Raw genomic sequence first — 57,138 nt, forward strand, 5'->3', positions numbered from 1 at the left:
GATGCCGGGCTCGCCGGCGGTGAGGGTGGCGGCGTGTTCGCCGGTCTCCACGCCGTGGCCGGCGGGCTCGAAGCCGACCAGGCGGACGTCCGCGTCGGGGATGAAGGCGTGGAAGAGGCCGATGGCGTTGGAGCCGCCGCCGACGCAGGCGGCGACGGCGTCGGGGAGCCGGCCGGCGCGCTCGATGATCTGGCGGCGGGCCTCGACGCCGATGACGCGGTGGAAGTCGCGGACCATGGCCGGGAAGGGGTGGGGGCCGGCGACGGTGCCGAAGAGGTAGTGGGTCTGGTCCACGTTGGCGACCCAGTCGCGGAACGCCTCGTTGATGGCGTCCTTGAGGGTCCGGGAGCCGGACTTCACGGCGATGACCTCGGCGCCGAGCATGCGCATGCGGGCCACGTTGAGGGCCTGGCGCTGGGTGTCGATCTCGCCCATGTAGATGGTGCAGTCGAGGCCGAAGAGGGCGCAGGCGGTGGCGGTGGCCACGCCGTGCTGGCCGGCGCCGGTCTCGGCGATGACGCGGGTCTTGCCCATGCGCTTGGTGAGCAGCGCCTGGCCCAGCACGTTGTTGATCTTGTGCGAGCCGGTGTGGTTGAGGTCCTCGCGCTTGAGGAAGATCCGGGCGCCGCCGGCGTGCTCGGCGAACCGGGGAACCTCGGTCAGGGCGCTGGGCCGGCCCGTGTAGTTGACCATGAGGTCGTTGAGCTCGGCGGCGAAGGCCGGGTCGCCCTTGGCCTTCTCGTACTCGACGGCGACCTCGTCCACGGCGGCGACGAGGGCCTCCGGGATGAACTTGCCGCCGAAGTCACCGAAGTAGCCCTCGGCGTTGGGGACGTGACCCTCCGGGTCCGGGATGAAGAACGAGCTGGTGGACATGTGCCACTACTCCTACGGGTACGGAATGCGAGGCTTCGCTCGACGCGGGCTGGATGCACCGTATTGCGCCGCCGGTCCGCCGCCCGCGCACCCCGCTGAGGGGTGGGAGGCGTACGGAGGGGACGGCCCGCGCCCACGAGGGGGCGGGGACCGTACGAGGGGCCCGCGGCCGGTACGTCAGGGGTACCGGGCCGGGAGGGCCTCCGTCACGACGCGGGCGTGCCGCGCCATCGCATGCCGTTGACCTGTCCGGGCTCGGACCCGATCACGTAGCGCACCCGCCTGCCGTGCACGCGGCGGGCGGGGGCGCGGCAGCCGCGGGGGCGGCAGCCGCGCGCCAGCGGCGCGTGCGCCGTCGGCACGCCGGCCGGGCCGTGGCCCGGCCGGGTGCGGACGGAGGAGGAGGCGGGAGGCATGGGAGTGGTCAGCTCCGCCCGTGCCGCAGGGCGGGGTGGGCGCCGGCGGCGACGAGGTCGGCCACGGCCGCCTTCGGGTCGCGGCCGGTGACCAGGGACTCTCCGACGAGGACGGCGTCGGCGCCCTCGTTGGCGTAGGCGATCAGGTCGTGGGGTCCGCGGATGCCGGACTCGGCGACCTTCACGATGTGGGGCGGGATCTCTCCGACGACCCGCTCGAAGGTGGAGCGGTCGACCTTGAGGTCCTTCAGGTTGCGCGCGTTGACACCGATGATCTTGGCGCCGGCGGCGACGGCACGCTCGATCTCCTCCTCGTCGTGCACCTCGACGAGCGGGGTGAGGCCGATGGACTCGGCCCGCTCGATGAGGGAGACCAGGGCCTCCTGCTCCAGGGCCGCGACGATCAGCAGCACGAGGTCGGCGCCGTAGGCGCGGGCCTCCCACAGCTGGTACGCCGTGACGATGAAGTCCTTGCGCAGGATCGGGATGTCCACGCGGGCGCGGACGGCCTCCAGGTCCGCGAGCGAGCCGCCGAAGCGGCGCTGCTCGGTGAGGACGGAGATGACCGCCGCCCCGCCTGCCTCGTAATCGGCGGCGAGCCCGGCCGGATCCGCGATCGCGGCCAGCGCGCCCTTGGAGGGGCTGGAACGCTTGACCTCGCAGATCACCTTGACGCCGTCGCCACGCAGGGCGGCGACGCCGTCCTTGGCCTGGGGCGCCTTGGCGGCACGCTCCTTGAGCTCGTCGAGGCTCACGCGGGCCTGCCGTTCGGCAAGGTCTTCGCGGACCCCTTCGATGATCTCGTCGAGCACACTCACGCGAGCGGCCCCCTTCCGGGTTGATGACGGTCGGCCGCCTTGCAGACACGTTCCACTGCAAGGTCAGCACTCAAATGGTATCCGCAGGTCGCCGAGGCCTCCGCACGGACTTCTCGGTTTCCCAGGGACTGGACACTCGGAATATGGCCTTCCCGTAGTTCCCGCAAGGCCTCCGCCGGGGTCAGGGAGCCAGGGCGGAACCGAACGGGAGGTTCCGGACAATCGAGAACGCCAGCACCAGGGCCCCGATGCCCCACCAGTACGCCGGCCTCAGGGCGATCCGGGGGACCGGGCCGCCGCGGAAGGCCCGCAGCAGCCACAGGGCCGCGAAGGCGGCGAAGACGAGGTAGCCGGCCACCGCCACGGCATTGGCGCCCAGGGCGGCCGCCAGGTCGCCGGTGGCGAAGGCGTGCGCACTGCGCAGGCCGCCGCAGCCGGGGCACAGCACCCCGGTCAGCCGGAACAGCGGGCAGACCGGATAGTGCCCCGGTTCGTTGGGGTCCACGGCGCCCACGTACGCGAACGCCGCCACGGCCCCGGCCAGGGTCAGCACGGGGGCGGCCAGCCGCCGGGCCCTGGAGGCCCCTACGGGCGCCTGGCCGGACGGCAGCGGCTCCCAGGACCCCGCGTGCGGGGCGTCGGTACGAGGGGCGTCCACGCGCTGATTCTCTCCGCTCATGACAAAAGGCGCAGCCCGACGGGGCCGCGCCTTTCGAACAGCGGACCGGCAGACCCGCGGGATCGCGCTCAGACCTTGGCGGGAACCCGGTTGGCGGCGATGACCTCGGCGAGGTCGCGGTGGGGGGACTTCGGCGTGCCCATGCCGGCGGCCCGCATCGCCATGCCGACCACACCGCCGAGCGCGACGACGACCAGGCCCGCCCAGAACCCGAGCGGGTTCGCCAGCACCATGAAAGCGCCGGATACGCAGAAACCGATGAAGGCGATGACGACACCGGTCCAGGCGGCCGGGGTGTGTCCGTGGCTCGTGCCCGCCATGAGTTGCTCCTCGTTGCTCTGTCTCGCGTGCGGTACCGCACGCTCGCTGTCATTGTCCCGCACGACGCCGCCGGTTTCTCCAGTGGGTGGCGATCTCCGGCGGGCCCGTCCGGTGAGTGTCTAGCGGGTGGGATCCTCGCCGCGGTCCAGCGCCTTCCACAGGTCCTCCGGCCGGTCCGGGTCCACCGGGGCCGGGGTGCGCCCGCGGGGGGTCCCGTCGCGCTCGTAGCGGCCTCCCATCGCGGGCCAGCCGCTGCCGAAGCGCAGCGCGAGCAGTCCCGCGAGCAGGATCAGGGCAGCGCCGGAGGCAGTGACGTACGGCCACGCCGTATGGGTCAGCTCCACCACCCGGGCGGCGGTGTCGGCGGTCGCGGTGGCGGCCCGCTCGTCCAGCGCGCGGCGGTCGTCGGCGGCGGCCACCGCGGCCAGGGCCGCACCCAGGCCGCTCAGCGCGAGCAGCCCGGAGACCAGCAGCCGCCCCCGGCCGCGTACGGCGAACACCGCGACCAGGGCCGCGAGACCGACGATGGCCAGGGCCGCCGGAAGGCCCGTGACGGCCCGGCCGTCCGCGGTCAGGGCCAGGGTCCCGCCCCCGATGGAGGCACTGCCCCGGGCCCAGGTGCGGCCGGAGGCGAGCAGGACGACGGTGGCGCCGAGCGCGCCGAGCAGCAGGGCGACGGCCACGGTGCGGCGGCCGGTGCTGCTGTCGGGGGCCTCGGCCTCGCTGGGGGGGTGGGGTACGGCACTCACGTACCCCACTATCCCTTACGGCCTCAGGCGCGGTGGAGGCGGTTCGCCGCTCCGACGGCGCGGAGCACGGCGGCGGCCTTGTTGCGGCACTCGCGGTCCTCCAGCTCCGGCACCGAGTCCGCGACCACGCCCGCCCCGGCCTGCACGTACGCCGTGCCGTCGCGCAGCAGCGCGGTGCGGATGGCGATGGCCGTGTCGGAGTCCCCCGCGAAGTCCAGGTAGCCGACGCAGCCGCCGTACAGGCCTCGCCGGGAGGGCTCCAGCTCCTCGATGATCTGCATGGCGCGCGGCTTGGGCGCGCCGGAGAGGGTGCCGGCGGGGAAGCAGGCGGTGAGCACGTCGAAGGCGGTCCTGCCCTCCGCGACGCGGCCGGTGACGGTGGAGACGATGTGCATGACGTGCGAGTACCGCTCGATGCTCATGAAGTCGACGACCTCGACGGAGCCCGGCTCGCAGACCCGGCCCAGGTCGTTGCGTCCCAGGTCGACGAGCATGAGGTGCTCGGCGCGCTCCTTGGGGTCGGCCAGCAGCTCCTCGGCGAGGTCGTTGTCCTCCTGCGGGGTCGCGCCCCGGTGCCGGGTGCCCGCGATCGGGTGGACCATCGCCCGGCCGTCCTCGACCTTGACCAGCGCCTCGGGGCTGGACCCGACCACGTCGAAGCCGTTCTCGAAGCGGAAGAGGTACATGTACGGGGACGGGTTGGTGGCCCGCAGCACCCGGTAGACGTCCAGCGCGGAAGCCCGGCAGGGGGTCTCGAACCGCTGCGAGGGCACCACCTGGAAGGCCTCGCCGGCCCGGATGCGCTCCTTCACGTCCTCCACGGCCGCCTGGTACTTCTCGCCGCCCCACAGGGCGGAGAACTCCGGCAGCTCGGAGGCGGGCAGCGGGGCCGGGGCGTACGGCGCGGGCCGCCCGAGGTCGGCCTCCATGGCGTCGAGCCGGGCGACGGCGTCGGCGTAGGCCTCGTCGACCCCGGAGTCCAGGTCGTTGTGGTTGATCGCGTTGGCGATCAGCTGGACCGTGCCGTCCCAGTGGTCCAGGACCGCCAGGTCGGAGGTGAGGAGCATGGTCAGCTCGGGCAGCTCCAGGTCGTCCTCGGCGTGGTCGCCGATGCGCTCCAGGCGGCGGACGATGTCGTAGCCGAGGTAGCCGACCATGCCGCCGGTGAAGGGCGGCATGCCGCCCGCGAGGTCGCGGGGAGTGTGGAGGGCCTCGACGGTCGCGCGCAGGGCGTCGAGGGGGTCGCCGTCCGTGGGGACGCCGACGGGCGGGGTGCCGATCCAGTGCGCCTGGCCGTCCTTGGCGGTGAGGGTGGAGTCGCTGCGGACGCCGATGAAGGAGTAGCGGGACCAAGAACGGCCGTTCTCGGCGGATTCCAGCAGGAAGGTGCCGGGGCGTTCGGCGGCCAGCTTCCGGTAGAGCCCGACGGGTGTGTCCCCGTCGGCGAGCAGCCGGCGGCTCACGGGGATGACGCGGCGGTCGGCCGCGAGCTTGCGGAACGTCTCGAGATCCATGGAGTGGGACCCTAACTAGCTGGCGTCGCTGAAGAGGACATCGGCGTCGAAGCAGGTGCGCGCGCCGGTGTGGCAGGCGGCGCCGACCTGGTCGACCTTGACGAGCACGGTGTCGGCGTCGCAGTCGAGGGCGACGGACTTCACGTGCTGGAAGTGGCCGGAGGTGTCCCCCTTGACCCAGTACTCCTGCCGGCTGCGGGACCAGTAGGTGCAGCGGCCGGTGGTGAGGGTGCGGTGCAGGGCCTCGTCGTCCATCCACCCGAGCATGAGCACCTCACCGGTGTCGTACTGCTGGGCGATGGCCGGGACCAGGCCGTCCGGGGAGCGCTTGAGGCGGGCGGCGACGGCGGGGTCGAGGGAGGACGTACTCATGGGCCCCATTGTGCCGCGCGGAATGACCTGTTACGGATCACCGTCCGCCTGGTGGGCAGCCGCGCGGCGGGCCCCGGCCGTAGGCTGGTCGGCATGTCTACCCATGCGAAGCGTGAACGACTGCTGCTGGCGGACCTCCTGGAGGCGGCGGGACCGGAGGCGCCGACGCTGTGCGACGGCTGGACCTGCCGGGACCTGGCGGCGCACGTGGTCGTGCGCGAGCGCCGTCCGGACGCGGCGGGCGGGCTGCTGCTGAACGTGCTGAAGGACCGCCTCGACCGGGCGATGGCCGAGTACACGGCCAAGCCGTACGAGGAGCTCATCCAGCTGATCCGCACCGGCCCGCCGAAGCTGTCCGTGTACGCGCTGAAGCAGATCGACGAGGCGGCGAACGCCGTGGAGTTCTACGTCCACGCCGAGGACGTGCGGCGCGCGCAGCCGGACTGGTCACCGCGGACCCTGGACCCGGTGTTCTCGGACGCGCTCTGGTCCCGGCTGGAGAAGCTGGCCCGGCTGACGGGCCGCCGCTCGCCGGTGGGCCTGGTGCTGCGCCGCCCGGACGGGCGCACGGCGGTGGCGCACAAGGGCCTGCCGGTGGTGACGGTGACCGGGGAACCGGGCGAGCTGACGCTGTTCTGCTTCGGCCGGCAGAACTCGGCCGCGGTGGAGCTGGACGGCGAGAAGGAGGCCGTCGCGAAGCTGACGGTGGCCCAGCTGGGCATCTGATTCCTCACGCACCGCTCGCACGTCTCGGCCCTGGCGGGCCTCCCCGGCTTCGCGGTGCTGCGCCGGACTCCGTCCGCCGGCTCACCGGGCGGGGCGACGGGCCGGCCGCCCGGGCCGCCCCGCGGGGGGCGGCCCGGGCGGTCGCCAGGCTCATCGAACCGGGTGGCCGGCCTCGCGCAGGGCTTCCTTGACCTGGCCGATGCGCAGGTCGCCGAAGTGGAACACCGAGGCGGCGAGGACCGCGTCGGCGCCCGCGCCGATGGCGGGCGCGAAGTGCTCCAGCTTGCCGGCGCCGCCCGAGGCGATCACCGGGACGGTGACGTGCCTGCGGACGGCGGCGATCATCTCGGTGTCGTAGCCGTCCTTGGTGCCGTCGGCGTCCATGGAGTTCAGCAGGATCTCCCCGGCGCCCAGTTCGGCCGCGCGGTGCGCCCACTCGACGGCGTCGATGCCGGTGCCCCGGCGGCCGCCGTGGGTGGTGACCTCGAAGGAGCCGGACCCGGTGCGGCGGGCGTCGACCGACAGGACGAGGACCTGGCGGCCGAAGCGCTCGGCGATCTCCTGGATCAGCTCGGGCCGCGCGATGGCGGCGGTGTTGACGCCCACCTTGTCGGCGCCGGCCCTCAGCAGCTTGTCGACATCGTCGGCGGTGCGGACGCCCCCGCCCACCGTGAGCGGGATGAACACCTGTTCGGCGGTGCGCCGCACCACGTCGTAGGTGGTCTCGCGGTTGCCGGAGGAGGCGGTGATGTCGAGGAAGGTCAGCTCGTCGGCGCCCTCGGCGTCGTACAGCTTGGCCATCTCCACCGGGTCGCCGGCGTCGCGCAGGTTCTGGAAGTTGACGCCCTTGACGACCCGGCCGTTGTCCACGTCCAGGCAGGGGATCACTCGTACGGCGAGGGTCATCGCGCGACCTCCTTGTACGCCTCGACCTCCACCTCGACGACCATGTTCGGGTCGACGAAGCCATTGACGATGATCATGGAGGCGGCGGGGCGGACGGCGTCGAAGAGGGTCTTGTGGGCGCGGCCCACCTCGTCCACGTCCCGGGCGTGGGTGAGGTACAGCCGGGTGCGGACCACGTCCTCGGCGGCCATGCCGACCTCGGCGAGCGCCTTGAAGGCGACCTCGAACGCCTTGACCGTCTGGTCGTACGGGCCGCCCGCGTCGGCCGCGGTGCAGCCGGAGACCAGCACCAGGCCGTTGGGGAGGGCGACGGCGCGGGAGTAGCCGATCGCGTCCTCGTAGGGGCCGCCGGAGGAGATCCGGCGCACTTCTGCGGAGCTCATGCGCGGACCGCCTCCAGGGCCTCTTCCAGCGTGAAGGCCTTGGCGTACAGGGCCTTGCCGACGATGGCGCCCTCGACACCCAGGGGGACCAGCTCGGACAGGGCCCGCAGGTCTTCCAGGGAGGAGACGCCGCCGGAGGCGACGACGGGCCGGTCGGTGGCGGCGCAGACGTTCTTCAGCAGCTCCAGATTGGGCCCGGTCAGCGTGCCGTCCTTGCCGATGTCGGTGACGACGTAGCGGGCGCAGCCCTCGGAGTCGAGGCGGGCGAGGGTCTCGTAGAGGTCGCCGCCCTCGCTCGTCCAGCCGCGGCCCTTGAGGGTGGTGCCGCGCACGTCGAGACCGATGGCGATCTTGTCACCGTGCTCGGCGATGGCCTTGGCGGCCCACTCGGGGGTCTCCAGGGCGGCGGTACCGAGGTTGACGCGGGTGCAGCCGGTGGCGAGGGCCGCGGCGAGCGTGGCGTCGTCGCGGATGCCGCCTGACAGCTCGACCTTGATGTCCATGGCGCGGGTGATCTCGGCGACCAGGGCGCGGTTGTCGCCGGTGCCGAAGGCGGCGTCCAGGTCGACGAGGTGCAGCCACTCGGCGCCGGAGGCCTGCCAGGCGAGGGCCGCCTCCAGCGGGGAGCCGTAGGAGGTCTCGCTGCCCGACACGCCGTGCACGAGGCGTACGGCCTGGCCGTCGCGGACGTCGACCGCGGGGAGCAGTTCAAGCGTGTTCGGCATCAGAGGGTCTCGATCCAGTTGGTGAGGAGCTGGGCTCCGGCGTCGCCGGACTTCTCGGGGTGGAACTGGGTGGCCCACAGGGCACCGTTCTCCACCGCCGCGACGAACCGCTCGCCGTGCGTGGCCCAGGTGACCCTGGGGCCCTTGATCCGGGGGTTGGTGACCTCCAGCGTCCAGTCGTGGGCCGCGTAGGAGTGCACGAAGTAGAAGCGGGCGTCGGCGTCCAGCCCGGCGAAGGCCTGGCTGTCGGCCGGGGCCTCGACGGTGTTCCACCCCATGTGCGGGACGACGGGGGCCTTCAGCGGGCCGACGGTGCCGGGCCACTCGTCGAGGCCCTCGGTCTCCACACCGTGCTCGATGCCGCGCTCGAAGAGGATCTGCATGCCGACGCAGATGCCCATGACGGGCCGGCCGCCGGACAGCCGGCGGCCGATGATCCAGTCGCCGCGCGCGTCCTTGAGGCCCTTCATGCAGGCGGAGAAGGCGCCGACACCGGGGACGAGGAGCCCGTCGGCGTCCATGGCCTTGTCGTAGTCGCGGGTGATCTCGACGTCCGCGCCGACGCGCGCGAGGGCGCGCTCGGCGGAACGGATGTTGCCGAAGCCGTAGTCGAAGACGACGACGTTCTTCTTGGCGCTCATTCCCAGATTCCTTGGATTCGCAGGACTCCCGCGGCCAGACACATCACGGAGCCGAGGGCGAGCAGAATGATCACCGATTTCGGCATCTTCTGCTTCTGGAAGGAGTAGACGCCCCCGGCCAGGAACAGGCCGAGGACGATCAGGATGGTGTTCAGGCCGTTCACGGCTAGAGGGCGCCCTTCGTGGAGGGCAGGATCCCGGCGGCGCGCGGGTCGAACTCGGCCGCGTAGCGCAGGGCGCGCGCGAGGGCCTTGAACTGGCACTCCACGATGTGGTGGGCGTTGCGGCCGTACGGGACGTGGATGTGCAGGGCGATCTGGGCCTGCGCGACGAAGGACTCGAAGATGTGCCGGGTCATCGTCGTGTCGTACTCGCCGATCATCGGCGCCATGTTCTCGGGCTCGGTGTGCACGAGGTAGGGGCGGCCGGAGAGGTCCACGGTCACCTGGGCGAGGGACTCGTCCAGCGGGACGGTGCAGTTGCCGAAGCGGTAGATGCCCACCTTGTCGCCGAGGGCCTGCTTGAAGGCGGCGCCCAGCGCGAGGGCGGTGTCCTCGATGGTGTGGTGGCTGTCGATGTGCAGGTCGCCGTCCGTCTTGACCGTGAGGTCGAAGAGGCCGTGGCGGCCGAGCTGGTCGAGCATGTGGTCGTAGAAGCCGACACCCGTCGAGACGTCGACCTTGCCGGTGCCGTCGAGGTCTATCTCGACGAGGACCGTGGTCTCCTTCGTGGTGCGCTCGACCCGTCCGATGCGGCTCATGCCTGCTGCTCCTTCTTCAGTGCGCGAACCGCTTCCAGGAACGCGTCGTTCTCGGCCGGCGTGCCGGCGGTGACCCGCAGCCGGCCCGGCACGCCGTTGTCCCGGACCAGGACGCCCTGGTCGAGGATCTTCTGCCAGGCGGTGTGGGAGTCCTCGAACTTCCCGAACTGGATGAAGTTCGCGTCGGACTCGGTGACCTCGTAGCCGATGGCCCGCAGCTCGGTGACGAGGCGGTCCCGCTCGGCCTTGAGCTGCTCGACGTAGCCGAGCAGGGTGTCCGTGTGTTCCAGCGCGGCCAGCGCGGTCGCCTGGGTGACGGCGGACAGGTGGTACGGCAGGCGTACGAGCTGTACGGCGTCCACGACGGCGGGGTGCGCGGCCAGGTAGCCCAGGCGCAGGCCCGCGGCGCCGAAGGCCTTGGACATGGTCCGGGAGACCACCAGGTGGGGGCGGCCCTCGATCAGCGGGAGGAGGGAGTCGCGGTGCGAGAACTCCACGTAGGCCTCGTCCACGACGACCAGGGAGGGCTTGGCGGCCTGCGCCGCCTCGTAGAGGGCGAGGACCGTCTCCGCCTCGACCGCGGTGCCCGTGGGGTTGTTGGGCGAGGTGATGAAGACGACGTCGGGGGCGTGCTCGGCGATGGCCCGCTCCGCCGCCTCCACGTCGATGGTGAAGTCGTCGCGGCGCGGGCCGGAGATCCAGCCCGTGCCGGTGCCGCGCGCGATGAGCGCGTGCATCGAGTACGAGGGCTCGAAGCCGATGGCCGTGCGGCCCGGGCCGCCGAAGGTCTGGAGCAGCTGCTGGAGGACCTCGTTGGAGCCGTTGGCGGCCCAGACGTTCTCCTTGGCGACGGGGTGCTTGCCCGTACGGGTGAGGTAGGCCGCCAGCTGGGTGCGCAGCTCGACCGCGTCCCGGTCGGGGTAGCGGTTGAGGGTGCGGGCGGCGTCGGCGACGCGCTCGGCGATGCGCCGCACCAGCGGCTCGGGCAGCTCGTACGGGTTCTCGTTGGTGTTCAGCTGGACGGGCACGTCGAGCTGCGGGGCGCCGTAGGGCGTCTTGCCGCGGAGCTCGTCCCGGATGGGGAGGTCGTCAATCCCGGTCACTGGTTCGGCACCTTCCATCCGAAGCGGGCCTTGAGGGCCGCGCCGTGCGCGGGCAGGTCCTCGGCCTCGGCCAGGGTCACCACGTGGTGGGTGACCTCGGCGAGGGCGTCGCGCGTGTAGTCGACGATGTGGATGCCGCGCAGGAAGGACTGCACGGACAGGCCCGAGGAGTGGCAGGCGCAGCCGCCGGTGGGCAGGACGTGGTTGGAGCCGGCGCAGTAGTCGCCGAGGGAGACGGGTGCCCAGGGGCCGACGAAGATCGCGCCGGCGTTGCGGACCCGGGCGGCCCAGGCGGCCGCGTCGGCGGTCTGGATCTCCAGGTGCTCGGCGCCGTACGCGTCGACGACCTTGAGGCCGTCCTCCAGGCTGTCGACCAGCACGATCGCGGACTGCTTGCCGGCCAGGGCGGGCTTGATCCGGTCCTCGACGTGCTTGGTCGCGGCGACCTGCGGCTCCAGCTCCCTCTCGACGGCCTCCGCGAGCTCGGCGGAGTCCGTGACGAGGACGGCGGCGGCGAGCGGGTCGTGCTCGGCCTGGCTGATCAGGTCGGCGGCGACGTGGACCGGGTCGGCCGTCGAGTCCGCGAGGACCGCGATCTCGGTGGGGCCGGCCTCGGTGTCGATGCCGATCTTTCCGGTGAAGTAGCGCTTGGCGGCGGCGACCCAGATGTTGCCGGGGCCGGTCACCATGTTCGCGGGGGCGCACTCGTCCGTTCCGTACGCGAACATCGCGACGGCTTGGGCACCGCCGGCCGCGTACACCTCGTCCACGCCGAGCAGCGCGCACGCCGCCAGGATGGTCGGGTGCGGCAGCCCGCCGGCAGGATCACCTTCAAAAGCGGGCTTCTGCGGCGGGGACGCGAGCGCGATCGACTCGACGCCCGCCTCCTGGGCCGGGACCACGTTCATGACGACGGAGGACGGGTACACGGAGCGGCCGCCGGGGGCGTACAGGCCCACGCGCTCGACCGGAACCCACTTCTCGGTCACGGTGCCGCCGGGGACCACCTGGGTGGTGTGCTCGCCGCGGCGCTGGTTGCGGTGCACGATCCGGGCGCGCCGGATGGACTCCTCCAGGGCGGCGCGGACGGCCGGGTCCAGCTGCTCCAGGGCGGCCTTGAGGGCCTCCGCCGGCACCCGGACCTGCGTGAGTTCGACCCCGTCGAACTTCTGCGCGTACTCGATCAGCGCCGCCGTGCCGCGATGATGGACGTCCTCGCAGATGGGCCGCACCTTCTCCAGGGCGGCTTCCACGTCGAACTCGGCACGGGGCAGCAGGTCGCGCAGGGCGCCGCCCTCGGGGAGGGCGTCACCGCGCAGGTCGATACGAGAGATCACCTCCCAATTCTCTCAGACCGCCTCCCACCGCCGTCCGCCCGTATCACTGGCTGATACACGCCCCGGACGTCACCGCCGCCCCTTAGCGTTCTCGTACACGTGAATGACAGCGGGGGGCTGCCGTGACCGAAGCACAGGGGGACGGACGGCCGGACGGCCTGACCGGGGCCGAACAGCGGATGTGGGAGGCCTTCCGCGCGGGCACCGTCTGCGACCTCGGCGCACGCGAGGCCGGCCTGGACGATCCGCACTCGGGGCGGGCCTGGGGGCCCGAGCGCCGGGTCCGGGCGGAGGTGGTGGCGCACCTGCTGCTGGCCGGGCCCGCGCCGGTCCCGGGGCGGGTGGGCCGGCTGAAGCTGCGCGGGGCGCAGATCACCGGGCGGCTGGATCTGTCCGGTGCCGCGGTTGCTCCGTACGTGGAGATCCGCGCGTGCCGCTTCGACGGCGAGGTCCAGGTGTCGGAGACCCGGTTCGGCACGCTCCGGCTCGACAACTGCGCGGTGCCCCGGCTGGAGGGGGCCCGCCTGCACACCGAGGGTGATCTGCACCTGGCGCGCTGCCGGGTGGCGCGCGGGATCCGGCTGACCGACGCGCAGATCGGCACCGACCTGCTGCTCAGCCACGCGGTGGTCCACCGGGACAACCGGGGCCGGGCCATCGCCGCCGACGGGCTGGCGGTGGCGCAGGACCTGCAGGCGGACATGCTGGAGACCCACGGCGAGGTGAGCCTGCGCGGGGCGAAGGTGGGCGCCTCCATGAGCCTGCGCGGTGCCCGGCTGAGCAACCGCCAGGGCCGGCGGGCGCTGAACGCCCCGACGCTGACCGTCGAGCGGACCCTGTACCTGACGTCGATCGGCCTGTCCTCCCCGACGAGCGACCCGGAGCGCCCCTACGACTGGGGCCAGACCCCGACGACGGGCGGTCCGGTGCAGCACTTCGAGTGCCGGGGCGGGCTGCGGCTGGACGACGGCCGGTTCGGCGACTCGGCCGACTTCTACGGTGCCCGCTTCGACCTGCGCGCGGACCAGGAGGTGTCGCTGCGGCGGGTCCAGACGCCCGAGCTGCGGTTCGTCGGCGAGGCGCCGGAGCTGGGCCGGGTGGTGGTCTCGGGGGCGAAGGTGGTCAAGCTCGTCGACCGGTCGACGAGCTGGCCCGGGCGCGGCCGGGTGTCGATGGAGGGCTTCGTCTACGAGGAGCTGGCGCCGCGGGGCCACTTCCCGCTCTCCCGCCGCCTGGAGTGGCTGGAGGCGGCCACCCCCGAGTACTCGCCCGAGCCGTACGAGCGGCTGGCCGCCGTGCTGCGGGCCGGCGGGGAGGACTCCGGGGCCCGCGAGGTGCTGGTGGCGAAGCAGCGCTGCCGCCGGGCGACGCTGTCGCCGGCGGCGAAGGCCTGGGGGTACCTCCAGGACTGGACGGTGGTGTACGGGTACCGGCCGGGGCGGGCGGCGCTGTGGATGGCGGTGCTGTGGGCGGCGGGCACCCTGCTGTTCCTGCGGCACGAGCCGGCGCCGATCAAGGCGGACGAGCATCCGCAGTGGGACGCGGCGCTGTACGCGCTGGACCTGCTGCTCCCGGTGATCGATCTCGGCCAGCAGGGGCAGTGGAAGCTGGAGGGCGGCTGGCAGTGGGGTTCGGCGGCGCTGGTGCTGCTGGGCTGGATCCTGGCCACGACGGTGGCGGCGGGCGCGTCGCGGCTGCTGAGGCGGGGTTAACGGGTGACGGCCCGGGCCGTCCGGCCACTACCCTGTGCCTCGTGACCACCGTTCGCCTGCCCCTCTTCCCGCTCAACTCGGTGCTGTTCCCGGGCCTCGTGCTGCCGCTGAACGTGTTCGAGGAGCGGTATCGCGCCATGATGCGCGAGCTGCTGAAGTCCGGGGAGGACCAGCCGCGCCGGTTCGCGGTCGTCGCGATCCGCGACGGCCGGGAGGTCGCCCCGACCGCGCCCGGACTGCCGGACCAGACGGCCCTGCCCGAGAAGGGCCCGGCGGCGGGCTTCGGCGCCGACCCGATCCAGGCGTTCCACCGGGTGGGCTGCATCGCGGACGCGGCGACGATCCGGGAGCGGGAGGACGGCAGCTTCGAGGTGCTGGCCACCGGCACGACCCGGGTGCGGCTCCTGTCGGTCGACGCGTCGGGGCCGTTCCTGGTGGCGGAGCTGGAGGAGCTCGCGGAGGACGCGGGCGACGGCGCGGGCGCCCTGTCCGAGGGGGTGCTGCGGGCCTTCCGCAACTACCAGAAGCGGCTGGCGGGTGCCCGTGAGCGGTCCCTGGCCCCGGCGTCGGACCTGCCGGACGAGCCGTCGGTGGTGTCGTACCTGGTGGCGGCCGCCGCCGTGCTGGACACCCCGTCGAAGCAGCGCCTGCTCCAGGCCCCGGACACCGCGACGCGCCTCGCGGAGGAGCTGAAGCTGCTCCGTACCGAGACGGCCGTGATCCGCCACCTGCCGTCGCTGCCGGCGGTGGACCTGACCCGTACCCCGACGAGCCCGAACTGAGGCCATGGCGAAGAAGAAGCCGCAGTCGGCCGGCACCCCGGCCATCACCGCCCTCACCGGCTCGGGCGTGGCGTTCACCACCCACTCCTACGAGCACGACCCCGCGCACCCCTCGTACGGCGAGGAGGCCGCCGAGGCGCTGGGCGTCTCCCCGGAGCAGGTGTTCAAGACCCTGGTCGCCGACGTGGACGGGGCCCTGACGGTGGCGGTGGTCCCGGTGTCGGGCTCGCTGGACCTGAAGGCCCTGGCGGGCGCGGTCGGCGGGAAGCGGGCGGCGATGGCCGATCCGGCGCTGGCGGAGCGCACCACGGGCTACGTGCGGGGCGGCATCTCCCCCCTGGGGCAGCGGCGCCGGCTGCGGACGGTGCTGGACGCCTCGGCGGCGGGGCACGCCACGATCTGCGTCTCGGCGGGCCGCCGGGGCCTTGAGGTCGAGCTGTCCCCCACGGACCTGGCCGCCCTGACCGGGGCCGTGATCGCCCCGATCGGCCGTCCGTAGCCTGGCCGGCATGTCCCGGGTGCGGGCGTCCCGCTGCGCGGGGCTGCCCCCTCCCCGCCCTTCAACCTCCCCCGGACTCCGTCCGGGGGGACCCCCAGGCCTCAAACGCCGACGCGGCTTGAGAGAGTCCGGCGTTCCGCGCCCGCGCCTCAAGCGCCGGCGGGGCTGGGGTTACCGACCCGGGCCGGCGAATTCCAGCCCCGCCGGCGTTTGAGGCGCGGGGTCCGGGGCGCAGCCCCAGGGGGGTCCGGGGCGCAGCCCCGGGGAACGGGCGAAGGGCGGGTAGGGGACCAAGGCCCGCGCAGCGGCACACCACCCGCACACGACCCACCGGCCCCGGCCACGGCCCGTGGCCCCGCCCCCGCCCCGGCCCCGCCGGACGGAGTCCGGCGCAGCGGCGCGAAGCCGGGGAGGCGCCCAGGCGCCGAGCCGTGCGAGCGGCGCGTCAAGAAGGCGTGGAATGCACGTGCGGCGGGGGGTACGCGCCCTCCCAGGGCTTCGGCTCGGGGTCGCGCGGGCCCCACAGGGCCGTCAGGGCCAGGTGTACGGCGACGGCCGCCATGGGCCACACCAGCAGGACCCCGTACGCGAGCAGCTGCAGCGGCGCGTCGAACGGTACGCCCTTGCCCGCCTCGGCGGCGGCGGCCGGGACGTCCGCGCCGGGGCTCAGCCAGAGCCCGAGCCGCCACCCCACCAGGGAGGCGAAGCAGGCCCCGACGGCCAGCCCGATCACCAGCGGGACGCCCCCGCGGCGGCGCCACAGGAACACGCCGACCGCGCTGAGCAGGCCGAGCCCGAGGGCCAGCAGGAAGAAGGTCCCGTCGGCGCCGATCCGCGCCTCGCTCTCGGTGTTGCGCAGGAAGACGGCCTCACCGTTGGAGACGTACTGCACGCGCGGCGCGAGCCACATCCACAGCAGCCCGAGGAGCACCCCGGACACGCCCACCACCAGGGTGACGGCGGCCCCGTCGCGGATGTCCGCCGGGGTGACGGCGGCCTCCGGCTCGGGGAGCGGGGGGACGGTCGGCTGCTGCTGCGGGGTCACGGCTTCGGTCACCCCCACATCGTGCCAGGTGCGGCGGCGGCCGGCGTCGGCGACCGGCGTCAGCGGACCGCGGCCCGCCGGTACGCCCAGGTGGCGACGGTCAGGGACAGCACCCCGACGGCCGCGCACACTCCGAGGTCGAGGAGGACGGCCGTCCAGTCGGGGTGCGGGGCGAAGGTCTCCGCGAGGGCCTCGACCCCGTACGTCGACGGCAGCAGGTCCCGCGCCCAGACGATGACGTCCGGCATCCGCTCCGCCGGGAGCACTCCCAGCAGCAGCGCCGCCGACATGCCCAGCTGCCCGGCCAGCGTGGCCAGCTCCTGGCGCGGCGCGAGCAGCCCGAGCGCGGCGCCGAGTCCGGCGAGCGCGGCCCCGGCCAGGGGGACGACGGCGGCGAGGATCCAGAGCCCGCCCATCGGCAGGCCGAACAGCACGCAGCCGAACACGGCCGTCACCAGCGTTCCCGGCAGGGTGAAGGAGGCGTAGGCGGCGGCCGCTCCGAGCACCACCGAGGCGGGCGGCACGGGCAGGGTGGCGTAGTGGTCGAGGCCGCCGCCGGCCCGCAGCTGCCCGAAGTACTGCGCGAGCAGGTTCAGCGCGACGAAGGCGACGACGAGGACGGAGGAGCCGGCGACGACGGCCCGGGCCTCCGAGCCGCCGCCCCCGTCGACGACGCCCCGCATCAGGATCATGATCCCGACGGACTGGAAGGTGGCGACGAACAGCAGCGGTATCCGGGCGACCCGCGCCCGGGACAGCTGGGCCCGGTAGACGGCGGCGAGGGCGGGGAACAGCCGCGCCTTCGGAGCCAGGACGCCGACGGGGACAGCAGCGGTGGTCACGACTTGACCAGACCCTTCATCCGGCCGCCCAGCGCGAGGTACACGTCCTCCAGGCTCGGCGTGGCCAACGTGAAATCGTCGAGGGCGGCGAAGGCCGGGCCGCCGGTGACGGCGGCGACGGCAGCGCGGGCCTCGTCCTGCGGCAGCCGCAGCACCCAGCGGCGGCCGGACTCGGCGGCCTTCGGGGCGAGCTCGGCGACCTCGGGCACGTCCAGCGGCGGGGCGGTGCGCCAGACCAGCTCCAGGCGGACCTCGTCGGAGACCTGGGCCTTGAGGCCGGCCGGGGTGTCGCAGGCGATGACCTTGCCCTGGTCGACGACGGCGACCCGGTCGAGGACGGTCTCGGCCTCGATGACGTTGTGGGTGACGAGCAGGACGGTGGCGCCCTGGGCGAGGCGGCGGCGGTCCACGGCCTCCCAGACGGCCCGCCGGGCCACCGGGTCCATGCCGGTGGTCGGCTCGTCGAGGACGAGGACCGGCCGCTCCCCCACCAGTGCGGCGGCGAAGCAGGCCAGCCGGCGCTGTCCGCCGGAGAGCTTCTTGAGGGGGCGCTCGGCGATCGCGGTGAGCCCGAGCTCCTCCAGTACGCCGTCCCGTGCGGCCCGCGCCTCGCGCGCGCCGAGCCCGCGCAGCCGGCCGGTGGTCTCGGCGGCCAGCGCGACGGTGAGCTCGTCGAGGGCGGTGGACTCCTGTCCGAGGTAGGCCAGCAGCCGGGAGGCCCGGTCGGGGTGGCGCACGAGGTCGTGGCCGAGGAGGGTGACGCTGCCCGAGTCCGGGCGCATCAGGCCGGTGAGCTGGCGGACCAGGGTGGACTTGCCGGCGCCGTTGGGGCCGAGCAGGCCGAAGACCTCGCCGCGCCGGACCTCCAGGGAGATCCCGTCGTTGGCGCGGGTCTCGGGCAGGGCGGGGGCCCCGCGCCGGCCGCGTACGGCGGGGTAGGTCTTGACCAGGTCACGCACCGCGCAGACCACGTCCGAAGCGGCTCCGGCGGCCGCCGCCGTGGTCGTTCCTGCCTGTGCTGTGCCCGTACTCACGAGGGAGCAGCCTACGCGGCTTCCGGCCCTACTCGGCCGCCGGGGTCATCGGCCCCCCGGGTACGGCGGACGCCGGGCCGCCGACGTGCTCGGCCGCGGCACGCACGTCGATCTCCCTCCAGAACCCGGCACGGATGGCGTAGCGGTCGTGCTCGTCGATCTGGTCGTCCTTGTGGGCGAGGAGCCCGAACCGGGCGGCGTAGCGGAGCAGCTCCCCGTCGATGCGGTGGGGGACGCGGGGGTACATGGTGGCGAGTTTCTGCAGGTGGGCGGCTTCCGGGAGGCGCTCCATCCAGCGCCGGGCGAAGACCTGGCCGACCTCGAAGGGGTCGCCGCCGACGGTGGTGATGTCCTCCTCGCGGTCGGCCCAGCGCTGCTCGGCGCTGGTGAGCTGGGCGAGGGTGGGCAGCGAGGCGGTCTCGGCCGGTTCGCCGAGCGGGCCGGCGCGGTCGATCCAGCCCTTGTCGGAGGACCAGCGCAGGGCGCTGCCGGCCGGGCTGACGGCGTTGTGGGCGGCCGGTGCGGCGGCGGGGACCGGGGCGGGGGCGCGGAGTGCGGCGAGGTCCTTGGGGGTGGGGACGGGCTTGGCCCCTTCGGTGGCGGGCGCCGGTACGGGTGCTCCGTTCGGGCGGGCCCCGGGGGCGGCCGGGGCGCCGTTGCGGGCGGCCTCGGCCAGGGCGGCCTCGGGCAGGGGCGCGGAGAGGATCGCGGCGATCTCGGGGCGGGGGGCGGGCGGCGGGGGGCAGAGTCCGGCGAGGTCGCGGGCGCGGACGGCGCGGGTGATCCAGGCGCGGTCGAGCACGCGGCGCTCGTCGGCCTCTGCGACGAGGTCCTCGGACTGGTTGTAGTCCCCGTCGGCGGCCTGTACGGCCCAGAGGTGGACGGCGACGCCGTGTTCCTTGGCGGACATCAGTCCGGGGAGGAGGTCGCCGTCGCCGGTGACGAGGACCACGTCGGAGCAGGCCCGGTTGCGGGCGAGTTCGGTGAGTTCGGCGTGCATGGCGGCGTCGACGCCCTTCTGCGCCCAGCGGCCGTCGCTGCGGGTCAGGGCGCCCAGCCGGACGGTGACGCGGGGCATGACGCGCAGCCGGCGGTGTTCGGGCTGGGGGACCCGGTCGGGGGCGCCGTCGAACCAGTAGATCCGCAGGAGGGGCTGCTGGGTGTCGGCCTCGGCGCGTTCGCGCAGGCCCTGGATGAGGGCGGAGTGGTCGACGGTGATGCGGGAGCGGGAGGGTTCCCCGGCGAGGAGGCTCGCGGCGGCCCCCAGCAGGTATCCGGCGTCCACCAGGACGACGCAGCGGTCCACGCGTTCCACCCTCTTCCGTGGGGGTCCTCGACAGGTTTTCCCCGAGTCTGCCCGACCGCAAGGGCGTTGACGGCCGGAACTCGATCATCGGCGTGGCGTATCTCTCAGGGGGCCTCGAAAGGGACCCCCTCCGTGCACGGCAATGATCCAAAATGCGGTGTTTGTGGGCGTGTGTGAGTGTGAAGGCGGCCCTGGCCCCTACACCCCCCACGGAGGCATTCCATGGCCAAGAACAAGAACCAGAAGCAGCCCGCCAAGCAGCAACCGCGTTCGGGCGGCCAGGAACGCAGTTCGGCCGAGGCCACGCCGGAAGAGCGCACCTCGCAGTCGCCGAGCCCGCTGGACATGGCCCACAAGAGCAAGCAGAAGCGCTTCGGCCACAACTGACGCCGCGCGCGGACGACGGAAGGGCCCCACCGGCAGCGTCGCCGGTGGGGCCCTTCCGTACGCCCGTACGGCCGTACGCCCTTGAGCCCGTACGCCCTTACGTGCCCCGGGCCGGCTACCCGGCCAGGCAGGAGGGGCCGAGCAGCACCTTGAGGTCGCCGAAGAGGGCGGGGTCGGGCTGGACCCGGTGCCGGTCCAGGCGCAGCACGGTGGTGGTGCGGGGGCCCTGGAGCTTGATCCGCACCTCGGTGTTGCCCTTGTGGTGGCGCAGGATCTCCCCCAGACGGGTCACCATCGGCGGGGTGACCTTGACGGTGGGGATGGTGAGGACGACGGGGGCGTTGGTGCCGGCGGAGGAGAGGTCGGGGACCATCATCTCCATGGCGACCAGGCGGGGGACGTCCTCGCGCTTGTCCAGGCGGCCCTTGACGAAGACGACGGTGTCCTCGACCAGCTGGGTGGAGACGAGCTGGTAGGTCGCGGGGAAGAACATGCACTCGATGGAGCCGGCCAGGTCCTCGACGGTGGCGATGGCCCAGGCGTTGCCCTGCTTGGTCATCTTGCGCTGGAGGCCCGAGATGATGCCGCCGATGGTGACGACGGCGCCGTCGGAGTGCTCACCGCCGGTGAGCTGGGAGATCCCGGCGTCCGTCTTGTCGGACAGGACGTGCTCCAGGCCGAAGAGCGGGTGGTCGGAGACGTAGAGGCCGAGCATCTCGCGCTCCTGGGCGAGCAGGTAGGACTTCTCCCACTCGACGTCGGAGAACTCCACGTCGAGGCCGAACCCGGGCTCGTCGCTGCCGTCCTCTTCACCCATTCCGCCGAACAGGTCGAACTGTCCCTCGGCCTCCTTGCGCTTGACCGCGACCACGTTGTCGATCATCGATTCGTGGTGGGCGACCAGGCCCTTGCGGGTGTGGCCCATCTCGTCGTAGGCGCCGGCCTTGATCAGCGACTCGATGGTGCGCTTGTTGCAGACGACGGCCTCGACCTTGTCGAGGAAGTCGGGGAAGGAGGAGTACTTCCCCTTGGACTTCCTGGTCTTGATGATCGAGTCGACGACGTTCTGTCCGACGTTGCGCACGGCGGTGAGGCCGAAGAGGATCACGTCGTCGCCCTGGGCGGCGAAGTTCGACTCCGACTCGTTGACGTTGGGCGGGAGCACCTTGATGCCCATGCGCCGGCACTCGTTGAGGTAGATCGCGGACTTGTCCTTGTCGTCCTTGACCGAGGTGAGCAGGCCGGCCATGTACTCGGCCGGGTAGTTCGCCTTGAGGTAGGCGGTCCAGTAGGAGACCAGGCCGTACGCGGCGGAGTGGGCCTTGTTGAAGGCGTAGCCGGCGAAGGGGACCAGGACGTCCCAGAGGGCCTTGATCGCCTGGTCGCTGAAGCCGTTCTTCTTGGCTCCCTCCTCGAAGATGACGAAGTTCTTCGCCAGCTCCTCGGGCTTCTTCTTGCCCATCACGCGGCGCAGGATGTCGGCCTCGCCGAGGGAGTACCCGGCGATGATCTGGGCGGCCTTCTGGACCTGCTCCTGGTAGACGATGAGGCCGTAGGTGACCGCGAGCACCTCTTCGAGCGGCCCCTCCAGCTCCGGGTGGATCGGGGTGATCTCCTGCTGCTTGTTCTTGCGCAGGGCGTAGTTCGTGTGCGAGTTCATGCCCATCGGGCCCGGCCGGTACAGGGCGGACACGGCGGAGATGTCTTCGAAGTTGTCGGGCTTCATCAGGCGCAGCAGGGAGCGCATGGGTCCGCCGTCGAACTGGAACACGCCGAGGGTGTCACCGCGGCCGAGGAGCTCGAAGGTCTTGGGGTCGTCGAGCGGGAGGGCCAGGAGGTCGATGTCGATCCCCTTGTTGGCCTTCACCATCTTGACGGCGTCGTCCATGATCGTGAGGTTGCGCAGGCCGAGGAAGTCCATCTTCAGCAGGCCGAGCGACTCGCAGCTCGGGTAGTCCCACTGGGTGATGGTGACGCCGTCGGTGTGCCGCACCCAGACGGGTACGTGGTCGGTGATCGTCTCACTGGACATGATCACGCCGGCGGCGTGCACGCCCATCTGGCGGACCAGGCCCTCCACACCGCGGGCGGTGTCGATGACCTTCTTCACGTCGGGTTCGTTCTCGTACATCGCGCGGATCTCGCCGGCCTCGCTGTACCGCGGGTGCTGCGGGTCGAGGATGCCGGAGAGCGGGATGCCCTTGCCGAGGACGTCGGCGGGCATGGCCTTGGTGAGCCGGTCGCCCATGGCGTAGGGGTAGCCGAGGACGCGCGCGGAGTCCTTGATCGCGTTCTTCGCCTTGATGGTGCCGTAGGTGCCGATCATGGCGACCTTGTCGGCGCCGTACTTCTCGGTGACGTACCGGATCACCTCGACGCGCCGACGCTCGTCGAAGTCGATGTCGACGTCGGGCATGGAGACGCGCTCGGGGTTCAGGAAGCGCTCGAAGATCAGGCCGTGCGGGATGGGGTCGAGGTCGGTGATGCCCATGGCGTAGGCGACGATCGAGCCGGCCGCGGAGCCTCGGCCGGGGCCGACCGCGATGCCCTGGTTCTTGGCCCACATGATGAAGTCGGCGACCACGAGGAAGTAGCCGGGGAAGCCCATCGAGATGATCGTGTCCATCTCGTACTCGACCTGCTTCATGCGGTCCTCGGGGATGCCGCCCGGGAAGCGGCGGTGCATGCCCCTCATGGTCTCCTCGCGGAACCAGGTGACCTCGGTGTAGCCCTCCGGGATGTCGAACTTCGGCATCAGGTTCCGGAACTTGAACATGCCCTCGGTGTCGATCTGGTCCGCGACCAGCTTCGTGTTGGCGCAGCCCTGCTGCCAGGCGTCCGAGGAGTCGATCGCGTACATCTCGTCGGTCGACTTCAGGTAGTAGCCGGAGCCGTCGAAGCGGAAGCGGTCGGGGTCCGAGAGGTTCTTGCCGGTCTGGATGCACAGGAGGGCGTCGTGGGCGCCGGCCTCGCTCGCGTACGTGTAGTGCGAGTCGTTCGTCACCAGCGGCGGGATGCCGAGCTTCTTGCCGATCTCCAGCAGCCCGTCCCGGACCCGGCGCTCGATCTCGATGCCGTGGTCCATCAGCTCCAGGAAGTAGCGGTCCTTGCCGAAGATGTCCTGGTACTCGGAGGCGGACTTCAGGGCCTCGTCGAACTGGCCGAGGCGGAGGCGCGTCTGGAGCTCGCCGGAGGGGCAGCCGGTGGAGGCGATCAGGCCCTCCGACCACTTGCTGATGGTCTCCTTGTCCATGCGCGGCCACTTCGTGAGCCAGCCCTCGGCGTACGCGTCGGAGGACAGCCGGAAGAGGTTGTGCAGGCCGGTGGCGTTCGCCGCCCAGATCGTCTTGTGGGTGTAACCGCCGGAACCGGAGACGTCGTCCCGCTTCTGGTGGGGCTGGCCCCACTGGATGCGGCGCTTGTTGCGCCGGGACTCGGGGGCGACGTACGCCTCGATGCCGATGATCGGGGTGATCCCGGCCTTCTTCGCGGTGTGGAAGAAGTCGTACGCCCCGTGGAGGTTGCCGTGGTCGGACATGGCGATGTGCGTCATGCCCATTTCATTGCAGGCAGCGAACATGTCCTTCAGCCGCGCGGCACCGTCCAGCAGCGAGTACTGGGTGTGGACGTGCAGGTGCGTGAACGGCGTCTTGGTCACGGTGGAGGCCTCCTGAGGAGAGAGGGGCGGCAGCTACGAATCCTACGTCCCGGGAATGACAGACACGGGGCACCGACGGGTACGGTCGTCCGTTGCAGAACCGGGAAGACCGGTCCGGCGTCCAGTCGGTCAGAAGCCGTACCACCCCTTGCACCAGGAGGCATCCGCCATGGCGGTCACCGAGACCACCGACGAGCAGCGCGCCGAGCAGATACTCGATGTGTTCGACACCGCATTCGGCCGGCTGCTCGCCGCCGACCCCGCTGCCTTCCAGGTGAAGTTCCGGAAGATGGCGGCCTCGGCCTTCGCCTTCTACCGGGGCACGGCCTGCCTCTTCTACGCCGACCTGGAGCACGACCGGCACGGCGGTCCCTTCCTGGACGAGCGCACCGGCCGGGTGTGGATCCACGGCGATCTGCACGCCGAGAACTTCGGCACGTACATGGACGCCAACGGCCGGCTGGTGTTCAACGTGAACGACTTCGACGAGGCGTACGTGGGCCCCTTCACCTGGGACCTCAAGCGCTTCGCCGCCTCCGTCGCCCTGATCGGCTACACCAAGGCGCTCAGCGACGAGCAGATCAGCTCCCTCGTGCGGACCTACGCGGCGGCCTACCGGGAGCGGATCCACCAGCTGGCGACCGGGGCCAAGAGCTGCGACCTGCCGGAGCTCCCCTCCTTCACCCTGGACACCGCCGACGGCGCCCTGCTGGGGGCCCTGCGGGCGGCCCGCTCGCGCACCCGCTTCGCGCTGCTGGACTCGATGACGGAGATCCGCGACCACGAGCGCCGCTTCACCTCCGGCGGCGGGGCGATCGAGCTGGACGCGGCCACCCGCTACAAGGTGCTGGCCGCCTTCGACGGGTACCTGGAGACCCTGCCGGAGGAGTCCCTGGTGCGCCCGGACTCCTACCGCGTCAAGGACGTCGTGGGCCGCCGGGGCGTGGGCATAGGCTCGGCGGGCCTGCCCTCGTACAACATCCTGCTGGAGGGGCACAGCGACGCCCTGGAGAACGACGTCGTGATCTACCTCAAGCAGGCGCAGACGCCGGCCGTCTCCCGGCACATCACCGACCGGGCGGTCCGGGAGTACTTCCAGCACGAGGGCCACCGCACGGTGATCTCGCAGCGCGCCCTCCAGGCGCACGCCGACCCGTGGCTCGGCTGGACCGAGCTGGACGGCTCCGGGCAGCTGGTCGCGGAGGTCTCCCCGTACGCGGTGGACCTGGACTGGTCGGACCTGGACGACCCGGAGGAGATCGCGGCGGTGGTCGCGGACCTGGGCCGGGCCACGGCCACCATGCACGCCTCGGCCGACGAGGCCGAGAGCGGGCAGTCCCTGGTGCCGTTCTCCACGGAGCGGGCCATCGACGCGGTGATCGCCGCCGACGAGGAGGGCTTCCCCGAGCTGCTGGTCGACTTCGCCCACGCCTACGGGGCCCGGGCCCGCGCCGACCACCAGATCTTCGTGGACCTGTTCCGCAACGGCCGGATCATGCCGTAGCCCTCCGGGTCCGGGAGTACGGGGCCCGGGGCCGCAGACCGGGGTCGCAGGCCGGGCCGCAGGTCCCGGGCAGAGGCCTCGGGCGGGGTCGGGCCGGCCCCGGGGCCGCCGAGCCCGGGCCCGCCTGCCCCGGCCTGGCCGACAAGGCACCCCGTGCTCGCTCCCTCACAGGAACCCGTGGCAGACTCGCGGCGATGGACATATCAGGGGTGAGGATCCGGGGGCTGCGGGCCGCGCTGTTCAGCGCGCTCGTCGTGCTGCTCTCGGCCGGGTCCCACGTGCTCATGTCCCGGGTACCGCTGCCGCCCGCGATGATCGCCGGGGCCTTCGCCGGCGTCTTCACGATCGCCTTCGCGCTGGCCGGCCGGGAGCGGGGCTTCGGCCCGATCGCCGGGCTCCTGGTGCCGCTGGAGCTGGCGGCCGACACCGCCTTCACCGCCGGCCAGCACCTCTGCTACGGCCCCGCCGGCGGGCCGGTGGCCGGGCCGCTGCGCGCGCTGGGCCTGGACGAGCTGTGCGGCGGGACCCCGGTGGGCGGCCCGCTGACCGGGGTGGCCGGGCCCACCGGGGATCCGGCGGCGCTGCTGGCCTCGCCCGGGCCGTGGACGCCCTGGCTGCTGCTCGGCGCGCACGTCACCGTCGGGCTGGCGGCCGCCGCGTGGCTGCGGCACGGCGAGCGGGCCCTGGTGCGGCTGCTGCGGGCGGTCGCCGCGTTCGCCTTCCGGCCTCTGCTGCTGGCCGCCGCCTCGGCCGGGGCCGTCCCCGGGCGGGCCGGGCGGGTGCTGCGGCCGGCGTTCCGCGGGGCGGTGGCCCGTACCCGCTTCCCGGCGCATTCCGTGGGCCGGCGGGGCCCTCCCGTACGCGCGGCGCTCGCGAGCGCCTGAGCACGTACTGGGGCCCTCCCAGCGGTGGCTGGGGGGCGCTCCCCCTCCCCGTCCCTTCCCGTTCCACGGAGATCATCATGAGTTCACGCAACAGCCAGCAGAACAAGGCCGCCGCCCGCGAGCGGCTGCGCATCGAGCGCGAGCAGCAGGCGAAGAAGGACAAGGCCCGCCGCCAGCTGGTCGTGGCCGGCGCGGTCGTCGCCGTCCTCGCGCTGGCCGGCGGTGTCGGGTACGCGGTCGTCCAGGCCAACGAACCCGGCTACTGGGACAAGGCCGCCAAGGCAGAGCTGGTCAAGCCGAAGAACACCGCGGGCGAGGACGGCCTGACCGTGGTCATCGGCAAGCCCGAGGCGAAGAAGACCCTGGAGCTGTACGAGGACTCGCGCTGCCCGGCCTGCGCCTCCTTCGAGCAGGCGGCGGGCGAGCAGGTCAAGAAGGACGTGGACGCGGGCAAGTACAAGCTCCGCTACTTCGGCGCGACCTTCATCGACAACGGCGTCAAGGGCGAGGGTTCGAAGAACGCCCTGAGCGCGCTGGGCGCGGCCCTGAACGTGAGCCCCGAGGCCTTCCTCGAATACAAGGGCGCGCTCTACTCGAAGGCGCTGCACCCCGAGGAGACGAACGACGCCTTCGCCAAGGACGACTACCTGCTGAAGGTCGCGGACACCGTCCCGGCGCTGAAGGGCAACGCCGAGTTCAAGAAGGCGGTCCAGGACGGCACGTACGACCGGTGGGCGATGGACATGTCGGACGCCTTCAACAAGTCCGGGGTGACGGGCACCCCGACGCTGAAGATGGACGGCAAGAAGATCGAGACCCCGGCGACGCCGGAGGCCTTCACCGCGGCGATCGACAAGGCGCTCGCGGGCTGACGTCCTGATGTCCTGATGTCCTGACAGATCCGGTCATATCCCCGGACCTCCGCAACGGGCGGGTGAACTCTCCGAGTTCGCCCGCCCGTTGCCGTCCCGTGTCTGTTCCCAGCCGCATACCGATCAGTAATATGATCGGCCGTGACCAGTCATCTCACCCCTTCACACCCGCGCCGCCGTACGGTCGTCCTGGCCGCCGCGGCCACGGCCGCGCTCGCGCCGATCACCGCCCTCGGCGCCCAGGCGGCCCACGCGGCGGGGGCCGCGCCCGCCTTCCTCCACGGCGTCGCCTCCGGCGACCCGCTGCCCGACGGGGTCCTGCTCTGGACCCGCGTCACCCCGACTCCGGAAGCGGTGCCCGGCTCCGGCCTGGGTCCGGCCACCGCGGTGGGCTGGGAGGTGGCCGAGGACAAGGCCTTCTCCCGGATCGTCGCGAGCGGTTCGGTCACCGCGACCGCCGCCTCCGACCACACGGTCAAGGCGGACGTGCGCGGCCTGCGTCCGCAGACCCCGTACTGGTACCGGTTCACCGCCGGCGAGACCGTCTCCCCGGCCGGCCGCACCCTGACCGCCCCGGCCGCCGGCACGACCACGCCCGGCATCCGCTTCGGCGTGGTCTCCTGCGCCAACTGGGAGTCCGGCTACTTCTCCGCGTACCGGCACCTGGCGGCCCGCACCGACCTGCACGCCGTGCTGCACCTGGGCGACTACATCTACGAGTACCAGACCGGCGGCTACCCCGAGGCGAAGTACGTCGTACGCCAGCACGAGCCGAAGAACGAGATCGTCTCGCTCTCCGACTACCGCACCCGGCACGGCAAGTACAAGACGGACGGCGACCTCCAGGCCCTGCACGCGGCCCACCCGATCGTGGCCATCTGGGACGACCACGAGTTCGCCGACAACTCCTGGTCCGACGGCGCCGGCAACCACACCCCGGGCACCGAGGGCGACTGGGCGGCCCGCGCGGCCGCCGCCAAGCAGGCGTACTTCGAGTGGATGCCCGTACGCCCCTCCATCGCGGGTACCGTCTACCGGCGGCTCCAGTTCGGCACCCTCGCCGACCTGCACCTGCTGGACCTGCGCTCCTTCCGCTCACAGCAGGCCAAGACCGGCAGCGGCACGGTGGACGACCCGGAGCGCACCATCACCGGGCGGGCCCAGCTGGACTGGCTCAAGTCCGGACTCGCGGCCTCGAACGCGACCTGGAAGCTGGTCGGCACCTCGGTGATGATCTCGCCGGTGGCCTTCGCCTCGCTGCCCGCGCACCTGCTGAAGCCGCTCGCGCACCTGCTGGGCCTGCCGGAGGGCGGGATAGCGGTCAACACGGACCAGTGGGACGGCTACACGGACGACCGCAAGGAACTCCTGGGCCACTTGAAGGACCGGAACATCAAGAACACGGTGTTCCTGACCGGCGACATCCACATGGCGTGGGCGAACGACGTCCCGGTGAACATGGCGACGTACCCGGGTTCGGGCACGGCGGCCACCGAGTTCGTGGTGACCTCGGTGACCTCCGACAACATCGACGACATGCTGCACGTGGCACCGCACACCCTCTCGGTCGTGGCGGAGGGCGCCATCAAGGCGGCGAACTGGCACGTGAAGTGGCTGGACATGGACTCGCACGGCTACGGCGTGCTGGACGTGACGGCCGAGCGCTCGCAGATGGACTACTACGTCGTCTCCGACAAGCGGCGGCAGGACGCGAGCTCCTCCTGGGCCCGCTCGTACCGCACGCTGAACGGCAGCCAGAAGGTGGAACGGGCCGACCGTCCGGTTAACTGACCCACCGTCAAATCTGCTGCGGGAGGGGGCTTCTGGTGCAGACCAGGAGCCCCATCCGGCACATCGGCAACAAATCTTTAACCTACGGGTACTTGCCATCTTGATGACATGCACACATAAACTTCCGGCCAGCGTGAGGAAATCCCTCACCCCCCACCACGCTTGCCGAGGAGCCATCGTGCGCGCTGTTGCCCGCATATCCCCCCTTCTCCGCCGCCGCCTCATGGGCACGGCCGTCCTGGCCTCCACCCTGGCGTTCGCCCCGCTGACCGCCCCCACCACGGTCGCCGCCGCCGCCTCCGAGACCGGTGCCGAGGCCTGTGCCGAGCAGGGCTCCGCCCCTGCCAACGCCCGCGTCGCCAAGCCCAAGGACGACCACGCGGCCGAGCCCAACGAGGTCAGCGAGGCCCAGGCCAAGGCCATGGACGCCGACCTGAAGAAGAAGCTCGGCCAGATCCAGCTGTCCCCGCAGCAGGTCTTCGGCTCCGGCGCGGGCGGCACGCTCGCCACCGCCGCCACGAACATCCCGGTGTACGTCCACGTCATCACCTCCGGCACCGCCGGACAGCTGACCGCCACGGACATCAACAACCAGATCGCCGTCCTCAACGCCGCCTACAGCGGCCAGGGCAGCGGCAACGTCGACTCCGGCTTCCAGTTCACCCTGGCCGGCACCGACTACACGGACAACGCCGCCTGGTACAACGTCTCCGACGGCACCCAGGCCGAGAAGGACATGAAGAACGCCCTGCGCAAGGGCGACAAGAACGCGCTCAACATCTACACCGCCAACCTCGGCGGCGGCCTCCTCGGCTGGGCGACCTTCCCGAGCTCCTACGCCTCCCAGCCCAAGATGGACGGCGTGGTCCTCCTCAACACCTCGCTGCCCGGCGGCTCCGCCGCCAACTACAACGAGGGCGACACCGCCACCCACGAGGTCGGCCACTGGATGGGCCTGTACCACACCTTCCAGGGCGGCTGCACGGGCAGCGGCGACTCCGTCTCCGACACCCCGGCCGAGAAGAGCGCGGCCTTCGAGTGCCCGACCGGCCGCGACTCCTGCGCCAGCAAGGCCGGCGTCGACCCGATCCACAACTTCATGGACTACACGTACGACTCCTGCATGTACCAGTTCACCGCGGGCCAGGTCTCGCGCATGAAGAGCATGTGGACCGCCTACCGCGGCTGACCCACCGGCTCCACCGCACCGACGACGATGCCCCCCGGCGCCCTGCGCCGGGGGGCATCGCCCTGTGTACCGCTCCCGCGTCCTACAGCGTGTCGAGGAACGCCAGGGCGGCCTTCCAGGTCTCCTCGGCCGCCTCCGCGTCGTAGTCCTCCAGGTCCGGGTCCGTGAACAGGTGCCCCGCGCCCGCGTAACCGTGCACCTCCACGTCCGCCCCGGCCCGCCGCATCCGCAGGTACCAGGCGGTCAGCCAGTCGTGCGTCTCGTACGGGTCCGGGTCGGCGATGTGCAGCTGCACCGGCAGCTCGTCGGCCGAGGCGTCCTCGTCCAGGTCCGCCGTGCCGTGCAGGAGCAGCAGACCGCGCGCCTTGTCGTCGGCCAGCGCCAGGTGCTGCGCGACCGAACCGCCGAAGGAGAAGCCCGCGTAGACCAGGCCCCGGTCGGAGAAGGGCGCCGACGCCAGCACCGCCCGCTTGAGCAGCTCGTCGCGGCCCACCTCCTCCTGGTAGGCCGCACCCTCCTCGAACGTGGCGAACGCACGGCCCTCGAAGAGGTCCGGCACCTGGACCTCGTGCCCGGCCGCGCGCAGCCGGTCGGCCGCGGCGTGGACCGCGGGCCGCAGCCCGTACGTCGAATGGAAGAGCATGATGTTCATGCCCTCCATCGTGCCATTCGCACGGAAAGCAGGAGTCCGGGGGCGCCCCGTGGATACGTTCTCCAGCATGGAGATGGAGAACGTCCTGCGACCCGTCCTGGTCGTCGGCGCCGCCCTGGTCCTCACCCTGGTCGCAGGCTGGGTGCTCGACCTGCTGCTGCGCAAGGCCGACGCCCGGCACACCGAAACCCCGCTGTGGGGCCTGCTGCGCCGGTGCGGCCTGCCCTTCCGGCTCGTCCTCGGCACCGCGGCGCTCCAGGCCGCGTACCGCCCGGCGGGCGTCCTCCCCGGCCACGCCGCCGGGGTGGGCCACGCCCTGACACTGGTCCAGATCGCCTCGACCGCCTGGCTGCTCGTCGGCATCGCGGCGGCCGTGGTCGAGGCCACGTACGCCCGCTACGCCGCCGCCTCCCCCGACGACGCCCGGGTCCGCCGGGTCCGCACCCAGGTCACCCTGATCCAGCGGGTGCTCACGGCCGTGGCCGTGGTGGTCGCCGCCGCCGCGATGCTGCTGACCTTCCCGCCGATGCGCACGGTCGGCGCCTCGATGCTGGCCTCCGCCGGGGTGCTCGGCATCGTCGCGGGCATCGCCGCGCAGGCCTCCCTCGGCAACCTCTTCGCCGGACTGCAGATCGCCTTCGGTGACACCGTGCGCATCGGGGACACGGTGGTCGTGGACAAGGAATGGGGCAAGGTCGAGGAGATCACCCTGACCTTCCTGGTGGTGCGCACCTGGGACGAGCGCCGGATCACGATGCCGGTCTCGTACTTCACCAGCAAGCCGTACGAGAACTGGTCGCGCGGCGGCGCGCAGATGACCGGCACGGTCTTCTGGCACCTGGACCACTCGGCGCCGGTCCCCCTCATGCGGGACAAGCTCGCCGAGCTCCTCAAGGACATCCCCGAGTGGGACGGCCGCACCGGCAGCCTGGCCGTCACCGACACCACCCCGCACACCATCGTGGTCCGCGCGGTGGTCACGGCGAAGGACGCGGACGACGTGTGGACCCTGCGCTGCGCCGTCCGCGAGCAGCTGATCGCCTGGCTGGCCGCCCACCACCCGTACGCCCTCCCCCGCGTCACCACCGCGGAGGCCCCCCGCCCCGACTAGTGCCGTGCCCGGAAAGGTCCACCGGGTCCCGGCGCCCGGCACGGCACTAGGGGCTGCGCAGGCTCCGTACGTCCAGGTGCCGCAGCACCCGGTCGACGATCTCCGGGTCGGAGCCCGGTTCGCTGCGCGCCGCGAGGATCTCGTGCCGGGCGGCGGACATCATCTCCCGCTGGATGCGCTGCACGTCGCGGATCCGCTCCACCCGCTTCGCGTAGGCCTCCCGCCGCTCCTCGTCGACCAGGTCCGGGCTGATCCTGGCCCCGACGTCGTACGCGCGCCGGTACAGGGTCTCGACCAGGTCCTCGGGGAGGTCCTCGACCTCCTCGATCTCCTTGAGCCGCCGCTTCGCCGCTTTCGCCGCGCGCAGCGCCAGCCGCCGCTCGGTCTCCCGCTCCACGTCCGCGTCCGCCTCCACCCCCAGCCGGCGCACCAGCCACGGCAGGGTCAGCCCCTGGAACACCAGCGTGGCCATGATCACCGCGAAGGCGATGAAGACGATCTCGTCCCGTGCCGGGAAGGGCTCACCGGAGTCCGTACGGAAGGGCAGGGCCAGGGCCAGCGCCACCGAGGCCACCCCGCGCATCCCGGCCCACCACATCACGAGGCTCTCCCGCCAGCTCAGCGGGATCTCCTCGTCGTAGTCGCGGCGCCCGTGCAGCCTCTTCGCCAGCCAGCCCGCGGGCAGCAGCCAGACCAGCCGCACGCCGACCACCACCGCGACCACGACCCCCGCCCAGCCGGCCATGTCCCACTCGCGGCCCCCGGCCACCCCGAAGACGTTGTGCAGCTCCAGCCCGATCAGCCCGAACGCCACCCCGGTGACCAGCATGTCGACGATCTCCCAGAAGGTGTGCCCGGCGAGCCGCCCCAGCACGTCATCGGCATCACCCGCGTACTCGGCGAGGAACAGGGCCGTCGTCAGCACGGCCAGCACCCCCGAGCCCTGGAGCTCCTCCGCCATCACGTACGCCACGAACGGCACCAGCAGCGTCAGCCCGATCTGGAGCGTGGCGTCGCCGAGCCGGCCCATCAGCCGGTTCGCGGCCCAGCCGAGCGCCAGCCCGACGGCCACCGCCACGACGGCGGACAGCACGAACTCCCCGAGCGCGTCGGGCCAGGAGAAGCTGCCGCTCACGGCGGCGGCGACGGCGACGTGGTAGAGCACGATGGCGGTGACGTCGTTGAACAGGCCCTCGCCCTCCAGGATCGACACCATCCGGCGCGGCAGCCCGAGCGCCCCGGCCACGGCGGTGGCGGCGACGGGGTCGGGCGGGGCGACGAGCGCGCCGAGGGCGACGGCGGCGGCCAGCGGCAGTCCGGGCACGACGGCGTGCGCGACCCCGGCCACGGCGGCGGTGGTCACGAACACCAGGGCCACGGCCAGCAGCAGGATGGGCCGGACGTTGGCGGCGAACTGCCGCCAGGAGGTGCGCTGCGCGGAGGCGTACAGCAGCGGCGGCAGCACCAGCGGCAGGATGAACTCGGGCGGGACGTCCACATTGGGCACGACCGGCACCAGGGCCAGCACCACCCCGCCGAGGGTCATCAGCACGGGCGCGGGCAACCCGAGCCGGTCCCCGAGCGGTACGGTCACCACGGCCCCGAGCAGCAGCACGAAGAGCAGAGCGAGCTGATCCACGCCCTTACCCTGCCGCATCCGCGGGTGCTCGGCCCTGAGGCGCGGTGGCTGCGCACGCCCCGCTGCGCGGAGCAGCTCCCCGCCCCACCCTTCGCCCGTTCCTCCCCCAGTTACCGCTGGGAGGGGCCAAGCCCGCGCAACGGCACACCACCCGCACGCGCCCCACCGGCCACAGCCACGTCAAGAACGGCGCGGCGCGTCAGGAAGGCGTGGCTACGGCAGGGTTCGCCGCATCGCCCGGTGCGGGATACCCGCGTCGGCGAACTCCGGCCCGTACGCCTCGTACCCCAGCCGCTCGTAGAAGCCCAGCGCATGTGTCTGCGCGCCGAGCGACACCACGGCCAGCCCCCGCCGCCCGGCCTCCGCCTCGATCGCGCGGACCAGCGCCACCCCGACTCCCAGCCCGCGGGCGGACCGGCGTACGGCCAGCCGCCCCAGGGAGCCGACCTCCGGAGACCCGGTCTTGGCCAGGGCCTCGGGCCCGTACAGCAGACGGCCGGTGCCCACCGGTTCCCCGTCCGGGCCGACGGCCAGTACGTGGACCGCGACCGCGTCGTACGCGTCGTACTCGATCGACTCCGGCACGGACTGCTCCACCACGAACACCTCGGTCCGCACGGCGTAGCAGGCCGCCAGGTCGGCCTCCGAGGAGGCCACCCTCACGGAGACGGCAGTCACTGGCTCTCGGCCCGGATCACATCCAGCGCGTGCTGGAGGTCCGCCGGGTAGCCGCTCTCGAACTCCACCCACTGCCCGTCGGACGGGTGCTCGAAGCCGAGCCGCACCGCGTGCAGCCACTGCCGGGTCAGCCCGAGCCGCTTCGCGACGGTCGGGTCGGCCCCGTAGGTCAGGTCGCCGACGCAGGGGTGGCGGTGGGCGGACATGTGCACGCGGATCTGGTGGGTGCGGCCCGTCTCCAGCTTGATGTCCAGCAGGGAGGCGGCCCGGAAGGCCTCGATGAGGTCGTAGTGGGTGACCGACGCCTTGCCGTCCTGGGTCACCGCCCACTTGTAGTCGGCGCTCGGGTGGCGCCCGATCGGCGCGTCGATCGTGCCGCTCATCGGGTCCGGGTGGCCCTGCACCAGCGCGTGGTAGCGCTTGTCGACGACGCGCTCGCGGAACTGGTTCTTCAGCGAGGTGTAGGCGCGCTCGGACTTGGCCACGGCCATCAGGCCGGAGGTGCCGACGTCGAGGCGGTGCACGATGCCCTGGCGCTCGGAGGCGCCGGAGGTGGAGATGCGGTAGCCGGCGGCGGCGAGGCCGCCGATGACGGTGGTGCCGGTCCAGCCGGGGCTGGGGTGGGCGGCGACGCCGACCGGCTTCATGATGACCACGACGTCGTCGTCGTCGTGGATGATCTCCATGCCGGGCACGGGCTCGGCCACGAGCTCGACGGGCCGCGGCGGGGCCGGCATCTCGACTTCCAGCCAGGCGCCGCCGTGGACGCGCTCGGACTTGCCGACGACGCTGCCGTCGACCGAGACCTTCCCCTCCGCCGCCAGCTCGGCCGCCTTCGTCCGGGAGAAACCGAACATACGGGCGATGGCGGCGTCGACGCGCTCGCCTTCAAGGCCATCGGGAACGGGCAGGGTGCGGATCTCGGGAATCGTACTCACCTGTCGAGTATGCAGGACTCGACGCGCGGGCATTCCCGCCCGAGCTCCGGGACCGGGTCCGCAATCAGTCCTTGTGTACGGTGCCGTCCGGGTCCAGGCCCTTGAAGGACAGCAGGACGATCAGGATGCCGCCGCACACGATCGCCGAGTCGGCGAGGTTGAACACGGCGAAATGGGCCGGCGCGATGAAGTCGACGACCGCGCCCTGGAACACGCCCGGCGCACGGAAGATCCGGTCGGTGAGATTGCCCAGCGCACCGCCCAGCAGCAGGCCCAGGGCGATCGCCCACGGCAGGCTGTACAGCTTCCGGGCCAGCCGGACGATCACCACGATCACGGTCGCCGCGATACAGGTGAAGATGATCGTGAAGGCCTCGCCGATGCCGAAGGCGGCGCCCGCGTTGCGGACGGCGGAGAGCTTCAGCCACTCGCCGATGATCTCGATCGGCGGCTGGTGTTCCAGTTTGGCCACGACCAGCATCTTGCTGCCGAGGTCGAGCAGGTATGCGAGCACCGCGACGACCAGCAGCGCCGCGATCCGCCTGCGCCCGCGGGGCCCGACGGGCTCCGACTGCGGCTCGGCGTCGTCCCCGACCTCCGGCATACCGATGATGCGCTCCGCCTCTGCCACGTGAGTCCCTCGAACTAGCTCGAACCAGGTACGGGAACCTTCATCCCGACGAGACACGAGAGTACGTCAGTACGCATAGGTCCTGGCTAGTGCCTTCGCTCCTGCTTCTGCTTGCAGTCCACGCACAGCGTCGCCCGCGGGAAGGCCTGCATGCGGGCCTTGCCGATGGGCCTGCCGCAGTTCTCGCAGAGGCCGTACGTGCCCGCCTCCAGCCGCTCCAGGGCCCGCTCGGTCTGCTCCAGCATCGAGGTGGCGTTCGCGGCGAGGGCCAGCTCGGACTCCCGGGTGATGTTCTTGGTCCCGGTGTCCGCCTGGTCGTCGCCCGCGCCGTCGCCGGAGTCCCGCATCAGGCCCGAGATGGCCACCTCGGAGGCGTCCAGCTCGGCCCGCAGCCGCAGCACCTCGCTCTCCAGCTCGGCCCGTGCCTCGGTGACCTCCTCGGGGGTCCAGGGGTCCTCCCCCTCGCGTACGGCGAGCTCGCCGGGGGCCCTGGCGGCCTTCACCTTGGGGAGCCCGCTGGTGGCGGTCCCGGCCGTCTTCCTGGCCGTACCCGCAGTCTTCTTGGCAACCACTTTCCGAGCTCCCGTCTTCCGCGCGGCCGGGGCCGCCCCCTCGGACACGGCCGTCTTGGCCGCGGCCTTGCTCGTGGTACGCCCGGCAGCCGCCTCGGCCGGGGCCTTCTCGGCCGCCGGCTTCTTCGCCGCCGCCTTCTTCGCCGCCGCCTTCACGGCCGGGGCCTTCTTCACCGCCGCCTTCGCGGCGACGGCCTTCTTCACCGGGGCTTCCTTCACCGCCGCCTTCTCGGCCACCGCCTCCTTGGCGGCGGCCTTTTCGGCGACGCCCTTCTTGGCCACGGCCTTCTCGGCGACAGCCTTCTTGGCGGCGGCCGCCTTCTTCGCCGGGGTCCTTCCGGCCGCCTCCTTGACCGCGGGCTCGGCCACCTCCCGTGTCCCCGTCTTCTTCGCCACCATGGCCGCGGCCCCTTTTCACATACTGTGATCTTGTTCGCAGATCGTGCCGGAACGATAAATCGCCTCCGACCCCACGGCAACGGGGCACGCGTCCGTCGAGGTCAACCTGCATCCGTTGTGCCCAGCGGGGAGCCCCGTAATCCGCCCCACCCGCCCCAGTGGATCCCGGAGCCGCCCGTCAGCCCATCCGGGTCACGCCGCGACCCGCCCCGCGACGCGCCGCAGGCCCCCGCAAAACCGGTCTGCCGACCCGCGCCCCGGCCCGTACACTGGGCGCAGCGAAAGGCATGGATGGGGACGAGTAGCGTCGGACGCAGCCAGGAGCGACCCGGGGACGGTGAGAGCCCGGGGGCGAGCGCGATGCGAAGGATCACCCCGGAGCCGCCGGAAGAAAGCCCGCACGGATCCCCGTACGGCGAGTAGAACCGGCTTCGCATCCCAATGAGGGGGCCGCCGGACCCGTCCGGAGGCCAAGGAGGGTGGTACCGCGGGAGCAGCAGACGCTCTCGTCCCTCCGGACGGAAGTGACACACCGCCGGAGGAAGAGTTCAGCCTCATGACCACACCGCCCCAGTACCGCCCGGTACCCGCCCAGGTCGACCTGCCCGCCCTCGAACACGCCGTCCTCGACTTCTGGCGCGAGAGCAAGACCTTCGCCAAGACCCTGGAGCAGTCCGAGGGCCGCCCCGAGTGGGTCTTCTACGAGGGCCCGCCCACCGCGAACGGCATGCCCGGCGCCCACCACATCGAGGCCCGCGTCTTCAAGGACGTCTTCCCCCGCTTCCGCACCATGCGCGGCTACCACGTGGCCCGCAAGGCCGGCTGGGACTGCCACGGCCTGCCCGTCGAGCTGGCCGTCGAGAAGGAACTGGGCTTCAACGGCAAGCAGGACATCGAGGCGTACGGCATCGCCGAGTTCAACGCCAAGTGCCGCGAGTCCGTGACCCGCCACACCGACGCGTTCACCGAGCTCACGACCCGCATGGGCTACTGGGTCGACCTGGACGACGCCTACCGGACCATGGACCCCGAGTACGTCGAGTCCGTCTGGTGGTCGCTGAAGGAGATCTTCAACAAGGGCCTGCTGACCCAGGACCACCGCGTGGCCCCCTGGTGCCCGCGCTGCGGCACCGGCCTGTCCGACCACGAGCTCGCCCAGGGCTACGAGACGGTCGTCGACCCCTCCGTCTACGTCCGCTTCCCGCTGACCTCCGGCCCGCTGGCCGGCGAGGCGGCGCTGGTCGTGTGGACCACCACCCCCTGGACCCTGGTCTCCAACACCGCCGTGGCCGCTCACCCCGACGTCACGTACGTCGTCGCCACCAATGGCGAGGAGAAGCTGGTCGTCGCCCAGCCGCTGCTGGAGAAGGCGCTCGGCGAGGGCTGGGAGGCCACCGGCCGGACCTTCACGGGCAAGGAGATGGAGCGCTGGACGTACGAGCGCCCCTTCGCGCTGGTCCCCTTCGACTCCCCGGCCCACTACGTGGTCAACGCCGAGTACGTCACCACCGAGGACGGCACCGGTCTGGTGCACCAGGCCCCGGCCTTCGGCGCCGACGACCTCGCGGTCTGCCGCGCGTACGGCATGCCGGTCGTGAACCCGGTCCGCGCCGACGGCACCTTCGAGGAGGAGGTCCCGCTCGTCGGCGGCGTCTTCTTCAAGAAGGCCGACGAGCGCCTGACCGCCGACCTCGACGCGCGCGGCCTGCTCTTCAAGCACATCGCCTACGAGCACAGCTACCCGCACTGCTGGCGCTGCCACACCGCGCTGCTCTACTACGCGCAGCCGTCCTGGTACATCCGCACCACCGCCGTCAAGGACGCGATGCTGCGGGAGAACGAGAAGACGAACTGGTTCCCGGACTCGGTCAAGCAGGGCCGCTTCGGCGACTGGCTCAACAACAACATCGACTGGGCGCTCTCCCGCAACCGCTACTGGGGCACCCCGCTGCCGATCTGGCGCTGCGAGGAGAACCACCTCACCTGCGTCGGCTCCCGCGCGGAGCTGAGCGAGCTGTCCGGGCAGGACCACTCGGCCCTGGACCCGCACCGCCCGTACATCGACGACGTGACCTTCCCCTGCACGGCGGAGGGCTGCTCCCTGGAGGCCGTCCGCGTCCCGGAGGTCATCGACGCCTGGTACGACTCGGGCTCGATGCCGTTCGCGCAGTGGGGCTATCCGTACAAGAACAAGGAGATCTTCGAGAAGCGCTACCCGGCGCAGTTCATCTCGGAGGCCATCGACCAGACGCGCGGCTGGTTCTACACGCTGATGGCGGTCGGCACCCTCGTCTTCGACAAGTCGTCCTACGAGAACGTGGTCTGCCTGGGCCACATCCTCGCCGAGGACGGCCGCAAGATGTCCAAGCACCTGGGCAACATCCTCCAGCCGATCCCGCTCATGGACCAGCACGGCGCCGACGCGGTGCGCTGGTTCATGGCGGCCGGCGGCTCCCCGTGGGCGGCGCGGCGCGTCGGCCACGGCACGATCCAGGAGGTCGTCCGCAAGACGCTCCTCACGTACTGGAACACGGTCGCCTTCCAGGCCCTGTACGCCCGTACGTCGAACTGGGCGCCGTCCGCCGCCGACCCGGCGCCGGCCGACCGCACGGTCCTCGACCGCTGGCTGCTCTCCGAGCTCCACACCCTCGTCACCGAGGTCACGGAGGCGATGGAGGCCTACGACACCCAGCGCGCGGGCAAGCTCCTCTCCGCCTTCGTGGACGACCTGTCCAACTGGTACGTGCGCCGCTCGCGCCGCCGGTTCTGGCAGGGCGACGCGGCCGCGCTGCGCACGCTGCACGACGTGGTCGAGACGGTGACCCGCCTGATGGCCCCCCTCACCCCCTTCATCACGGAGCGGGTCTGGCAGGACATGATCGTGCCGGTCACCCCGGACGCCCCGGAGTCGGTGCACCTGTCCACCTGGCCGGTGGCCGACGCCTCGGCGATCGATCCGGTGCTGTCGCAGCAGATGCTGCTGGTACGCCGCCTCGTGGAACTGGGCCGCGCCACCCGCGCCGAGTCGGGCGTGAAGACCCGCCAGCCCCTCTCCCGGGCGCTGGTCGGGGCGGTGGGCTTCGACGCCCTGTCCCCGGAGCTCCAGGCACAGATCACGGAGGAGCTGAACGTCTCCTCCCTGGCCTCCCTGTCCGAGGTCGGCGGCTCGCTGGTCGACACCACGGCCAAGGCCAACTTCCGGGCGCTGGGCAAGCGCTTCGGCAAGGGCGTCCAGGACGTTGCGAAGGCCGTGGCCGCGGCCGACGCCGCCGCCCTGTCCCTGGCGCTGCGCTCCGGCTCGGCGACCATCTCGCTGAACGGCGAGGAGATCGCCCTCTCCCCGGAGGAGGTCATCATCACGGAGACCCCCCGCGAGGGCTGGTCGGTGGCCTCGGACTCCGGTGCGACGGTCGCCCTCGACCTGGAGATCACCCCGGAGCTGCGGCTGGCGGGCCTGGCGCGTGACGCGATCCGGCTGATCCAGGAGGCCCGGAAGAACTCCGGCCTGGACGTGGCGGACCGCATCGCCCTGCGGTGGTCCTCGGACTCCCCGGAGGTCGTGACGGCCCTGACGGACCACGCGGCGCTGATCGCGGACGAGGTCCTGGCGACGGACTACGCCTCGGGCGAGGCCGACGCCGCCTACGGTGACCCGTTCACGGACGAGTCCCTGTCCCTGACGTTCCGCCTCCGCAAGGCTTAACCGGCCCCACCCAGTGGCCCGGCCCACCCCTCCGGGGGCGGTGCCGGGCCACTGCCGTCTCCGTGCCCGCCGCCGCTGCGCGGGGCCGTCCCCTGCCCGCCCTTCCCCCGTTCCCCGGGCTCCGCCCGGACCCGCACCGGCCCCGCCCCAGTCCGGCGGCCTGAGGCTGTCGCGTCAAAAGGAAACGGGCCGGGCCCGGTGCCCCCGTGGGGGTACCGGGCCCGGCCCGTGAAGCGACTGCCGACAGACGCGGCGGCGACGCCTAGTTGTCGTCCTCGTCGATCAGGAAGCCCCGCATGGGAGACGGCGCCTGCATCGGCTGCGGAGCAGCGGGCCGCACCGGAGCCATCGGCTGCGTCATCGCCGGGGACATCTGCTGCTGGCCGCCGTAGGACGGACCGCCGGCCATCGGGGAGGGGCCGCCCATCGGCGACGGGCCACCCATCGGGGACGGGCCACCCATGCCCATGGCACCGGCCGGGGCCATCGACGGGGACGGCGACGGCGGCAGGGCCGGGCCGGCCGGGGTGCGCGGCGGCGCGAGGGAGTCGTCGGCCTGGGTCTCCAGCTGGCGCAGCTGCGACTCCAGGTAGGACTTCAGACGCGTACGGTACTCGCGCTCGAAGCCCCGCAGGTCCTCGACCTTGCGCTCCAGCGTGGCGCGGGCGGACTCCAGGGAGCCCATCGCGACGCGGTGCTTCTCCTGGGCGTCCCGCTCCAGCGCGTCGGCCTTGGCGCGGGCGTCCCGCTCCAGGCCCTCGGCGCGGCTGCGCGCCTCGCCGACGATCTTGTTGGCCTCGGAACGGGCCTCCGCGATCGCCTGGTCGGCGGTCTGCTGCGCGAGCGACAGGACGCGGGCGGCGCTGTCGCCGCCGGGGCCCTGCTGCGGGAGCTGCGGCTGACCCATCGGCTGCATCTGCTGGCCCATCGGCTGCATCTGCTGGCCCATGGGCTGCATCTGCTGGCCCATCGGCTGGCCGAGCTGGTTCTGGCCGCCCATGGACTGCTGCTGCATCTGCTGCTGCATGGGCTGCTGGCCCATCTGCTGCTGCGGCGCCATCGGGTGCTGGCCGCCCATGGACTGCTGCTGCATGGGGCCGCCCATCGGGCCCGGACCCTGCGGTCCGTGTCCACCGGGACCGGCCGGGAGCTGCGGCGGGCCCATCTGCGGCTGCTGCTGGCCACCCGGGAGCTGCGGCGGGCCCATCTGCGGCTGCTGCTGCTGCGGCGGGCCGGATATGGCCGCCGGCACGGGGCCGCCCGGGCGCTGGTCCTGGGGTTCCGGCTTGCGCATGTTCTGCTGCTGCTGCTGGTTCTGCGCGGCGGCACGCGTGGCGGCGGCCAGCTTGGCGCGCAGGTCCTCGTTCTCGCGCAGCAGACGGGTCAGCTCGGACTCGACCTCGTCGAGGAAGGCGTCGACCTCGTCCTCGTCATAGCCTTCTCGCAGGCGGACGGTCGTGAACTGCTTGTTCCGCACGTCCTCGGGAGTCAGCGGCATGTCTTCTTCACCTCTACGTAGTCGTCGGCAGTCGGCAGGACCGTATCGGGACTGTCCCCGCACCTGCGGGGGAGCTCATCGTTCACACGCTTCTCGCAGCGGTGCTCACGAAACTGATGAGGATGTAAACGATGATCATCAGAACGAAGAAGGACAGGTCGAGTGCCACGCCCCCGAGACGCAACGGCGGGATGAAGCGCCGAAGAAGCTTGAGCGGTGGATCGGTGACAGTGTAGGTGGCCTCCAGAACGACCACCATCGCCTTGCCGGGTGCCCATGAACGTGCGAACTGGAACACGTAGTCCATGACCAGTCGGAAGATCAACACGATGAGGAAGCACATCAGCGCGATGTAGACCACCTGCAGTGCGACGCCCATCCCGTGCTTCCCTCTCCCCTGCTTCCGCTCTGTTCCCGGTCCCGTTTCTGACGGATCGGTCTAGCTTTGGTTGAAGAACCCGCCCTCCGCGATGCGGGCCTTGTCCTCCGCCGTGACATCGACGTTAGCAGGAGACAGCAGGAACACCTTCTGTGTCACGCGTTCAATACTGCCGTGCAGACCGAAGACAAGACCGGCGGCGAAGTCCACGAGACGCTTCGCGTCCGTGTCGTCCATCTCCGTGAGATTCATGATCACCGGAGTGCCCTCACGGAAGTGTTCCCCGATGGTACGGGCCTCGTTGTAGGTCCGGGGGTGCAGCGTCGTGATGCGGTACGGCTCCCGCTCGGAGACGACCTTGGGCATGATCACGGGGGCGTTCTTCTCCAGGTTGGTGCGGTCAGGTGTGATGGATGCCACGGGGGCAATTCGCGCGGGACGTCCGTTTTCTGATGGAATTGGGAGGGGTTCGCGCGGAGCCGGCGGCTGTACAGCTCGTACCGGTTCGTCCGTTACGGGCGTTTGGTGCACCGGCTGCTGTCTACGATCCCGGTCTCGGGCCCGTTCCGGTTCCGGTTCGGGCTCGAACTCGTCATCGGGGTCGTACCCCGGGTTGTCGTACCGGTCGTCCTCCACGAGGCCGAGGTAGACCGCCATCTTGCGCATCGCGCCGGCCATTCTCCGAGTCCTCCGCTCTGTGGTGGATCGCCCTGTCGCAGGTGTCGAGTGTCCGTCAGCAAAGTAGCTGTGTCACCAAAGTCACCAACTGCCCGCGATCCACGTGGTCTGTCCGCTCATCTGCGGAAATGACCATATTTTCTGCTGTGGTCCGACTTTCTTCGCGACGTTACCCGAGCCGGGGTCTCGCGCCGAGTACCGCAGTGCCGACGCGTACATGTGTCGCACCCGCCAGCACGGCCTGCTCCAGGTCGGCACTCATCCCGGCCGACACCATCGTGGCAGCCGGATGGGCCTCGCGCAGGCCTGATGACAATTCCATCATCCGCTCGAAGGCGGCCTGTTCGCGTCCCGCGTAGGGACCCGCCAGGGGGGCGACGGTCATGAGGCCGTCGATCCTCAGACCCGGCGCGCCGGCGACGAGGTCCGCCAACTCCGCCATCAGGTCCGGCGCGGCACCGCCCCGGGCCCCGCGCTCGCCCGACTCGGCGTCGAGCGCGATCTGGACGAGGCAGCCGAGCTCGCGCCCCTGCCCCTCCGCGGCCGCCGAGAGCGCGGTGACGAGTTTCGGCCGGTCGACCGACTGCACCACATGCGCGTATCCCGCCACGGAACGGACTTTGTTCGTCTGCAACTGGCCCACGAAGTGCCAGCTCAGCGGCAGATCCGCACAGGCGGCCGCCTTGGGGGCGGCGTCCTGGTCCCGGTTTTCCGCAACATGACGGACACCCAGGTCCGCCAGCAGTCGTACGTCGCTCGCCGGGTAGGTCTTGGTGACCACGATGAGGGTCACCTCCTCCCGCTCGCGGCCGGCCGCCGCGCAGGCGGACGCGATGCGCTCCTCCACCCGCGCGAGGTTCTCCGCGAGCTCGGCCTTACGATCCGTCATTCGTCAGTCCAACCAGACATATCCGGCAAGCCGCCCGGTCACCCGGTCGCGGCGGTACGAGAAGTGGTCCCGCGACTCCAGTGTGCAGACCGGGGAGCGGTGCGCTTGCGCCACCCCCGCCTCCGCCAGCTGCGCGTGCACCCCGGCGACCACGTCGACGGCCGGTGTCCCCCAGCTGGTCTCGGCCCATGCGGCCGGCACCACCTCGGCGACGGCCTCCCGCATCTCGGCCGGCACCTCGTAGCAGCGGCCGCAGACGGCCGGTCCGGTACGGGCGACGATGCGCGCGGGGTCGGCGCCGAGGGCGGTCATCGCCTCGACCGCGGCGGGCACCACCCCCGCGACCAGCCCGGGCCGCCCGGCGTGGGCTGCGCCGGCGACCCTGGCGACGGGGTCGGCCAGCAGGACCGGCGTGCAGTCGGCGGTGAGCACCGCGAGGGCGAGCCCCCGACGCGCGGTCACCACCGCGTCCACGGAGGGGATGCCGGCGCCGGCGGCCCAGGGGCCGTCGACCACCGCCACGTCCCGGCCGTGCACCTGGTTCATCCAGACCACCAGGTCCGGCTCGATGCCCAGGCCCTCGGCCGCGATCGCCCGGTTCGCACGAACGGCGGCCGGGTCGTCTCCGACCGCGCCGCCGAGATTGAGCTCCTCGTACGGAACGGCGCTCACCCCGCCCCACCGGTCGGTGAAGGCGAAGTGGGCGCCGTTCTCGCTGTGCTGCCCCAGGGTCACTTCAAGAAGTCCGGTACGTCCAGCTCTTCGGCCGGGCTGTCCTGGTAGGGCCGGGCCGTCGGGACCTGCGGCGCGGGGGCCACGGGCTCGACCGGGATCTCCACCGGCGCCGGGGGCTCCTCGCGGGGGGTGACCGTGCCGAGTCCGCCGAAGGCCGGCCGGACCGGCTCGGGCGCGCGGACCGGCGCGGGGGCCGGCTCCTCGCGCTTGGTGGACGCGGCGCCGATGACGTTGTCCCGGCGGGCCGGGGGCTGTCCGCCGTCGAAGCCGGCCGCGATGACGGTGACGCGGACCTCGTCGCCGAGCGCGTCGTCGATGACGGCGCCGAAGATGATGTTCGCCTCGGGGTGCGCGGCCTCGCTCACCAGCTGCGCGGCCTCGTTGATCTCGAAGAGACCGAGGTCCGAGCCGCCGGAGATGGAGAGCAGCACGCCGCGGGCGCCGTCGATGGACGCCTCCAGCAGCGGCGAGGAGATGGCCATCTCGGCGGCGGCCACCGCGCGGTCGTCGCCGCGGGCCGAGCCGATGCCCATCAGGGCCGAGCCGGCCTCGGACATCACGGACTTGACGTCGGCGAAGTCGAGGTTGATCAGACCGGGGGTGGTGATGAGGTCGGTGATGCCCTGGACGCCGGAGAGCAGGACCTGGTCGGCCGACTTGAAGGCGTCGAGCACGCTGACCTGGCGGTCCGAGATGGACAGCAGCCGGTCGTTGGGGATGACGATGAGGGTGTCGACCTCTTCGCGGAGCTCGGCGATGCCGTCCTCCGCCTGGTTCGCGCGGCGCCGGCCCTCGAAGGTGAACGGGCGGGTGACCACACCGATCGTCAGGGCGCCGAGCGAGCGCGCGATGTTGGCGACGACGGGTGCGCCGCCGGTGCCGGTGCCGCCGCCCTCGCCGGCGGTGACGAAGACCATGTCGGCCCCCTTGAGGACCTCCTCGATCTCCTCGCGGTGGTCCTCTGCCGCCTTGCGGCCGACGGCCGGGTTGGCTCCGGCGCCGAGGCCCCGGGTAAGTTCACGGCCGACGTCGAGCTTGACGTCGGCGTCGCTCATCAACAGCGCCTGGGCGTCGGTGTTGATGGCGATGAACTCGACGCCCTTGAGACCGACCTCGATCATTCGGTTGATGGCATTGACACCACCGCCGCCGACACCGATGACCTTGATGACTGCGAGGTAGTTCTGCGGTGCTGCCACGTCGAAGGCCTCTCGCCTCGAGTTACGTGTCGCCGCCTCGCGGGCCTGCGTAGCGACGACTGATGCCGAAAAGTGGGACGGTCCGTACGCGCCGACCCGAACCCTCACCCTTAAGTTTAGGGTTAGGGGTGTGTCTGTTCCCTGGACTCTTCCGAACAGGACACTAAGTCGACAAGTAGCGCGTGTTCAACGAACACGCCGAACCTCCCGTTTTTCTTTTCACCCTATGTGATCACCCGTATCGGTGGCCAACCAGGGTGCGTCGGCGTTCGACCTGACGTCAACTCCCGGACACCGCAGGTGCCGTGGGGACGCTCACGTCGAAGTGGTCAGCCTTGGGCGAGGCCTTCAGCAGAGCCGTCAGCGCCCTGCCTTTGGCCTCACCCAGTTCGCCGCTCCCCCAGACGACCGTGCGGCCCCTGGTGAGTTGCAGTACGACCGAATCGTACGACCGGACCGTGACCTGCAGCGTCTCCTTGGAGACGGCCTCGGGGAGGCTTCCGGCGATGCCGACGGCCTCGCGCAGCAGCCGCTCGCCGTCGAAGCGGCGGGCGCTCGGGGAGCCCTCCGCCGCCAGTTCGAGGACCGGAACGTGCTCGGGTGCTTGCCGAACCGTGTCGAATCGCACACCGGAAGCGTCCACTTCGACGAACTGTCCGTCCTTCTTGATGAGCAGGACCGGTTTGCGTTCCGTCACCTTCAGGGCGATCCCGTGCGGCCAGGACCGCACCACGTCGACCGAATCGACGCGGGACAGCCGGCCCCGTACGCGGCCCGCGATCTCGTCGGTGTCGACGCCCACCAGGGGTGCGCCGACGGGCACGGCCGCGGCGGCGAGGACCTGCTCGGGGGTGAGCACCTCGGTGCCGGAGGCCGTGACCTTCTCGACGCGGAGCCAGGAGGAGCCGTACAGCGCCCAGGTGACGCCCGCGGCGAGGAGCACCGCGGCGGCGAGGGAGGCCAGCACGCGGACCCGGCGCGGCAGTGCGCGACGGGGCCCCCGCGGGCCGGATCCCCCCGGCGGTTTCGACGACTTGGGCCGCTTGGAGGCTTTGGGCGCTTTGGATGCGTCCGCACCCGTGCCGCCCTTGCCGCCCCGGCCGGAAGGGCCGCGCCGTGCCGTCGTCGCTCCCGCCACTCCTGTGCCTCCTGGGTCAGCGGTTACCCGCGTGCGGCCGCAATCGCCTCGTAGACCAGACCGACGAGCAGGTCGTCGGCGTCCCGGCGGCCGAACTCGGCGGCGGCGCGGGACATCTCGTACAGGCGGTGCGGATCGGACAGCACCGGGAGGACCTGGCCGAGCACCCAGTCGGGCGTCAGCTCCGCGTCGTCCACGAGCAGGCCGCCGCCGGCCTTGACCACCGGCTGGGCGTTGAGCCGCTGTTCGCCGTTGCCGATGGGCAGCGGTACGTAGGCGGCCGGCAGTCCGACGGCGGAGAGTTCGGCGACGGTCATCGCACCCGCGCGGCACAGCATCATGTCGGCGGCGGCGTACGCGAGATCCATCCGGTCCACGTACGGTACCGGCACATACGGCGGCATCCCGGGCATGTTGTCGACACGCGGCAGTTCGTTCTTCGGGCCGACCGCGTGCAGGATCTGGATGCCGGAGCGCTGGAGGGTCGGCGCGGCCTGCTGGATCACCTCGTTGAGGCGGCGGGCGCCCTGGGAGCCGCCGGAGACCAGCAGCGTCGGCAGGTTGGGGTCCAGGCCGAAGGCGGCGCGCGCCTCGGGGCGGACGGCGGCCCGGTCGAGGGTGGAGATCGAGCGGCGCAGCGGGATGCCCACGTAGCGTGCGCCGCGCAGCTTGCTGTCGGGGGTGGAGACCGCGACGGCGTGGGCGTAGCGGGAGCCGATCTTGTTGGCCAGTCCGGGGCGGGCGTTGGCCTCGTGGACGATGATCGGCACCCCGAGCCGCTTGGCGGCGAGGTAGCCGGGCAGGGCCACGTAGCCGCCGAAGCCGACGACCACGTCGGCCTTGGTGCGTACGAGGATCTCCTCGGCGGCCTTGATGGTGCCGCGCAGCCGCCCGGGGACGGTGATCAGCTCCGGGGTGGGCTTGCGGGGCAGCGGTACGGCGGGGATGAGGCCCAGCTCGTAGCCGCGCTCCGGTACCAGGCGGGTCTCAAGGCCCCGTTCCGTGCCGAGGGCGGTGATGCCCACGGTCGGGTCCTGCCTGCGCAGTGCGTCCGCGAGGGCCAGCGCCGGCTCGATGTGGCCGGCGGTCCCCCCGCCGGCGAGTACGACATGCACCGAAATTCACCGCTCTCCGGACGGACGCCTCTTGACGCGCCGTCTCATCGACTTCCATATCGGCCCGCTCCGCTTCCAGCCGGCTCTCGGCTGTCGCATCGCGAGCGCCGCCCGCGCCGCCGGCTCCTCCCGCGCGAACGCGATGAGCAGTCCGACGGCGAACATGGTCGGCAGCAGGGCCGACCCTCCGTAGGAGAACAGCGGGAGGGGGACCCCGGCGATCGGCAGCAGGCCGAGCACCGCACCGATGTTGATCACGGCCTGGGCCGTGATCCAGGTGGTCACGCCTCCCGCGGCATACCGTACGAAGGAGTCCTCCGTGCGTCCGGCCACGCGGATACCCGCATAGCCTAGAGCCGCGAACAGGGCGAGCACCGACAGCGTCCCTGCCAGACCCAGTTCCTCACCGGTGATGGCAAAGATGAAGTCGGTGTGGGCTTCGGGCAGTTGACCCCATTTTTCCACACTCGCCCCGAGACCGGAACCGAACCATCCGCCGGACGCGAGGGCATAGATCCCGTGTACGGCTTGCCAGCAGAGGTCGTTCTTGCCCGGTTCTGTCGCCCCGAGGCAGGCGAGCCGGTCCATACGGTGCGGGCTGGTCTTGATGAGCAGTGCGACGATCACACCCGCGAAGGCGAGCACGCCCACGAACAGCCTCGTCGGCGCGCCGGCCAGCCACAGCAGGCCGATGAGGACGGCTCCGAGGATCATCGCGGTGCCCATGTCCCCGCCGAGCATGATCAGCCCGAGCAGCAGGAAGGCCACCGGGACCAGCGGCACCAGCAGGTGCTTCCACTGGCTCAGCAGCCCCTTGTCGCCCTTGCGGGCCAGCAGGTCGGCTCCCCACAGGATCAGCGCGAGCTTGCCGAACTCGCTGGGCTGGAGCATGAACGGGCCGCCGAGGGAGATCCAGTTCTGGTTGCCGTTGATCGAGACCCCTATCCCGGGGACCTGGACCAGGACCATCAGGAACAGGGTTCCGGCCAGAACCGGGTAGGAGAGCGCCCGGTGCAGCTTGACCGGCATCCGGGAGGCGGCGAAGAGCAGGACGCCGCCGATCAGGGCGGCCAGGAACTGCTTCTTGAAGAAGTAGGCGTCGCCCAGGCCCAGCTGGAGCGCCTTGATCATGGAGGCCGAGTAGACCATCACCAGCCCGAGCACGGTGATGAGCAACGAGCTGCCGAAAATCAGGTAATACGCGGTGAGCGGGCGGTCCCAGGCCTTGCTCAACTGCCGCTGCGTACGCCGCAGCCCCGACAGCGGCCCGCGCCCTGCGGGCCGCTTGGCCCCGCCCGCCGGGCGTTTGCGGCCCTGCGCCTTGACGGCGGCGGGCCGCCGCCCCGGCAGCATCTGCTTGGCCGGCATCTGTGATCTTCCCCTCCACTCGTACGAGGCGAGCAGCCGGCCGGAGGGAACCTGTCGCGGCGCCCGGCCTAGGCCGTGTCCGCGGCACTCCCGGAGGCCAGTTCGCGCACCGCGTCGGCGAACGCGTCCCCACGCTTGTTGTAGTTCGCGAACATGTCCATCGACGCACACGCGGGCGCCAGCAGGACCGTGTCCCCTGGCTCCGCGAGCCGGGCCGCTTCCCGGACCGCTGCGAGCATCGCCCCAGTGTCGGTCCGTTCGAGGTCGGTCACCGGGACCTCGGGCGCGTGTCGCGCCAGCGCCTCGGCGATCAGCGCCCGGTCGGCGCCCATGAGTACGACCGCCCGCAGCCGCTTCGCGGACTTCTGGACGAGCTCGTCGAAGGTCGCGCCCTTGGCGAGGCCGCCGGCGATCCAGACGACCGGTTCGAAGGCCGCGAGGGAGGCCTCCGCGGCGTGGGTGTTGGTGGCCTTGGAGTCGTCGACGTAGCGGACCCCGTCGACCTCGTCCACGAACGCGACGCGGTGCGCGTCGGGGCGGAAGTCGCGCAGCCCGTCGCGGACCGCGCGCGGCTCGACGCCGAAGGCGCGGGCGAGGGCGGCGGCGGCGAGGGCGTTGGCGATGTTGTGCGGGGCGGGCGGGTTGACGTCGTCGACGTGCGCCAGCTCCTGGGCGTTCTTCTGCCGGTTCTCCACGAAGGCCCGGTCCACGAGGATCCCGTCGACCACGCCGAGCATGGACGGGCCGGGGGCGCCGAGGGTGAAGCCGATGGCCCGGCAGCCCTCCTCGACGTCGGCCTCCTCGACCAGCCTCTCGGTGGCCGGGTCGGCGACGTTGTAGACGCAGGCGATGGTGTTGCCCTCGTAGATGCGGCCCTTGTCGGCGGCGTACGCCTCCATGGAGCCGTGCCAGTCGAGGTGGTCCGGGGCCAGGTTGAGCACGGCCGCGGAGTGGGCGCGTACCGAGGGGGCCCAGTGCAGCTGGTAGCTGGATAGCTCGACGGCGAGCACGTCGTACTGCTCGTCGCCGGTCACCACGTCGATGATGGGGGTGCCGATGTTGCCGACGGCGGCGGTCTTCAGACCGGCCGCCCGCAGGATCGAGGCCAGCATCTGGGTGGTGGTGGTCTTGCCGTTGGTGCCGGTGATGGCGAGCCACGGGGCCGCCCCCTCGCCGCGCAGCTGCCAGGCGATCTCGACGTCGCCGACGACGTCCACGCCCGCCTCGGCGGCCGCCAGGAAGAGCGGGCTGTCGGGCTTCCAGCCCGGCGAGGTCACGACCAGCTCGGTGCCCTCGGGGAGGGTCTCGGCGTCGCCGAGGCGTACGGAGACGCCCTTGGCCTCCGCCTCCAGCTCCGCGGCCCGGGCCCGGTGGCCCTCGCTGTCGCCGCCGTCGACGACCGTCACGGAGGCGCCGAGGCCGGCCAGGGCGCGGGCGGCGCTGATGCCGCTCACGCCGAGGCCGGCGACGGTGATGTTCCTGTCCTGCCAGGAGGTCACTTGTCTGCTGCCCATCCCGCGTAGAAGAGACCGAGACCGACGATCACGCACATGCCCTGGATGATCCAGAAGCGGACCACGACGAGGACTTCCGACCAGCCCTTGAGTTCGAAGTGGTGCTGGAGCGGGGCCATGCGGAAGACGCGCTTCCCGGTCAGCTTGAAGGAGCCGACCTGGATGACGACCGACATCGTGATGAGCACGAAGAGGCCGCCGAGGAGGGCCATCAGGAACTCCGTGCGGGAGCAGATGGCCAGACCCGCGAGGGCGCCGCCCAGCGCGAGCGAACCGGTGTCGCCCATGAAGATCTTGGCGGGCGAGGTGTTCCACCACAGGAAGCCGAAGCAGGCGCCCATCAGGGCGGAGGCGACGACCGCGAGGTCCAGCGGGTCGCGCACCTCGAAGCAGGCGTTCGGGTTGGTGAGGTCGACCGCGTTCGCGCAGGACTCCTGGAACTGCCAGACACCGATGAAGGTGTAGGCGCCGAAGACCATCACGGCGGCACCCGTCGCGAGGCCGTCCAGGCCGTCGGTCAGGTTCACGCCGTTGGACATGGCCAGGATCATGAACAGGGCCCAGACCACGAACAGCACCGGGCCGATGGACCAGCCGAAGTCCGTGACGAACGACAGCTTTTCCGAGGCCGGGGTCAGTCCGCGCGAGTCCTTGAACTGGAGCGCCAGCACCGCGAAGGCGATGCCCACGATCAGCTGGCCGGCCATCTTGGCCTTGGCCCGCAGACCGAGCGAACGCCGCTTGACGATCTTGATGTAGTCGTCGAGGTAGCCGACCAGGCCCATGCCCGCCATCAGGAACAGCACCAGCAGGCCCGAGAAGCTCGGCTCCTCACCGGTGATGACCTTGGTCAGGGCGTACGCGATGATCGTGGCCAGGATGAAGGAGATACCGCCCATGGTGGGCGTGCCCTTCTTCCCGGCGTGGCCGCGGGGGCCGTCGTCGCGGATGAACTGGCCGTAGCCCTTGCGGGCCAGCAGCTTGATCAGCAGCGGCGTGCCGATCACGGTGAGGAACATGCCGATGACACCGGCGAACAGGATCTGCCTCATCGGTCGGCGACCCCGCCCTCGCGCTCCAGCAACGCCAGCGCGACCCGCTCCAGGCCGACCGACCTGGAAGCCTTCACCAGCACGACGTCCCCCGGGCGCAGTTCACTGCGCAACAGGTCGACCGCCGCCTGCGCGTCGGACACGAGCACCGACTCCTCACCCCACGAACCCTCGTTATATGCGCCCAGTTGCAGCCAGGACGCTTCCCTGCCCCCGACTGCCACGAGCCTGCTCACGTTGAGCCGGACGGCGAGCCGTCCCACCGCGTCGTGCTCGGCCAGCGATGCGTCACCGAGCTCGGCCATGGGGCCGAGCACCGCCCACGTACGTCCCCCGTCCGCCTTGCCGGCCTCCCCCATCGCGACGAGTGCGCGCAGGGCGGCCCGCATGGACTCCGGGTTCGCGTTGTAGGCGTCGTTGACGATCGTCACGCCGTCCTCGCGCTCGGTGACCTCCATCCGCCACCGGGACAGCGTGCCCGCTCCGGAGAGCGCTGTGGCGATCTCCTCGGCCGGCATGCCCAGGACATGGGCGACAGCGGCCGCGGCGAGCGCGTTCGACACGTGGTGCTCACCGTACAGCCGCAAGGTCACATCACTGCACCCGGTCGGTGTGTGGAGTGTGAAGGAGGGCTGCCCCGCGGGCGTCATCCGGACCTCGGTGGCGCGTACGTCGGCGTCCTCGGCCTCGCCGAAGAGGACCGTACGGGCCTTCGTGCGGGCGGACATGGCGCGCACGAGCAGGTCGTCGGCGTTGAGCACGGCGACGCCGCCCTCGGCCTCGGACGGCAGGGCCTCGACCAGCTCCCCCTTGGCCTGGGCGATGGCCTCGCGGCCGCCGAACTCGCCGATGTGGGCGGTGCCGACGTTCAGGACGAGGCCGATGCGCGGCGGCGTCAGGCCGGTCAGGTAGGCGATGTGGCCGATGCCGCGGGCGCCCATCTCCAAGACCAGGTGGCGGGTTTCCGCGGTGGCCTTCAGGGCGGTGAGCGGCAGGCCGATCTCGTTGTTGAGGGAGCCGGGCGTCCACACCGTGGGCGCGTGGTGCTGGAGCACCTGGGCGATGAGGTCCTTGGTGGAGGTCTTGCCGGCGGAGCCGGTCAGGGCCACCACGTCGGTGCCGAGACGTTCGACGACGGTGCGGGCGAGGGCGCCGAGCGCCTTCTCCACGTCGGGCACCACGATGGCCGGTACGCCGACGGGCCGGGCGGCGAGGACGGCGGCGGCGCCGGCGGCGACGGCGCGCTCGGCGTAGTCGTGGCCGTCGACGTGCTCGCCCTCGAAGGCGGCGAAGAGGCTGCCGGGCTCCACCTGGCGGGAGTCGATGACGACGGGTCCGCCGATCCGCACCGACGGATCCGGTATGTCGTGGGGCCGCCCGCCGGTGATGTCGGCGATCTCGGCGAGGGAAAGGGCGATCACTGGTCCACCTCGGCCTGTCGGGCGCTGAGCTGCTGGTTCTCGATGGCCGCACGGAGCACGGCGCGGTCGTCGAAGGGGCGTACGACGCCCGCGGTGTCCTGGCCCTGCTCGTGGCCCTTGCCGGCGACGAGGACGGTGTCGCCGGCCTCGGCGCGCGCGACGGCGGCGGCGATGGCCGCGGCGCGGTCGGCGTCGACGAGGACGGTGCCGCGCTCCTCGGCGGGCACGGAGACGGCGCCCTCGAACATCGCGGCGAGGATCTTCAGGGGGTCCTCGGAGCGCGGGTTGTCGGAGGTCAGGACGGCGGTGTCGGCGTACCGGGCCGCCGCGGCGCCCATCGGGGCGCGCTTGGTGGTGTCGCGGTCGCCGCCGCAGCCGAGGACGATGTGCAGCTTGCCGGTGGTGACCTCGCGCAGGGCGCGCAGCACCGACTCGACGGCGTCCGTCTTGTGGGCGTAGTCGACGACGGCCAGGTACGGCTGTCCCGCGTCGACCCGCTCCAGGCGGCCGGGGACCCCGGGGACCGCGGCGACGCCGTCGGCGGCGGTCTGCGGGTCGAGGCCGGCGGCGGCGAGGGTGACGATCGCGGCGACGGTGTTGGCGACGTTGAACGGGCCCGGCAGCGGGGCGGTGGCCCGTACGCGCTGTCCCTCCGGTCCGACCAGGGTCAGGGTGGAGTCCATGTGGCCGCTGACCACGTCCTCGGCGCGCCAGTCGGCGGCCGGGTCGCCGGCGGCGGAGAAGGTGACGACCGGGATCGGCGCCTCCTTGGCGAGGCGGCGGCCGTACTCGTCGTCGAAGTTGACCACTCCGACGCGGGCCCGGCGCTCGGTGAAGAGCTGCGCCTTGGCCTGGAAGTAGTCCTCCATGCCGGTGTGGAACTCCATGTGTTCCGGGCTCAGGTTGTTGAAGACGGCGACGTCGAAGACGCAGCCGTCGACCCGGCCCAGGACCAGGGCGTGGCTGGAGACCTCCATGGCCACGGCCTCGACGCCGCGTTCGCGCATGACGGCGAACAGGGCCTGGAGGTCGGTGGCCTCGGGGGTGGTCCGCTCGGACTTGATGCGCTCGTCGCCGATGCGCATCTCGACGGTGCCGACGAGTCCGGTGGTGCGTCCCGCCGCGCGCAGCCCGCCTTCGACGAGGTACGCGGTGGTGGTCTTGCCGGAGGTGCCGGTGATGCCGAGCTGGAGCAGGGCCTCGCCGGGCCGGCCGTAGATCTCGGCGGCGAGCTCGCCCATCCGGCCGCGCGGGTCGGCGACGGCCAGGACCGGCAGGCCGGTCGCGGCGGCGCGCTCGGCACCCTCCGGGTCGGTCAGCACGGCGGCGGCGCCGAGGGCGGCCGCCTGGGCGGCGAAGTCCGCACCGTGCAGCCGGGCGCCGGGCAGTGCCGCGTACAGGTCTCCGGGGCGTACCGCACGGGAGTCGTGCGTGATGCCGGTGATCTGAGCGGCGCCGGACTCGGGCAGACCCAGCAGGGTGGCCAGCTCGCCCAGGGGGGTCGGGCGGGCGGACACGGGCCGGGGCGCTCCCGGCGGCGCTGCCGGGGCGTCTTTCTGGGCGGTTCTGGGCTGATCAGCGTGGGGCACGGCGGTGAGCGTACCGGGCGCGGCGGGCCGCTCGCGAAGCGAGGGCCCCGCTTCGGCGCCGGCGGCCGTCTGGTTCCCCGGTTCCGGGGTGATCGTTGTCACTGGTCGTGCCTCGCGCTCTGGTGGCTGGACGGTCGGTTCACGGCCCGGGCTGGGGACCGGTGGGGGCGCTGCTCGGGGCGGCGGGCGGCGGGCCCGCGTCGTAGGTCACGGGGAGGCCGGCGGGGGCCGCTCCGGTGGGTGCGACCTGGAGGGTCTTGAGGGCGAACTCCATGACCGTCTTGTAGATCGGGCCGCAGATCTGGCCGCCGAAGTAGCTGCCCTTGGTGGGGTTCTGGATGGCGCAGTAGACGGTGATGCGGGGGTTGTCGGCGGGGGCGAAGCCGGCGAAGGAGGCGGTGTAGCCCTTGTAGCGGCCGGTGGCCGGATCCACCCGGTTGGAGGTGCCGGTCTTCCCGCCGACCCGGTAGCCGGGGATCTTCGCCTTGGTGCCGGTGCCCTCCTGGTCGTCGACCACGGATTCGAGCATCTCGGAGAGGGTCTTGGCCGTTTCGGCGCTGATCACCCTGGTCTGCTCGGGGGCCGGGGCCGGGGTGAAGCGGCCGTCGGGGCCCTTGGTGCCGCGCACCAGGGTCGGGGTGATGCGGACGCCGCCGTTGGCGATCGTGGAGTACACGGAGGCGGCCTGCATGGCGTTGAGGGACAGGCCCTGGCCGAAGGGGATCGTGTACTGCTGCGAGGTGGACCAGGCCTCGGGCTTGGCGAGGATCCCGCGGGATTCGCCGGGGTAGTTCAGGCCGCTGGGGCGTCCGATGCCGAATTTGTCCAGGTAGGAGTAGAGGACCTTGTTGGCCTCGGACTGGGTGGCGCCGAGCTGGCCGGTGGCCAGGATGGTGCCGATGTTGGAGGACTTGGCGAGGACCCCGTTGAGGGTCAGGTACCAGGTCGGGTGGTCGACGTCGTCCTTGAAGAGCCGGTCGCCGCGGTGCAGCCGGTTGGGGACCTCGACGTGGGTGTCGGGGCGGGCCTTCTTCTCCTCCAGGACGGCGGCCATCGACATCACCTTGGCGGTGGAGCCGGGCTCGTACACGTCCTGGAGCGCGGCGTTGCCCATCGCGGCGGAGCGGGCCCGGGTCAGGTCGTTGGGGTCGAAGCCGGGGGCGTTGGCCATGGCCAGCACCTCGCCGGTGCGGGTGTCCTGGACGATGACGTAGCCGCGGTCGGCGCCGGACTTCTCGACCTGTTCGGCGATGGCGCTCTGCGCGGCCCACTGGATGTCGCGGTCGATGGTCAGCTCGATGTCGTCGCCGGGCACGGCGGGCTTCTCGCTGGAGCCCGCGGTGGGGACGCGGCGGCCGCCGGACTGGGCGTAGGTCAGTTCGCCGTCCTTGCCGGAGAGCTTCTTGTCGAGGGCGGACTCCAGGCCGCCGCCGCCCTTGCCGTCGGCGTTGACGTAACCCAGTATCCCGGCGGCGAGGTCGCCGCCCGGGTACACGCGCTTGCTGCTGACCTCGTTGAAGACGCCGGCGATGACGTTGGCGCCGGGGCCGTTCTTCTTCTTGTCGGCGGCCGCCTTGTCGGCGAAGAGCTTCTTGAGGTCCTTGATCTGGTTCCAGACCTGGGGGGTCTGGCGGCGGGCCAGGATCACGTAGCGGCTGTTCTTGGTCTGGAGGCGCTTGGCGAGCTCTCCGGCGTCCGCTCCGAGGATGGGCGCGAGGAGCGCGGCCGCCTGCTGGGGTGCGTCGGGGGCCTTGCTCTCCTGCGGGGTGAACATCTTCGGGTCGGCGGTGATGTCGTACGCGTCGACGCTGGTGGCCAGGGCCACGCCCTTGCGGTCGGTGATCTCCCCGCGCTCGGCGGCCAGGGTGTGGCTGGCGAAGCGGTTCTCGCTGGCCTTGGCGGAGTACGCGGAGGCGTCGACGGCCTGCACCTGGAGGAGCCGGACGACGAAGGCGAGCATGACGAGGGTGAGCCCGACGCCGACCAGGCGCAGCCGGGGTTTCGGGTTCCCGAGCCGGATGGTGTGTGGCTGCCCTTGCCCTGGCCGGGCGGTGACCCGGGCCCGCGGCACCGCCGCCTTGGGGCTCACCGCCGCACTCCGCGCCGCCGCGCGGGAGCCCCCGGCGTCCCGCCCCCGGAGCTCCGCCCCGCACCCGCCGACGAGTCCGGCCGTACGCGGCCGACCGGCCCCCGGCCCGAGGCGCAGCCGGCGTCCGAGACCCGGGCCCGACCGCAGCCGAACCCGGCCCCGCCGGCGATCGAGACACGGGCCCGGACAGCGCACGAACTCCCAGCCCCGCCGGCGATCGAGGCGCGGGTCCGGGCAGCGCACGAACACCCAGCCCCGCCGGCCATCAAGGCGCGGGCCCGGACAGCGCACGAACACCCAGCCCCGCCGGCCATCGAGGC

General features: G+C 72.0%; 53 protein-coding genes (1 of these 53 cut by a window edge). 12 read left to right on the forward strand and 41 right to left on the reverse strand.

Translation table 11 applies throughout. The features are described 5' to 3' along the window. From trpB to hisI, 8 genes are all read right to left on the reverse strand, one after another. Positions 1–876: the 5' portion of a tryptophan synthase subunit beta gene (trpB, locus tag ACZ518_RS13545; protein WP_469113194.1), read on the reverse strand. Its footprint begins 378 nt before the window's first position; the window shows 876 of its 1,254 coding nt (coding positions 1–876); it begins with the start codon at positions 874–876; the stop codon falls past the left edge of the window. A gap of 206 nt (positions 877–1,082) precedes the next feature. After that, the gene (gene trpM, locus ACZ518_RS13550) at positions 1,083–1,292 is read right to left on the reverse strand and encodes a tryptophan biosynthesis modulator TrpM (protein ID WP_469113195.1); all 210 of its coding nucleotides are present in this window, start codon (positions 1,290–1,292) and stop codon (positions 1,083–1,085) included. A gap of 8 nt (positions 1,293–1,300) precedes the next feature. Then, positions 1,301–2,110 carry an indole-3-glycerol phosphate synthase TrpC gene (gene trpC / locus ACZ518_RS13555; protein WP_007263565.1) on the reverse strand — a complete coding sequence of 270 codons (810 nt, stop codon included), beginning with the start codon at positions 2,108–2,110 and terminating at the stop codon, positions 1,301–1,303. Positions 2,111–2,291: 181 nt separating this feature from the next. Beyond that, positions 2,292–2,789, reverse strand: coding sequence for a DUF2752 domain-containing protein (locus ACZ518_RS13560; protein WP_469113196.1), 498 nt, complete (start codon positions 2,787–2,789; stop codon positions 2,292–2,294). A 68-nt stretch (positions 2,790–2,857) separates the two neighbouring features. Continuing rightward, positions 2,858–3,109, reverse strand: a complete 252-nt coding sequence (locus ACZ518_RS13565; protein WP_469113197.1) for an HGxxPAAW family protein — start codon at positions 3,107–3,109, stop codon at positions 2,858–2,860. A gap of 120 nt (positions 3,110–3,229) precedes the next feature. Beyond that, positions 3,230–3,868, reverse strand: coding sequence for a TIGR02234 family membrane protein (locus ACZ518_RS13570; protein WP_469113198.1), 639 nt, complete (start codon positions 3,866–3,868; stop codon positions 3,230–3,232). Between the two features lie 14 nt (positions 3,869–3,882). Continuing rightward, positions 3,883–5,373: an anthranilate synthase component I gene (locus ACZ518_RS13575; protein ID WP_469113199.1), complete on the reverse strand. Its 1,491-nt coding sequence runs from the start codon at positions 5,371–5,373 to the stop codon at positions 3,883–3,885. A gap of 15 nt (positions 5,374–5,388) precedes the next feature. Beyond that, on the reverse strand, positions 5,389–5,754 hold the full coding sequence (hisI, locus tag ACZ518_RS13580) for a phosphoribosyl-AMP cyclohydrolase (RefSeq protein WP_469113200.1): 366 nt from the start codon (positions 5,752–5,754) through the stop codon (positions 5,389–5,391). Between the two features lie 84 nt (positions 5,755–5,838). Between hisI and ACZ518_RS13585 the strand changes: the two genes are divergently transcribed. After that, the gene (locus ACZ518_RS13585; protein ID WP_469113201.1) at positions 5,839–6,471 is read left to right on the forward strand and encodes a TIGR03085 family metal-binding protein; all 633 of its coding nucleotides are present in this window, start codon (positions 5,839–5,841) and stop codon (positions 6,469–6,471) included. Between the two features lie 150 nt (positions 6,472–6,621). Here ACZ518_RS13585 and hisF read toward each other — a convergent pair whose 3' ends face one another. The 8 genes from hisF to hisD are packed head-to-tail and all read right to left on the reverse strand — an operon-like array spanning position 6,622 to position 12,326. After that, complete coding sequence (hisF, locus tag ACZ518_RS13590) at positions 6,622–7,377, reverse strand: imidazole glycerol phosphate synthase subunit HisF (protein ID WP_469113202.1); 756 nt, start codon at positions 7,375–7,377, stop codon at positions 6,622–6,624. Next, positions 7,374–7,760, reverse strand: coding sequence for a RidA family protein (locus ACZ518_RS13595; protein ID WP_469113203.1), 387 nt, complete (start codon positions 7,758–7,760; stop codon positions 7,374–7,376). The genes hisF and ACZ518_RS13595 overlap by 4 nt, the downstream gene beginning before the upstream one ends. Beyond that, positions 7,757–8,485, reverse strand: a complete 729-nt coding sequence (priA, locus tag ACZ518_RS13600) for a bifunctional 1-(5-phosphoribosyl)-5-((5-phosphoribosylamino)methylideneamino)imidazole-4-carboxamide isomerase/phosphoribosylanthranilate isomerase PriA (protein ID WP_469113204.1) — start codon at positions 8,483–8,485, stop codon at positions 7,757–7,759. Before priA ends, ACZ518_RS13595 begins: the two co-directional genes overlap by 4 nt. Next, the gene (gene hisH / locus ACZ518_RS13605) at positions 8,485–9,126 is read right to left on the reverse strand and encodes an imidazole glycerol phosphate synthase subunit HisH (protein WP_385770894.1); all 642 of its coding nucleotides are present in this window, start codon (positions 9,124–9,126) and stop codon (positions 8,485–8,487) included. Before hisH ends, priA begins: the two co-directional genes overlap by 1 nt. Beyond that, entirely contained in the window at positions 9,123–9,290 is a 168-nt protein-coding gene (locus ACZ518_RS13610) for a hypothetical protein (RefSeq protein WP_266838544.1), read from the reverse strand. Before ACZ518_RS13610 ends, hisH begins: the two co-directional genes overlap by 4 nt. 2 nt (positions 9,291–9,292) lie before the next feature. Beyond that, on the reverse strand, positions 9,293–9,886 hold the full coding sequence (gene hisB, locus ACZ518_RS13615; protein ID WP_007263577.1) for an imidazoleglycerol-phosphate dehydratase HisB: 594 nt from the start codon (positions 9,884–9,886) through the stop codon (positions 9,293–9,295). After that, positions 9,883–10,989: a histidinol-phosphate transaminase gene (locus ACZ518_RS13620; protein WP_469113205.1), complete on the reverse strand. Its 1,107-nt coding sequence runs from the start codon at positions 10,987–10,989 to the stop codon at positions 9,883–9,885. The genes hisB and ACZ518_RS13620 overlap by 4 nt, the downstream gene beginning before the upstream one ends. Further along, on the reverse strand, positions 10,986–12,326 hold the full coding sequence (gene hisD / locus ACZ518_RS13625; RefSeq protein WP_469113206.1) for a histidinol dehydrogenase: 1,341 nt from the start codon (positions 12,324–12,326) through the stop codon (positions 10,986–10,988). Before hisD ends, ACZ518_RS13620 begins: the two co-directional genes overlap by 4 nt. A gap of 122 nt (positions 12,327–12,448) precedes the next feature. Here hisD and ACZ518_RS13630 point away from each other — a divergent pair, with 122 nt between their 5' ends. Genes ACZ518_RS13630 through ybaK form a run of 3 tightly spaced genes read left to right on the forward strand, consistent with a single transcriptional unit; the run spans position 12,449 to position 15,319 of the window. Next, positions 12,449–14,038, forward strand: coding sequence for an oxidoreductase (locus tag ACZ518_RS13630; RefSeq protein ID WP_469113207.1), 1,590 nt, complete (start codon positions 12,449–12,451; stop codon positions 14,036–14,038). Between the two features lie 41 nt (positions 14,039–14,079). Further along, positions 14,080–14,820 (forward strand): LON peptidase substrate-binding domain-containing protein, encoded by a 741-nt coding sequence (locus tag ACZ518_RS13635; protein ID WP_469113208.1) that lies wholly within the window; start codon positions 14,080–14,082, stop codon positions 14,818–14,820. Positions 14,821–14,824: 4 nt separating this feature from the next. Then, positions 14,825–15,319, forward strand: a complete 495-nt coding sequence (ybaK, locus tag ACZ518_RS13640) for a Cys-tRNA(Pro) deacylase (RefSeq protein ID WP_469113209.1) — start codon at positions 14,825–14,827, stop codon at positions 15,317–15,319. Between the two features lie 445 nt (positions 15,320–15,764). Here the strand turns inward: ybaK and ACZ518_RS13645 are convergent, their stop codons facing one another. From ACZ518_RS13645 to ACZ518_RS13660, 4 genes are read right to left on the reverse strand one after another with little or no spacing between them, the layout of a single operon-like run. Next, entirely contained in the window at positions 15,765–16,382 is a 618-nt protein-coding gene (locus ACZ518_RS13645; RefSeq protein WP_469113210.1) for a hypothetical protein, read from the reverse strand. A 41-nt stretch (positions 16,383–16,423) separates the two neighbouring features. Continuing rightward, entirely contained in the window at positions 16,424–17,206 is a 783-nt protein-coding gene (locus ACZ518_RS13650) for an ABC transporter permease (RefSeq protein ID WP_469113211.1), read from the reverse strand. Continuing rightward, entirely contained in the window at positions 17,203–18,240 is a 1,038-nt protein-coding gene (locus tag ACZ518_RS13655; RefSeq protein ID WP_469113212.1) for an ABC transporter ATP-binding protein, read from the reverse strand. The genes ACZ518_RS13650 and ACZ518_RS13655 overlap by 4 nt, the downstream gene beginning before the upstream one ends. Before the next feature lie 28 nt (positions 18,241–18,268). Then, positions 18,269–19,555 carry an NYN domain-containing protein gene (locus tag ACZ518_RS13660; RefSeq protein WP_469113213.1) on the reverse strand — a complete coding sequence of 429 codons (1,287 nt, stop codon included), beginning with the start codon at positions 19,553–19,555 and terminating at the stop codon, positions 18,269–18,271. Between the two features lie 213 nt (positions 19,556–19,768). Between ACZ518_RS13660 and ACZ518_RS13665 the strand changes: the two genes are divergently transcribed. Beyond that, positions 19,769–19,933, forward strand: a complete 165-nt coding sequence (locus ACZ518_RS13665; protein ID WP_469113214.1) for a hypothetical protein — start codon at positions 19,769–19,771, stop codon at positions 19,931–19,933. A gap of 115 nt (positions 19,934–20,048) precedes the next feature. Here ACZ518_RS13665 and dnaE read toward each other — a convergent pair whose 3' ends face one another. Continuing rightward, a complete protein-coding gene (gene dnaE, locus ACZ518_RS13670) occupies positions 20,049–23,591 on the reverse strand; it encodes a DNA polymerase III subunit alpha (RefSeq protein WP_469113215.1) in 3,543 nt (1,180 codons plus the stop codon). Positions 23,592–23,760: 169 nt separating this feature from the next. Here dnaE and ACZ518_RS13675 point away from each other — a divergent pair, with 169 nt between their 5' ends. The 5 genes from ACZ518_RS13675 (at position 23,761) to ACZ518_RS13695 (ending at position 29,831) form a co-directional block, all read left to right on the forward strand. Beyond that, the gene (locus ACZ518_RS13675; protein ID WP_469113216.1) at positions 23,761–25,095 is read left to right on the forward strand and encodes a DUF2252 domain-containing protein; all 1,335 of its coding nucleotides are present in this window, start codon (positions 23,761–23,763) and stop codon (positions 25,093–25,095) included. A gap of 194 nt (positions 25,096–25,289) precedes the next feature. Further along, positions 25,290–25,979 (forward strand): hypothetical protein, encoded by a 690-nt coding sequence (locus ACZ518_RS13680; RefSeq protein WP_469113217.1) that lies wholly within the window; start codon positions 25,290–25,292, stop codon positions 25,977–25,979. A 77-nt stretch (positions 25,980–26,056) separates the two neighbouring features. Beyond that, positions 26,057–26,851, forward strand: a complete 795-nt coding sequence (locus ACZ518_RS13685; protein ID WP_469113218.1) for a DsbA family protein — start codon at positions 26,057–26,059, stop codon at positions 26,849–26,851. Positions 26,852–26,992: 141 nt separating this feature from the next. Then, on the forward strand, positions 26,993–28,642 hold the full coding sequence (locus ACZ518_RS13690; protein ID WP_469113219.1) for an alkaline phosphatase D family protein: 1,650 nt from the start codon (positions 26,993–26,995) through the stop codon (positions 28,640–28,642). Positions 28,643–28,865: 223 nt separating this feature from the next. After that, positions 28,866–29,831: a zinc metalloprotease gene (locus ACZ518_RS13695; RefSeq protein WP_469113475.1), complete on the forward strand. Its 966-nt coding sequence runs from the start codon at positions 28,866–28,868 to the stop codon at positions 29,829–29,831. Between the two features lie 82 nt (positions 29,832–29,913). Here the strand turns inward: ACZ518_RS13695 and ACZ518_RS13700 are convergent, their stop codons facing one another. After that, complete coding sequence (locus ACZ518_RS13700) at positions 29,914–30,483, reverse strand: dienelactone hydrolase family protein (protein ID WP_469113220.1); 570 nt, start codon at positions 30,481–30,483, stop codon at positions 29,914–29,916. Positions 30,484–30,556: 73 nt separating this feature from the next. On the opposite strand from ACZ518_RS13700, the gene ACZ518_RS13705 reads away from it, so the two are divergent. Then, entirely contained in the window at positions 30,557–31,594 is a 1,038-nt protein-coding gene (locus tag ACZ518_RS13705; protein WP_469113476.1) for a mechanosensitive ion channel family protein, read from the forward strand. 46 nt (positions 31,595–31,640) lie between these two features. On the opposite strand, the gene ACZ518_RS13710 is transcribed toward ACZ518_RS13705, so the two are convergent. From ACZ518_RS13710 to ACZ518_RS13730, 5 genes are all read right to left on the reverse strand, one after another. Next, positions 31,641–33,233, reverse strand: a complete 1,593-nt coding sequence (locus ACZ518_RS13710; RefSeq protein WP_469113221.1) for a Na+/H+ antiporter — start codon at positions 33,231–33,233, stop codon at positions 31,641–31,643. 213 nt (positions 33,234–33,446) lie between these two features. Then, on the reverse strand, positions 33,447–33,911 hold the full coding sequence (locus ACZ518_RS13715; protein ID WP_469113222.1) for a GNAT family N-acetyltransferase: 465 nt from the start codon (positions 33,909–33,911) through the stop codon (positions 33,447–33,449). Then, positions 33,908–34,849, reverse strand: coding sequence for an RluA family pseudouridine synthase (locus ACZ518_RS13720; protein WP_469113223.1), 942 nt, complete (start codon positions 34,847–34,849; stop codon positions 33,908–33,910). The genes ACZ518_RS13715 and ACZ518_RS13720 overlap by 4 nt, the downstream gene beginning before the upstream one ends. A gap of 64 nt (positions 34,850–34,913) precedes the next feature. Next, complete coding sequence (lspA, locus tag ACZ518_RS13725; RefSeq protein WP_469113224.1) at positions 34,914–35,480, reverse strand: signal peptidase II; 567 nt, start codon at positions 35,478–35,480, stop codon at positions 34,914–34,916. A gap of 86 nt (positions 35,481–35,566) precedes the next feature. Then, positions 35,567–36,451: a TraR/DksA family transcriptional regulator gene (locus ACZ518_RS13730; RefSeq protein ID WP_469113225.1), complete on the reverse strand. Its 885-nt coding sequence runs from the start codon at positions 36,449–36,451 to the stop codon at positions 35,567–35,569. 556 nt (positions 36,452–37,007) lie between these two features. On the opposite strand from ACZ518_RS13730, the gene ileS reads away from it, so the two are divergent. Continuing rightward, complete coding sequence (ileS, locus tag ACZ518_RS13735) at positions 37,008–40,154, forward strand: isoleucine--tRNA ligase (RefSeq protein WP_469113226.1); 3,147 nt, start codon at positions 37,008–37,010, stop codon at positions 40,152–40,154. A 262-nt stretch (positions 40,155–40,416) separates the two neighbouring features. Here the strand turns inward: ileS and ACZ518_RS13740 are convergent, their stop codons facing one another. The 14 genes from ACZ518_RS13740 to ACZ518_RS13805 form a co-directional block, all read right to left on the reverse strand. Further along, positions 40,417–41,652, reverse strand: coding sequence for a DivIVA domain-containing protein (locus ACZ518_RS13740; RefSeq protein ID WP_469113227.1), 1,236 nt, complete (start codon positions 41,650–41,652; stop codon positions 40,417–40,419). A gap of 82 nt (positions 41,653–41,734) precedes the next feature. Then, positions 41,735–42,031 (reverse strand): YggT family protein, encoded by a 297-nt coding sequence (locus ACZ518_RS13745; protein WP_007263603.1) that lies wholly within the window; start codon positions 42,029–42,031, stop codon positions 41,735–41,737. Between the two features lie 60 nt (positions 42,032–42,091). Continuing rightward, entirely contained in the window at positions 42,092–42,709 is a 618-nt protein-coding gene (locus ACZ518_RS13750; RefSeq protein ID WP_007263604.1) for a cell division protein SepF, read from the reverse strand. Positions 42,710–42,878: 169 nt separating this feature from the next. After that, positions 42,879–43,598, reverse strand: coding sequence for a YggS family pyridoxal phosphate-dependent enzyme (locus ACZ518_RS13755; RefSeq protein ID WP_469113228.1), 720 nt, complete (start codon positions 43,596–43,598; stop codon positions 42,879–42,881). Between the two features lie 3 nt (positions 43,599–43,601). Continuing rightward, positions 43,602–44,333: a peptidoglycan editing factor PgeF gene (pgeF, locus tag ACZ518_RS13760; RefSeq protein WP_469113229.1), complete on the reverse strand. Its 732-nt coding sequence runs from the start codon at positions 44,331–44,333 to the stop codon at positions 43,602–43,604. Continuing rightward, positions 44,330–45,532, reverse strand: coding sequence for a cell division protein FtsZ (ftsZ, locus tag ACZ518_RS13765; protein ID WP_388935446.1), 1,203 nt, complete (start codon positions 45,530–45,532; stop codon positions 44,330–44,332). Before ftsZ ends, pgeF begins: the two co-directional genes overlap by 4 nt. Positions 45,533–45,812: 280 nt before the next feature. Further along, the gene (locus tag ACZ518_RS13770; protein WP_469113230.1) at positions 45,813–46,670 is read right to left on the reverse strand and encodes a cell division protein FtsQ/DivIB; all 858 of its coding nucleotides are present in this window, start codon (positions 46,668–46,670) and stop codon (positions 45,813–45,815) included. Between the two features lie 23 nt (positions 46,671–46,693). Beyond that, positions 46,694–47,785, reverse strand: a complete 1,092-nt coding sequence (murG, locus tag ACZ518_RS13775; protein WP_125598165.1) for an undecaprenyldiphospho-muramoylpentapeptide beta-N-acetylglucosaminyltransferase — start codon at positions 47,783–47,785, stop codon at positions 46,694–46,696. A gap of 6 nt (positions 47,786–47,791) precedes the next feature. Beyond that, positions 47,792–49,153: a putative lipid II flippase FtsW gene (gene ftsW / locus ACZ518_RS13780; RefSeq protein ID WP_469113231.1), complete on the reverse strand. Its 1,362-nt coding sequence runs from the start codon at positions 49,151–49,153 to the stop codon at positions 47,792–47,794. 68 nt (positions 49,154–49,221) lie between these two features. Continuing rightward, positions 49,222–50,667: a UDP-N-acetylmuramoyl-L-alanine--D-glutamate ligase gene (murD, locus tag ACZ518_RS13785; protein ID WP_469113232.1), complete on the reverse strand. Its 1,446-nt coding sequence runs from the start codon at positions 50,665–50,667 to the stop codon at positions 49,222–49,224. Next, a complete protein-coding gene (gene mraY, locus ACZ518_RS13790; RefSeq protein ID WP_469113233.1) occupies positions 50,649–51,719 on the reverse strand; it encodes a phospho-N-acetylmuramoyl-pentapeptide-transferase in 1,071 nt (356 codons plus the stop codon). Before mraY ends, murD begins: the two co-directional genes overlap by 19 nt. After that, the gene (locus tag ACZ518_RS13795) at positions 51,716–53,140 is read right to left on the reverse strand and encodes a UDP-N-acetylmuramoyl-tripeptide--D-alanyl-D-alanine ligase (RefSeq protein WP_469113234.1); all 1,425 of its coding nucleotides are present in this window, start codon (positions 53,138–53,140) and stop codon (positions 51,716–51,718) included. The genes mraY and ACZ518_RS13795 overlap by 4 nt, the downstream gene beginning before the upstream one ends. Continuing rightward, on the reverse strand, positions 53,137–54,831 hold the full coding sequence (locus ACZ518_RS13800) for a UDP-N-acetylmuramoyl-L-alanyl-D-glutamate--2,6-diaminopimelate ligase (RefSeq protein ID WP_469113235.1): 1,695 nt from the start codon (positions 54,829–54,831) through the stop codon (positions 53,137–53,139). Before ACZ518_RS13800 ends, ACZ518_RS13795 begins: the two co-directional genes overlap by 4 nt. 37 nt (positions 54,832–54,868) lie before the next feature. Continuing rightward, positions 54,869–56,800: a peptidoglycan D,D-transpeptidase FtsI family protein gene (locus ACZ518_RS13805; RefSeq protein WP_469113477.1), complete on the reverse strand. Its 1,932-nt coding sequence runs from the start codon at positions 56,798–56,800 to the stop codon at positions 54,869–54,871. Positions 56,801–57,138 lie beyond the last annotated feature (338 nt).

The sequence above is a fragment of the Streptomyces sp. NPDC033966 genome (genome assembly GCF_055575955.1).

Excerpts from the sequence above, each read along its gene's own strand:
- ybaK (WP_469113209.1), top strand. The coding sequence starts at position 14,825 with ATGGCGAAGAAGAAGCCGCAGTCGGCCGGCACCCCGGCCATCACCGCC.
- ACZ518_RS13750 (WP_007263604.1), bottom strand. The coding sequence starts at position 42,709 with ATGGCCGGCGCGATGCGCAAGATGGCGGTCTACCTCGGCCTCGTGGAG.
- ACZ518_RS13675 (WP_469113216.1), top strand. The coding sequence starts at position 23,761 with ATGGCGGTCACCGAGACCACCGACGAGCAGCGCGCCGAGCAGATACTC.
- ACZ518_RS13730 (WP_469113225.1), bottom strand. The coding sequence starts at position 36,451 with ATGGTGGCGAAGAAGACGGGGACACGGGAGGTGGCCGAGCCCGCGGTC.
- hisI (WP_469113200.1), bottom strand. The coding sequence starts at position 5,754 with ATGGGGCCCATGAGTACGTCCTCCCTCGACCCCGCCGTCGCCGCCCGC.
- ACZ518_RS13565 (WP_469113197.1), bottom strand. The coding sequence starts at position 3,109 with ATGGCGGGCACGAGCCACGGACACACCCCGGCCGCCTGGACCGGTGTC.
- hisB (WP_007263577.1), bottom strand. The coding sequence starts at position 9,886 with ATGAGCCGCATCGGACGGGTCGAGCGCACCACGAAGGAGACCACGGTC.
- ACZ518_RS13685 (WP_469113218.1), top strand. The coding sequence starts at position 26,057 with ATGAGTTCACGCAACAGCCAGCAGAACAAGGCCGCCGCCCGCGAGCGG.
- murD (WP_469113232.1), bottom strand. The coding sequence starts at position 50,667 with ATGGGCAGCAGACAAGTGACCTCCTGGCAGGACAGGAACATCACCGTC.
- ACZ518_RS13585 (WP_469113201.1), top strand. The coding sequence starts at position 5,839 with ATGTCTACCCATGCGAAGCGTGAACGACTGCTGCTGGCGGACCTCCTG.
- ACZ518_RS13755 (WP_469113228.1), bottom strand. The coding sequence starts at position 43,598 with ATGACGGATCGTAAGGCCGAGCTCGCGGAGAACCTCGCGCGGGTGGAG.
- ACZ518_RS13740 (WP_469113227.1), bottom strand. The coding sequence starts at position 41,652 with ATGCCGCTGACTCCCGAGGACGTGCGGAACAAGCAGTTCACGACCGTC.
- ACZ518_RS13680 (WP_469113217.1), top strand. The coding sequence starts at position 25,290 with ATGGACATATCAGGGGTGAGGATCCGGGGGCTGCGGGCCGCGCTGTTC.
- ACZ518_RS13575 (WP_469113199.1), bottom strand. The coding sequence starts at position 5,373 with ATGGATCTCGAGACGTTCCGCAAGCTCGCGGCCGACCGCCGCGTCATC.
- ACZ518_RS13560 (WP_469113196.1), bottom strand. The coding sequence starts at position 2,789 with ATGAGCGGAGAGAATCAGCGCGTGGACGCCCCTCGTACCGACGCCCCG.
- ACZ518_RS13745 (WP_007263603.1), bottom strand. The coding sequence starts at position 42,031 with ATGGGCGTCGCACTGCAGGTGGTCTACATCGCGCTGATGTGCTTCCTC.
- priA (WP_469113204.1), bottom strand. The coding sequence starts at position 8,485 with ATGCCGAACACGCTTGAACTGCTCCCCGCGGTCGACGTCCGCGACGGC.
- ftsW (WP_469113231.1), bottom strand. The coding sequence starts at position 49,153 with ATGCCGGCCAAGCAGATGCTGCCGGGGCGGCGGCCCGCCGCCGTCAAG.
- ileS (WP_469113226.1), top strand. The coding sequence starts at position 37,008 with ATGACCACACCGCCCCAGTACCGCCCGGTACCCGCCCAGGTCGACCTG.
- hisH (WP_385770894.1), bottom strand. The coding sequence starts at position 9,126 with ATGAGCGCCAAGAAGAACGTCGTCGTCTTCGACTACGGCTTCGGCAAC.
- ACZ518_RS13695 (WP_469113475.1), top strand. The coding sequence starts at position 28,866 with ATGGGCACGGCCGTCCTGGCCTCCACCCTGGCGTTCGCCCCGCTGACC.
- ACZ518_RS13595 (WP_469113203.1), bottom strand. The coding sequence starts at position 7,760 with ATGAGCTCCGCAGAAGTGCGCCGGATCTCCTCCGGCGGCCCCTACGAG.
- hisF (WP_469113202.1), bottom strand. The coding sequence starts at position 7,377 with ATGACCCTCGCCGTACGAGTGATCCCCTGCCTGGACGTGGACAACGGC.
- ACZ518_RS13665 (WP_469113214.1), top strand. The coding sequence starts at position 19,769 with ATGGCCAAGAACAAGAACCAGAAGCAGCCCGCCAAGCAGCAACCGCGT.
- ACZ518_RS13705 (WP_469113476.1), top strand. The coding sequence starts at position 30,557 with ATGGAGAACGTCCTGCGACCCGTCCTGGTCGTCGGCGCCGCCCTGGTC.
- ACZ518_RS13700 (WP_469113220.1), bottom strand. The coding sequence starts at position 30,483 with ATGAACATCATGCTCTTCCATTCGACGTACGGGCTGCGGCCCGCGGTC.
- trpM (WP_469113195.1), bottom strand. The coding sequence starts at position 1,292 with ATGCCTCCCGCCTCCTCCTCCGTCCGCACCCGGCCGGGCCACGGCCCG.
- mraY (WP_469113233.1), bottom strand. The coding sequence starts at position 51,719 with ATGAGGCAGATCCTGTTCGCCGGTGTCATCGGCATGTTCCTCACCGTG.